A 57671-nucleotide genomic window follows, 5' to 3' on the forward strand; every position below is an offset into this window, starting at 1 on the left:
CCCGTGCCCGCACGCCCCCGGCTCCCCGTCCAGGTACGCCGCCGACACGTGCGCCGTCCGCGAGCCCAGCGCCCCGTCGGCGAACAGGTCACCACCCGCGCCCACCGCACCCAGCTCCCGGGCCTTCGCCGCGCCCAGCAGCTCACCCCAGTACCCGTACACCTCCGGCACCCCGGCCCCCGAGATACCCAGCAGCCCGGTGAAGTCCTCCTCGTCGGAGATGTCCGGGCCACCGCACTCGTGCACCGCGGCGATGCCCAGCGACGCCGCGTGCTGAAGGGCCCGCCGCTGCGCCGCCACCCGCTGCGCCCGCGTCACCGACGCGAACGCCGCCGCCCGCACCACGTGGTGCGCGTCCCGGCGCAGCCAACCCGACGGGTCGTACCCGGCCGCGGCCGCCGCGTCCGGGCAGGCCGCCAGCAGCGCCGCCGACACCAGCGCCGAGTGGATCGACGCCTGCGACAGGTACACCTTCCGGCCCCCGGCCGCCCGGTCCAGCGCCGCCGCGTCCGGCAGGGCCGGCTCCGCCCAGGACGACTCGTCCCAGCCGTGCCCCAGCACCACCGCGTCGGCCGGCAGCGCCGCCGCGAACGCGGCCACCGCCTCCAGCAGCCCGGACGCCGAGCGCACCGCCGACAGGTCCAGCCCCGACAGGGCCAACCCCGTGTCGGTGGCGTGCACGTGCGCGTCCACGAACGCCGGCGTCACCAGCGCCCCGCCCAGCTCCACCACCCGGTCGGCGGCCGGCGCGTCCGCGTCGGCGCCCAGCCAGGCGATCCGCCCGTCACGCACCAGCAACGCCGTCGCGCTCGGATCGGCCGGACAGTGCAGCACTCCGCCGCGGTACAAGGTCGAGGGGTTCGTCATGACGCTCAGTCTGCCGCCAACCGGGCCTCGAACAGACGACGCACCCCCGGCTCGCCGCGCAGCAGATCCAGCGCCAACTCGGCGTGCCCCGGCACGTACCCGTTGCCCACCAGCATCGTCACGTCCGCCGCCAGGCCCTCCGCGCCCAACGCCGCCGCCGCGAAGCTCGTCGCCATCGAGAAGAAGATCACCGTGCCGCCGTCCTCGGTGGCGAGGACCGCACCGTGCTCACAGCCCGGCACGTCCACGCAGACCACCGTCACGTCCGCCGGCGCGCCCAGCGCCGTGGTCACCGCCGTCGACAGCCCCACCGGGTCCCGGGCGTCGGCCAACGCCACCACGTCCGCAAGACCGGCCGCTTCCAGCGCGTCGCGCTCCCCCGCCACCGGCACCACCCCGACGGTACGGCCGGCGCCCGCCCGCCGCGCCGCCGCCAGCGACAGCGAGCCGCTCTTCCCGGCGCCACCGATCACCGCCACCGTCACCGGACGCCCATCGTCCTCGCGGCGGCGCCGCGCCACCTGCTCGGCCACCACCCGCGCGGTCAGCGCCGGCGCCCCGCACACGTCCAGCACCGCCAGCGACAGCTCCGGGTGCAGGTCGCCCGGCAGCACCGCGGCGATCGACCGGGCGAACAGGATCGCGTACCCGTCGCAGGGCACCTGCTCGCTGCGCCCGTCCCAGCGGGCCAGCCCGTCGAGGATCGTCAGCGGGGTCAGCGTCAGCGACACCAGCGTCGCCACCCGGTCACCCGGCCGCAACCCCAGCGGGGACCGCTTCCCGGCCTCCTCGACGGTGCCGATCAGCATGCCGCCGGACCCGGTGACCGGGTTCTGCATCTTCCCCCGGGTCGAGATGATCTCCAGCACCTCGGCGCGGACCTTCTCCCCGTCGCCGCCGTGCTTCTCCGACAGCTGCCGGAAGCTCGCCGCGTCCAGGTTCAGCCGCTCGACCCGGATGCGCACCTCGTTCGCCGCGATCCGCGGGTCGGCGTCCAGCCGCCACGCCGCCTGCGGCAGCACCCCCGCCGGTTCCACGACTCGGTGCAGACCCACCGGTGACGTCACGCCGACCCCCTATGTCCAGCCGCCCGAACCCCCGGCCAGGGGTCGCGTCGCGGGAAAACTTCCGGCAGACTAATTTCTTCACCGGATATTTTCCAGTAGCCTTCAGGATCGCTGATCACCCGCACCACATGTCAGGAGGGGCCGTGACCCAGACCCAACCGGTTGAGACCATCCCTCAACCCCGTCACGCCCCGGTCGCCGTACCGACCGCCGGGCAGCCGTACGAATACCGCCGCAGCCCCCTGGTCGAACCCGACTGGACGCGCTTCCCCGGCTGGCGCCACGTCACCCGCGAGCAGTGGGAGAACGCCCAGTGGCAGCGGGTCAACTGCGTCAAGAACATCAAGCAGCTGCGGACCGTCCTCGGCGACCTCGTCGACGAGACCTTCTACGCCGACCTCGAGGCCGACCAGAAGGCCCTGGCCACCATGTCCATGCTGGTGCCGCCGCAGATGCTCAACACCATGGTGCCGTTCGAGCCCATGACCACCGAGGCGTTCCTCGCCGACCCGGTCCGCCGCTACATGATCCCCGTGGCCTCCGACCGGCGCACCGACTGGCCGTCCCACCCCTACGCCAGCCGCGACAGCCTCCACGAGCACGACATGTGGGTCGCCGAGGGTCTCACCCACCGCTACCCCACCAAGGTCCTCGCCGAACTGCTCTCCACCTGCCCCCAGTACTGCGGGCACTGCACCCGGATGGACCTCGTCGGCAACTCCACCCCCGCCGTCGACAAGCTGAAGCTCACCCTCAAGCCCGTCGACCGCTACGACGCCCACATCGCCTACCTCAAGGGCCACCCCGGCGTCCGCGACGTCGTCGTCTCCGGCGGCGACGTGGCCAACGTGCCGTGGAAGAACCTCGAGTCCTACCTCATGCGGCTGCTCGAGATCGAGACCATCCGCGACATCCGGCTCGCCACCAAGGCCCTCATGGGCCTGCCCCAGCACTGGCTCCAGGCCGATGTCGTCGAGGGCCTCGAACGGGTCGCCCGCACCGCCGCCCGACGGGGCGTCAACCTCGCCATCCACACCCACGTCAACCACGCCCAGTCGATCACCCCGCTGGTCGCCAAGGCCGCACAGACCGCCCTCGACGTCGGCGTCCGCGACGTCCGCAACCAGGGCGTGCTCATGCGCGGCGTCAACGCCACGAGCGCCGACCTGCTCGACCTGTGCTTCGCGCTCCAGGGCGAGGCGGGCATCCTGCCGTACTACTTCTACATGTGCGACATGATCCCCAACGCCGAGCACTGGCGGGTCCCCGTCTGGCACGCCCAGCAGCTCCAGCACGACATCATGGGCTACCTGCCCGGCTACGCCACCCCGCGGATCGTCTGCGACGTCCCGTTCGTCGGCAAGCGCTGGGTGCACATGCTCACCGAGTACGACCGCGAGCGCGGCATCTCGTACTGGACCAAGAACTACCGCACCTCGATCGAGTCCGCGGACCTCGAAGCGCTCAACAAGCGCTACGCCTACTACGACCCGATCGACACGCTGCCCGAGGCCGGCCAGTCCTGGTGGGCCGCCCACCGCGACGACTGACCCCGCACCACCCCGTCGCCCCCGTGAGCCTCCCGGCTTGCGGGGGCGACGGCCGTTCGGCGCGCGGGGCGTATGGGATCACCGCACCCGCGCACACGGCGGCGGGCCCCCGGATCGCCCGGGAGCCCGCCGCCGTACGTGTCACTTGTCGAAGGCGTCCCGGACGTTGCGTCCGGCCTCCTTGACGTTCTGCCCGGCCTGCCGCGCCCGGGCGGCGGTCTGCTCGTTGGCGCCCTCGGCCCGCAACCGCTCGTTGTCGGTGGCGTCGCCGATCCGCTCCTTGGCCGCGCCGGCCAACTCCTGGGCCCGGCTCTTGGCCTTGTCGGTGAAGCTCATCCCGCCTCCTCGGCTCGTTCGGGCTTCCGTCGATTGCCTCCCCCGCGCCGGTCGGCACAAACGCCGTTCCCGTGCGCACATCGCGTAAGGCATCCTAGGAAGATAGGTCGAGGTCACCAGGGCAGTGGGCCGGCGGAGTCGAGATACGCGCCGGTCGGCCCGTCCGGACCCACCTGAGCCATCCGGACGATGATCTCGGCGCCCTCCTCGACGGTCTGCGTACCGGTCCGCCCGTTCAGGTCGGTCGCCGTGAACCCCGGCTCCACCGCGTTGATCCGCAGGTCCGGAAACGCCTTGGCGTACTGCACCGTGACCATGTTCAGCGCCGCCTTGGAGGCGGGATACGCCACACCGGGATAGCCGTACGCCACGTCGGCCGGATCGGCGAGCCGTGTGAGGGAGGCCAGACCGCTGCTCACGTTCACCACCACCGGGGCGGCCGAGCGCCGCAGCAGCGGCAGGAACGCGTGGGTGACCCGCACCGGGCCGAAGACGTTCGTCTCGAACAGCGTCCGCATCTCCTCGGCGGTCACCTCCGCGGCGCCCACCACGCCGTTGTCCGCCGTGCGCCCCTCGACGCCGGCGTTGTTGACCAGCACGTCCAGTCCCCCACCGGCCTCGACGGTCCGCACCGCCGCCGCCACCGAGGCGTCGTCGGTGACGTCCAGCGGGACGAAGTGGGCGCCCAGCCGGTCGGCGGCCCGGCGGCCGCGCTCCGCGTCCCGGCTGCCGATCCACACGGTGTGCCCGGCGGCCACCAGCCGGCGGGCGGTCTCGAAACCGAGCCCCTTGTTGGCTCCGGTGATCAGTGTCGTCGTCATGTCACCAGGCTCCGTCGGCGCACGGCGGCCAGCCAGGCGTCCCGTCTTCCTGGGACTGCCAGGGCCACCCTGGACAGCCGGGCGCGCGGCAGACTGGTGGGCGTGGTGGAGGCGGAGTTCGGACAGGCGGTGCGCCGCTGGCGCGACCGGGTGCCGCCCGAGGCCGCCGGGCTGCCCACCGGCCGGTCGCGGCGGGCGGCCGGACTGCGTCGGGAGGAACTGGCGCTGCTGGCCGGCATCTCCGTCGACTACCTCACCCGCCTGGAGCAGGGCCGCGCTGCCCACCCGTCGGCGCAGGTGGTCACGGCGCTGGCGCGGGCGCTGCGGCTCTCCGGCGCCGAGCGGGACCACCTCCACCGGCTGGCCGGGCTCGCGCCGCCCGGCCCGCAGACCATGCCCACCGAGGTCACCCCGAGCGTGCAGCGGCTGCTGGACCGGCTGGCCGGCACCCCCGTGGCGGTCTACGACGCCGCCTGGACGCTCCTGGTGGCCAACCCGCCGTACGCGGCGCTGATGGGCGACCCGTCCGGGTGGCGGGCCGAGGAGCGCAACGGCGTGTGGCGGCACTTCCTCGGCCCCGGCTCGCGGGTCCGGCTCGGCCCCGAGGAACGACGCGGGTTCGAGGCCGCGCTGGTCGGCGACCTCCGCTCCGCCGCCGCCCACTACCCGGCCGACCCGCGGCTGGGCCGGCTCCTCGCCGACCTGCGGGCGCACAGCCCCCGGTTCGCCGAGCTGTGGGACGCCGGCACCGTCGGCCGGCACGCCGCCGCGCGCAAGACCGTCGACCACCCGCACGTGGGACCGGTGACCCTCGACTGCGACGTGCTCACCGTCGCCGGCAGCGACCTGCGGATCATGGTCTACACCGCCGAGCCGGGCAGCCCGGACGCCGAACGCCTCGCCCTGCTCACCGTGCTCGGCACGCAGTCGCTGCGCGGCTGACCCCTCCGCCGGCCGGCCCCGGACCGCCGGTCCGTGGTTGACTGGCCTGGTGAGCGAGATCCTGCTGATCCGGCACGGCGAGACCACCTGGAGCGCCAGCCGCCGGCACACCTCGTACACCGACCTGGAGCTGACCCCCGACGGCGAGCGGCAGTCCCGCGCGCTCGCCGTGGCGCTCGCCGGCCGGCGTTTCGTCCGGGTGCTGTCCAGCCCCCGCCAGCGCGCGACCCGCACCGCGCACCTGGCCGGGCTCACCGTCGACGCCACCGACCCGGACCTGGCCGAGTGGAACTACGGCGCCTACGAGGGACGCACCACCGCCGACATCCACGACGAGAACCCGGCGTGGAACATCTGGACCGACGGCTGCCCCGACGGCGAGTCACCGGCCGAGGTCGGCGCCCGGCTCGACCGCGTGCTCGACCGGGTGGCCCCGCTGCTGGAGCGGGGCACCGTCGCGCTGGTCGGCCACGCGCACAGCCTGCGGGTGCTCGGCGCCCGGTGGATCGGCCTGCCCCCGTCCGCCGGCGGGCTGCTGCGGCTGGACACCGCCACGGTCAGCGTGCTCGGTCACGAGCACGGCCGGCGGGTCATCCTGCGGTGGAACCAGCCGGTCCCGCAGAGCGACCTGAGCGGCCCGGACCGGACCGCCCGGCACTGATCCCGGCCGCCGGTCCCCCGCGCCGCGCCCGGGAACCGCGCGAGCGGCGCCAGAAACACGACCGGCTCCGGTCGGCGTCGATGCCGAACCGGAGCCGATCGTGGCTGCCGCTCAGAGGTAGCGCGAGGCCTCGTCGAGGAAGCGCTGCGCGTACCGGTCCGACGGGATGTCCCCGAGGTAGTACTTCTTCAGGTCCCGGCGCGTGGTGGCGAGCGGGTCGCCGCCCAGAAGGTCGTCGAGGGCGGTGTCGAGCCCCTGCAACCGGCCGCCGTGGGCGTCGATCACGTAGGCCGCCCGTGCCAGCGGAAACTCCTCCGGGAACCGGGAGGCCGGCGTCGAGACGGCGACCATCACGAAGGGCTTCTCCGAGTACAGGTAGTCCGCCACCACGCTCGACACGTCCGACACCATGGCGTCCGACGCGTTGAAGCAGTCCGCGACCGTCATGGACACCTCGGCCTCGGCGCCGAAGACGTGCGGCCGCCCGCTCGTCCGGCGGTCGTCGGCCAGCAGCGTCCGGATGCGCTCGCACTCGCCGGCCAGCTCCGGAGACCGCTTGCTGTACGGGTGCGGCCGGAAGACGACGCTGCACCCGCGGGCGACGAGCGCCTTGATGATGTCGTAGCCCACGAGCAGGGACGAGTAGTTGGAGTCGGCGTAGAAGCCGGCCCACGTCGGCGCGTACAGGACCCGGGGGTTCGCGATCGACGCGATCGGCCCGGTCGCGATGGCGACGTTCTCCACCTGGGGGCGCCCCACGATGGTGAACATCTCCGCGGGCATGCTCACACCGTTGGCCGCGAACCGGTCGATCGCGGCCTGGCCGGCGACGAAGTTCTTGTCGTACAGCCGGAAGACCGGGTTGTGGCTCGGCACCTTGTCGCTGTCGCCGTGGTTGAGCTGGATGTGCTTCAGGTTCGTGTACCGGACGACGTGGTTGTTGACCGTCGCGGTGTTGACGTAGAAGGCCGCCCGCAGCGACGGGGCGATGACCTCGTCGAGCTGGTTCAGCCCCATCCGCATCACCACCGGGGCCTTCGTGAGGCCCACCACCTCGGTGAAGTTGGTCTGGTTGCGCACCAGCACGAAGAACTTCCGGTTGAGGCGCTCCAGGTAGGGCAGCCACATCGCGAGCTGGTAGGCGGTGCCGGCCGGCGCGTTCCAGTGCACGAGGAAGACCGGCTCGTAGGCGGTCAGCGCCTTCAGCAGCTTCGCCTCACCGTTGCGCCGCGCCCGCACCAGCTTCAGGCCCTGCAGGCCGGTGAACAGGGTCAACCCGAGCGCGACGACAGCCACCGCCAGCGCGACCCACCCGACGACGCCGGTGAACGCGCAGACCAGCGCCACGAGCACCGCGGCGCCGTTGGCCAGCGCCACCCGGCCGGTGTCGGGGCCACGGCCGAGCCGGGAGCCGATCCCGGGCAGGTTCGCCGCCACGGGGTAGACGGCCTCGAACGCCGACGCCAGCAGCGGTTCGCCGAGCACCGCCAGGCCCGCGACCGCGACACCGACGGCCAGGGCGGGATCAAGGCCGCCGTGCACCGCGCCGAGCAGGTACGCGGTGGCGAGCAGGAGGACCCGCGCCACGACTGCCGTCCCGACGGCCAGCGAGCCGCGCCACGTCCACGCCAGCAGGCCGAACGCGAGGACGGCCGGGGGAAGCGCCCAGAGGCGGGAGTCTCCCACCGCCGCCAGCAGCAGGGCGGCGAGGGCCGCCACCTCGACCGCCGAGGCGGGCAGTCGGCTCCCGACGGCCGACGTCCGCACCTCCGCCAGCCGCCCGCTCAACCGGGACCGGCCCGGCTTCGAAGCCGTCATCGCCCGACCCCCACCGACGACGTGTTGCACCGCGGCAGCCGCCCCGCCCGATCCCGGCATGTCGCCCGGAAGTTCTGTTGCAACGCCCACTCCTTATTCCACTAGCTACCCGCTCCCCTGGCCCCCACGGCCCGGTGAACGGTGGTTCAACGCGCAGGCGGACCGGACCGCCCCGGGGTCCCGGCCGCCGCCGGCGCACGCGCGACACCACCTGCCGTCACCCGGCGACGCCACCGCCCGGCCGGCGGTGGAGGTGCTGATCGCCCGCGGTGCGCCTCAACCCGCCTGCGAACCCGCCGACTCCGCCGAGACGCCGCGCAGCCGCTGCGGAGACACCGGCTCCGGGCCGACCTTCGGCGGGCGGTGCTCGTACGGGGTGGAGAGCACGACTGTCGTGCGGGTGGTGACGTTCGCGGCCGTGCGGATCTCCTGGAGCACCCGCTCCAGGTCCGCCGGGCTGGCCACCCGCACCAGCAGGAGGTAGAAGTCCTCCCCGGCCACCGAGTAGCACGAGTCGATCTCCGGCAGGTGGGCCAGCCGCTCCGGGGCGTCGTCCGGCTGCGAGGGGTCGAACGGCCGGATCGCCACGAACGCGGTCAGCGGCAGGTCCAGCGCCTCGAACGAGACGCGGGCGGCGTACCCCTTGATGACGCCGCGCTGCTCCAGCCGGCGGACCCGCTGGTGCACGGCGGACACCGACAGGCCCACCCGCTCGGCCAGGTCCGTGTACGACAGCCGACCGTCCCCGGTCAGTGCGGCGACGATGGCGCGGTCGATCTCCTCCACGCGGTGCAACCTACCGGTAAAAGCGCTCCCACGTCGCACCCGGCCCGCCGCGTGACGCTGTGCGGGCCGGGCGGTCGCGCACCGCGTCGGTCAGCCCTTGGCCAGGGCCCGGGAGATGACCAGCCGCTGGATCTGGTTGGTGCCCTCGACGATCTGGAGCACCTTGGCCTCGCGCATGTACCGCTCGACCGGGTGGTCGGCGACGTAGCCGGCGCCGCCGAGCACCTGCACGGCGTCGGTGGTCACCCGCATGGCCACGTCGGTGGCGAACAGCTTCGCCTTCGCCGCCTCGATCGAGTACGGCCGGCCGGCGTCGCGCAGCCGGGCCGCGGCCAGCAGCAGCGCCCGGGCGGCGGAGATCTGCGTGGCGTGGTCGGCCAGGGTGAAGCCGAGCCCCTGGAAGTCGATGATCGCCCGGCCGAACTGCTGGCGTTCCCGGGCGTAGCCGATGGCGTAGTCCAGGGCGGCCTGGGCCAGGCCGACCGCGCAGGCGGCGATGCCGAGCCGCCCGGAGTCCAGCGCCGACATGGCGATGGTGAAGCCCCGGCCCTCGCCGCCGATCAGCCGCTCGGCCGGCACGCGGGCCTCGTCGAAGGCGATCTGGGCGACCGGGGAGGCGTGCAGGCCCATGGTGCGCTCGGCGGCCTGCGGGTGGATGCCCGGGGTGTTCCGGTCGGCCAGCAGGCAGGAGATGCCCTTGGGGCCGGGGCCGCCGGTGCGGCAGAAGATGTTGTAGAAGTCGGCGACCCGGGCGTGGGTGATCCACGCCTTGGTGCCGGAGACCACGTAGGCGTCGCCGTCGCGGACCGCCTTCGTGGTCAGCGCCGCGGCGTCGGAGCCGCCCTGCGGCTCGGAGAGGCAGTACGCCCCGAGCAGCTCGCCGCCGATCATGTCGGGCAGCAGCTTGCGCTGCTCGTCGGTGCCGAACTGTGCCAGGGGGTAGCAGGACAGGGTGTGCACGCTGACCGCCTCGGCGACGGCGAGCCACCGGCTGGCCAGGATCTCCAGCACCTGCACGTACACCTCGTACGGCTGGGCGGCGCCGCCGTGCTCCTCGGCGTACGGCAGGCCGAGCAGGCCGGCCCGGCCCAGGGTGCGCAGCACCTCGCGGGGGAACTCGGCGCGCTCCTCGAAGCCGGCGGCCTTGGGGGCGAGCTCCCGGTCGGCGAGTTCGGTGGCGAGGTCCAGCAGGTCGTGGGCCTCGTCGGTGGGGAGGATCCGGTCGACAGTCATAACGCGATGAGCTCCGTGGGGGTGGTGTTGAGCCGTTGCCCGCCGTCCGTCGTGCAGACGACGATGTCCTCGATCCGGGCGCCGTGCCGCCCGGCGAGGTAGATCCCGGGTTCGACCGAGAACGCCATGCCGGCCTCCAGGGGCCGGGGGTTGCCGGCCACGACGTACGGCTCCTCGTGGGTGTCGAGGCCGATGCCGTGGCCGGTGCGGTGCAGGAACGCGTCGCCGTGACCGGCGGCGGTGATGATGTCCCGGGCGACCGCGTCGAGGGCCTCGGCGGTCACCCCCGGGCGGACGGCCGCCACGGCGGCGCGCTGCGCCTCGTGCAGGACCGCGTAGTAGTCGGTGAACTCGGCCGGGGCGGGGCCGCCGGCGACGTAGGTGCGGGTGCAGTCGGAGCGGTAGCCCGACGGCATGGTGCCGCCGATGTCCACCACGACCGGCTCGCCGGGGCGGATCGGCCGGTCGGCGGTGCCGTGGTGCGGGCTGGCCCCGTTCGGGCCGGCGGCCACGATGACGAAGTCGACGCGGATGTGCCCGGCGGCCCGGATGGCGGCGGCCACCTCGACCTCGGTGCGGCCGGGGCGCAGCCACTCCCCCATCCGGCGGTGCACGGCGTCGATCGCGGCGCCCGCCTCGGCCAGGGCGGCGATCTCGGCGGGCGACTTGCGGATCCGCAGCTCGCGCAGCACCTCGGAGGCGAGCCGCTGGGCCGCGTCGGGCAGGGTGGCGCGCAGGGCGAGCACCTGCTCGGCCCACATCCGGTCGGCAAGCCCGACGGCCGCGACCGGGCCGGGCAGCGCGGCCCGCACCAGCGGCCACGGGTCGGTGCCGTCGGCGTGGTCGACGATCCGGTAGCCGCCGCCGGGGGCGGCCTCGGCGCCGGGGCGTTCGAGCACCGGGACGATGAGGGTGGGCTCGCCCTCGGCGGGGAGCACCAGGCAGGTGAGCCGCTCGCCCTCGTGGGCGTCGTAGCCGGTCAGGTAGCGCAGGTCGGAGCCGGGGGTGAGCAGCAGCGCGTCCAGCCCCGCGGCGGCGGTGGCGCGCTGGGCGGCGGCCAGCCGCTCGGCCGGGTACAGCTCGTCGGTTCCCACCCCCAGAGCTTAACGGTCGTTTGGGCGGTCGCGGGACCCCGGTGGCCGCTCAGACCCCGGCCATCCGGTCCGCCTCGGCCTTGGTCAGCCCGGAGGCCTGGAGCAGCTCGCCGGCCACGATCAGCAGCTGCGAGGCGACGATGGTGCCGGAGAAACCGAGCCCCTCGGCCCGGGCCCGCTGGACCGCCGCGGCGGCACGCAACGCGTGCGACCGGGCGATCTCCGGCGTCCGGCCGGCCAGGAAGTCCCGGTGCAGCAGCCGCAGCGCCTGCCCGAAGGTCTCGACGGCGACCGGCAGGTCGGCCGGGACCGGCTCCCGGGCGTCGAGCAGCGCGACCACCCGGCGGACCATGTTGCGGCTGTTGGTGAAGGCCAGTTCCAGGTGCGTGGCGGCGTGCTGGTAGCGGCGCAGCTGGGACCGGCGCCGCCACCGCCACGGGGACAGCGACGCCACCTCCGCGGCCGCGGCGACGATCTCGGTGGTCTGCTGCCGCTCCGCCTCGGCCGACTGGAGGCGCTGCAACGCCGCGTCGGCCTGCCCGGCGTCGCCGGCGGCGAGCGCCTCGGCGGTGACGGTCAGCTGGTGGGCGAAGATGTCGAGGCTGGCGCCGGCGGCGCGGTGCACCACCCGGACGGGGTTCAGCGGCAGCAGGAGCAGCGCCACCACCACCGCCACCCCGCCGCCGACCAGCGCGTTGGCGGTCCGCGGCACGGCCAGGTCCGGCGCGCTGGGCTCGACGGTGCCCAGCAGGACGGCGGTGCTGCCGGCCTGCACCATCACCGCCCCGCTGCCGCGGAACACCACCGCCGCCGAGATGGCCAGCGCGACGACCAGCCCGGTCTGCACGGGCCCGGTCCCGATCACCTGGATGATCAGGTCGGCGACGAGCACGCCGACGATCACCCCGCCGAGCAGCTCGGCGGTGCGGCGTACCCGGTTCCCGATGGCCGCGGCGATGGTGCCGACCGCGGCGGCGGGCGCGAACAGCGGCTGCGGGTTGTGCAGCAGGGTGTTGGCGATATACCAGGACAGCCCGGCCGCCACGCCCGCCTGGAGGGCGACGATGAAGTACCGGCGCAACCGCTCGTACGCCTCCTGCGCCTGCCGGCGCGCGGCGGCCACCACCTGGGTCACGGCGCGTCCCGGCGGTCCGGGCGCCACCGGCGGTACGGCCCGGGCGCGATCACGCTGTCCTCTACCCCGGTGGCGCTGCGGTAGTCCCGCCGGCGGATCGGTCAGGCGTCGATGGCCTCGGCCCGGAGGTCCTCCTCCGACGCGCCGCGCCGTGAGTAGCCGGCGAAGGTGACCCGGCGGCGGTCCAGGCCGCGCTCGCCGACCAGGTGCCGGCGGACCGCCTTCACCATGCCGGCCTCGCCGGCGATCCAGGCGTACGGGGCGGCGCCGGGCAGCCGGGCGCCGCGCAGCGCGTCGGCCAGCAGGCTGCTGCCCGGCCCCGTGGCGCCCCGCACCAGCCAGGTCACCTCGGCGCGGGCGGCGGTGGGCAGCGGCTGGATGTCGCCGGCCGCCGGGACCTCGACGAAGGCCCGGACCGGGGTGCCGGCGGGCAGCCAGTCGAGGATCCCGCCGACGGCCGGCAGCGCGGTCTCGTCGGCGACCAGCAGCACGGCGTCGGCGCCGGTGGGCGGCTGGAAGCGCACGGTGCGCTCGTCCGGCACGGCCGGCCCGAGCAGGAGCACCCGGTCGCCCGGCCGGGCCCGGCCGGCCCAGCGGGTGGCCGGGCCGGTGTCGCCGTGCCGGACGAACTCGATGTCCAGCTCGTTCCGCTCGGGCCGCTGCGCCCGGATCGTGTACGAGCGCATCACCGCCCGCACCGACGGGTCCAGGGCCCGCCAGGCCGTGTACCAGTCCTCGCCCGCCTCGAGGGGGACGACCGGGGCGTCCTGGCCGGGGTGCGGCAGGAAGACCGAGACGCTCTGGTCCCGGCCGCCGCCGGCGAACTCCCCGAGGTCGTCGCCGCCGAAGGTGACCCGGACCAGGCAGTCGCCCACCGCCCGGGTGGCGAGCACCCGGGCGGCGTAGAACCGGTACCGCAGGGCGACCGCGGTGGTCACGCGGTGACCTTCTTCGCGCCCCGGATGGCGGTGGCCAGGTTCTCCAGCAGCGGGGCGGCCCCGGCGTACGAGAAACGGGGCACCGCGTCCCACGGGGTGACCTGGTTGGCCTTGACCGCGGGCAGCTGCGCCCAGGTGGGCTTCGCGGCGAGGTCCTTCGGCTGCAGGGCGGTGGGTCGGTTGTCGAGCAGGATCAGGTCGGCCGGGAACTTGCCGGTGTTCTCCCAGCTCAGCGCCTCGAAGTAGTCGCCCTGCTCCAGCTTGGTCGGCACCACCAGGTCGACGCCGAGTTCGGCGAAGAACATGAGGTCGGTGCTGACCTTGGGGTTGGAGACGTAGAACAGGTCGGGGCTGCCCGAGGCGGCCATCACCCTGATGCCGGGGTTCGCCTTGACCGCCTGGCGCACCGCCTCGGCGGCCGCGGTGAACCGGGCCTTCGCGTCGGTGACCTTCTTCGCGCCGAGGTCGGCGCCGAGGGAGGCGGCGAGTTCGGCGTACCGCTCGATGGGCTTCGTCATCGGCACGCGGGCCGTGGTGATCGCGACGCTGGGGGCCAGCGGCAGGATCTTCGCCTTGCTCTCGTCGGGGACGTACCAGAGCGCGCCCGGGTCGTACATGTGGGTGACCAGCAGTTCGGGGCGGAGCCCGGCGTACTTCTCCAGGTTGAACTCGCCCCAGGCGTTGCCGAGGATCTCGACCTGCTCGACGTCGAGGTCGCCGGCCTGCGGCTCCTTGCTGCCGTCGGCCTTCTTCGTCTCGCCGAACACGCCGACGATCTGCTTGTCGAGTCCGAAGTCGACAAGGGCGGCGGCCACGCCGGTGAAGGCGACGATCCGGGCGGGCCGGGCGGCCGCGTCGACCTTCTGCTGCCGGTCGTCGGTGAACGACCAGGGACCGCCGGTGGGGCCGGCGCTGGTGGCGGCGTCGTCGCCGTCCTTGCCGCAGCCGGCGAGGAGGGCGCCGAGGCCGGCGGCGCCGGCGGCGGCGAGGAAGCCGCGGCGGGAGAGCGGGCGGCGGGACAGGGCATCGGGCATGGCGAAGTCTTTCGGTACGGGTCTGCGAATGACCATGGACAGCGAGTTAGGCTAACCTAACCTAAGTCGCTGTCAAGGTCCTTCCCGCCCCCGGAGTCCACGCTGTCCGTCATCACCCCACCCCGAAGCGGCGCCGTCGCCGCCCCGGCGACCGGCCGGCGCCGCCGGCTCCGGGCCGGCGGGCTCACCCTCGGCGTGCTGCTGCTCGCCGCGGTGGCCGTGCTCAGCCTCGTCCTCGGCGCGAAGCCCCTGTCCCTCGCCGAGGTGTGGCACGGCCTCACCGACCCGGCCTCCCCCGAGTACGCCGTGGTGCACCAGGGGCGGCTGCCCCGCACCCTGCTCGGCCTTGCCGCCGGCGCGGCGCTCGGTGTCGCCGGAGCGGCCATGCAGACGCTGACCCGCAACCCGCTCGCCGACCCCGGCCTGCTCGGCATCAACGCGGGCGCGTCGGCCGCCGTGGCCACCGCCACCGTGCTGCTCGGCGTCGCCGACCTCGACCACCAGGTCTGGTACGCGCTGCTCGGCGCCGCCGCGGTCACCGTCGCGGTGCACACCATCGCCGGTGGCCGGCAGGCAACCCCCGCCCGGCTGGCCCTGGCCGGGGCGGCGCTCAACGCGGCCCTGTTCTCCTACGTCAGCGCGGTCATGCTCGTCGACAGCACCTCGCTGGAGCGGCTGCGGTTCTGGACCGTCGGCTCACTGGCCGGCGCCCGCACCGACACCCTGCCCAGCCTGCTGCCGTTCGTCCTGACCGGACTGCTGATCGCCCTGCTGGTGACCCGCCCGCTGGCCGCCCTGGCCCTCGGCGACGACTCGGCCCGCGCGCTCGGCGCCCGCCCCGGCCTGGTCCGGGGCGCGGTGGTCGTCGCCGTCACGCTGCTCTGCGGAGCGGCCACCGCCGCCTGCGGACCGATCGTCTTCGTGGGCCTGCTCGCCCCGCACCTGGTCCGCGCCCTCACCGGCCCGGACCCGCGCCGCCTGCTGCCCTGGTGCGCCGTGTTCGCGCCGGTGCTGCTGCTCACCGCCGACGTGGCCGGCCGGGTGCTCGGCCGCCCTGGCGAACTCCAGGTGGGACTGGTCACCGCCGTGCTCGGCGGGCCGCTCTTCCTGCACCTGGTCCGGCGCGGACGGGTGGGCCGGCTGTGATCGTCCTGCGCCTTCCCGGCGGGCTGTCACTGCGCCTGCGGCCCCGCGCCCTCGCCGTCGGCCTGGCCGGCACGCTGCTCGCCCTCGCCCTCGCCGTGCTGGCCGTCGGCGCCGGCGACTACCCCATCGCCCCGGCCGACGTGCTGCGCGTCCTGGCCGGCGGCGGCAACCCCGCCGAGCGGTTCATCGTCACCGAACTCCGGCTGCCCCGCCTCGTCACGGCCCTGGCGGTCGGCGCCGCCCTCGGCCTCGCCGGCGCGGTGTTCCAGTCCCTGACCCGCAACCCGCTGGGCAGCCCCGACGTTCTCGGCGTCACCTCCGGCGCGGCCACCGGCGCGCTTGTCGTGGTGGTGCTCGGCGGCGGCAGCGCCGCCCTGGCCGGTGCGGCCGCCGCCGGCGGTCTGGCCACCGGCCTGCTCCTGTACGCCCTGGCCGGCCGCCACGGCGTCGGCGGGCACCGGCTGGTGCTCATCGGCATCGGCGTCACCGCCATCCTCACCGGCGTCAACGGCTGGCTGCTCACCCGCGCCCCGCTCATGGACGCCGCCCGCGCCGCGCTCTGGCTCACCGGCAGCCTGGACGGGCGGGGCTGGGCCAACGCGCTGCCGGTGCTCGGCGCGCTGGCGGTGCTGCTGCCCGCCGTCCTGCTCGCCCGAGCCCCCGCCCTGCGGCTGCTGGAGATGGGCGACGACTCGGCCGCCGGGCTCGGCGTGCCGGTGCGCCGGGTCCGGGTCGCCGCGCTCGGCGCGGCCGTGCTGCTGGTCTCCGTCGCGGCGGCGGCCGCCGGACCGGTGTCGTTCCTGGCGCTGACCGCCCCGCACCTGGCCCGGCGGCTCACCCGCGCGCCCGGCCCGAACCTGCTGCCCTCGGCGGTCGTCGGCGCGGCCCTGCTGCTCGCCGCCGACCAGGTCGCCCAGCACGCGGTCGCCGGCCGGCAACTGCCCGTCGGCGTGGTCACCGGCGTGCTCGGCGGCGGCTACCTGGCCTGGCTGCTCGCCGGCGAACGCGGGGGCCGGCGATGACCGGCCCCGACGAGAAGGGAACCCCGATGCGGCCCGACACCTCCCGGCTGGTCGGCGAGGCGCTGACCCTCGGCTACGACCGGCGCACCGTCGCCGAGGACCTCACGGTGGCCGTCCCGGACGGCTCCTTCACCGTGATCATCGGGCCGAACGCGTGCGGCAAGTCCACCCTGCTGCGCGCCCTGGCCCGGCTGCTGCGGCCCGCCCGGGGCACGGTGCTGCTCGACGGCGCCGACATCCACCGGCGGCCGGCGCGGCAGGTCGCCCGTACCCTCGGGTTGCTCCCCCAGTCGGCGGTGGCCCCCGACGGGCTCTCCGTGGCCGAGCTGGTGTCCCGGGGCCGCTACCCGCACCAGGGCCTGCTGCGGCAGTGGTCCCGCGAGGACGAACGGGTGGTCGACCGGGCCATGGCCGACACCGGCGTCGCCGAGCTGGCCGACCGGCCGGTCGACGAGCTGTCCGGCGGGCAGCGGCAGCGGGTCTGGATCGCCATGGCGCTGGCCCAGCAGACGCCGCTGCTGCTGCTCGACGAGCCGACCACCTACCTCGACATCGCCCACCAGGTCGAGGTGCTGGACCTCTGCGCCCGCCTGCACGAGGAGCAGGGCCGCACCCTGGTCGCGGTGCTGCACGACCTGCACCAGGCCGCCCGCTACGCCACCCACCTGGTGGCCATGCGCGACGGGCGGGTGGTCGCCGCCGGGGACCCGCGCCGGATCGTCACCACCGACCTGATCGAGGAGGTGTTCGGCCTGCCCTGCCGGATCATCGAGGACCCCGAGACCGGCACCCCGCTGGTGCTCCCCACCGCGCGCCGGCGGGTAGTGCCGGCGGTCTGACCACCCCGGCCCGGTCCGCTGTCCCCCGCGGCGGCCCCGGCCGGGGTCCGGGCCATCCCGACGGCGGCCCGCCGGCGGTGCCGGCTACCCGACGGCCGCCGCGGCGGCGCGGCCGGCGGCGCGGCCGGAGAAGAGGCAGCCGCCCAGGAAGGTGCCCTCCAGGGCGTTGTAGCCGTGCATCCCGCCGCCCCCGAAGCCGGCGACCTCGCCGGCGGCGTACACCCCGGCGAGGGGTTCGCCGTCGGCGCGCAGCACCCGGCCGGACAGGTCGGTGTGCAGGCCGCCGAGGGTCTTGCGGGTCAGCACGTGCAGCTGCACGGCGATCAGCGGGCCGGCGGCCGGGTCGAGCAGCCGGTGCGGGGTGGCGACCCGGATCAGCCGGTCACCCCGGTAGCGGCGGGCGCCGCGGATGGCGTGCAGCTGGGCGTCCTTGCCGAACGGGTGGGCGATCTCCCGGTCCCGCGCCTCGACGACCCGGCGCACCGCCAGGGCGTCGAGCTGCGGCCCGCCGCTCTCGGCGGCCAGCTTGTTCATCCCGTCGACCAGCTCCGGCAGGCCGTCCGCCACGACGAAGTCCGCGCCGTGCCGCTTGAACGCCTCCACCGGCCCGGGTGCGCCGGGACGGACCCGCTGGAGCACCTGCCGCACGCTGCGGTTGGTCAGGTCGGGGTTCTGCTCCGAGCCCGACAGCGCGAACTCCTTCTCCAGGATCTTCTGGGTGAGCACGAACCAGCTGTAGTCGTGGCCGGTGGCCCGCAGGTGGCGCAGCGTGGCGAGGGTGTCGAAGCCGGGGAAGAGCGGCGCGGGCAGCCGCTCGCCGGTCGCGTCGAGCCAGAGCGACGACGGCCCGGGCAGGATCCGGATGCCGTGACCAGGCCAGACCGGGTCCCAGTTGCGCAGCCCCTCGGTGTAGTGCCACATCCGGTCCGGATTGATCACCTGACCGCCGGCCGTCTCGGTGACGGCCAGCATGCGCCCGTCGACGTACGCGGGCACCCCGGTGACCATCCGGGCCGGCGGGGTGCCGAGCCGCGCCGGCCAGGCCCGCCGGACGAGGTCGTGGTCGCCGCCGATCCCGCCCGAGGTGACGATCACGGCCTGCGCCCCGTACGCGAAGTCGCCGACCACGGTCCGCGAGGTGGGCCGGCCGCGCGGGGCGTCGTCGGGGGCCAGCACCGCGCCCCGCACGCCCGTGACGACACCACCGCTGGTGACCAGCCCGTCGACCCGGTGCCGGAACAGCAACCGGATCCGGCCCTGCTCGGCGGCGGCACGGACCCGCCGGGCGAACGGCTCGACCACGCCGGGGCCGGTGCCCCAGGTGACGTGGAAGCGCGGCACCGAGTTGCCGTGCCCGTGCGCCGCTCCCCCGCCCCGCTCGGCCCAGCTCACGACCGGGAAGACCCGGTGGCCCATGCCCCGCAGCCAGGCCCGCTTCTCGCCGGCCGCGAAGTGTACGTACGCCTCCGCCCACCGGCGTGGCCAGTGGTCCTCGGGACGGTCGAAGGCGGCGCTGCCGGTCCAGTCCTGCCAGGCCAGCTCCACCGAGTCCCGGATGCCCATCCGCCGCTGCTCCGGCGAGTCGACCAGGAACAACCCGCCGAACGACCACCACGCCTGCCCGCCGAGGTTCTGCTCCGGCTCCTGGTCCAGCAGCAGCACCCGCCGGCCGGCGTCGGCCGCCTCGGCGGCGGCGACCAGCCCCGCCAGGCCCGCCCCGACCACGATCACATCGCTATCCACGCACCGACCGTACGTAGCCGGATGCCAAAATCCTTGGTCGGGGCGTGCGAGATCCGCCACCTCGTTTGTCACCGCCATGACAAAAGGAGCCGACGATGGCCGACACGCTGCTCGACATCGAGCCCGGCCTGGCCCACCTCGCACCGGCCGTCGGCGAGCAGCTGCGCGACCTGCGCGCCCCGCTCCACGCCCGGATCCTGGAAGCCGTCCGCGCCGCCATGCGGGCGCAGGGCCGCTCCCTCACCGGCGGGCAGGGACGCGGACTGGCCCTCGGCGTCCGGACCGCCGTGGACGCCTTCGTCGACGCGGTCGCCGAGCCGGCCCGCGACCTGACCGCCACCCGGGCCGTCTTCCACGAACTGGGCCGCACCGAGTACCGGGAGGGGCACCGGGTCGACGCGCTGCGCGCCGTGCTCACCCTCGGCGGCCGGGAGATGTGGGCGTTCCTCGTCGCGCACACCACGGCAGCCGGCCCCGCCCCCACCGACCTGTACGTGGTCGCCGGCGCGCTCTTCGGCTACGTCGACGCCCTCGCCGGCGCCGCCGCCGAGGGCTACCTCGACGAGCAGCGCGACGCCGCGCAGGACTGGGCCACCACCCGGCGGCGGCTCATCACCCTGCTCGTCCAGCCCCAACCGCCGGCCGACGCCGCGCTGCGCGCCGCCGCCGACGCGGCCCGCTGGCCGCTGCCCCGGACGGTCGCCGTGCTCAGCGTCGACGGCGACGACGCCGACCACCTGGGCCGCACCATCGGCGGCGGCGCGATCGCCACGGTCATCGACGACGCGGTACGGATCGTGCTGCCCGACCCGGGCACCCCGGGCCGGCTGGACCGGGCCCGCCAGGCCCTCGCCGGGCGGCGGGCGGCGCTCGGGCCGAGCGTGGCGCTGGGCCGGGCAAGGCTGTCGTACCGGATCTCCGGCCGCGCCCTGGCGCTGCGCCGGGAGGGCGTGCTGCCGGGCGACCCGGCGGCCGGCGACGACCACCTGCTCACCCTGCTGCTGCGCTGGGAACCGGGACTGGCCGACCACCTCGCCGACGCCTGCCTCGCCCCACTGGCCGGCCTGCGGCCGGCCGCCCGCCGGGCCCTCGCCGAGACGCTGCACGGCTGGCTGCGCCGGCAGGGGCAGGTGGTGGCCGTGGCCGAGGACCTGCACACCCACCCGCAGACCGTGCGCTACCGCATGCGCCAACTGCGGGAGCTGTTCGGCGCGGCCCTCGACGACCCGGACCGGCGGCTGGCCCTCCACCTCGCCCTGCGCCACCGCCTCGGCGGCTAGGCCGGCGGCCGCGTGACCTTGCGGGCGGTGGCCACCATGGGAGCGTGCTTCGCTTTCTGCTGAACGTGTTGTGGCTCGTCTTCGGCGGTGGCTTCGTCCTGGCCCTCGGCTACGGCGTGGCCGCCCTGATCTGCTTCGCGCTGGTGGTCACCATCCCGTTCGGGGTGGCCTCGCTCCGTCTCGCCTCGTACGCGCTGTGGCCGTTCGGCCGCACCGTCGTGCCGAAGCCCGGCGCCGGGGTCGCCTCCGGCCTGGCCAACGTGCTGTGGGTGCTGCTGGCCGGCTGGTGGCTCGCCCTGTCCCACATCCTCGCGGGCGTCGCGCTCTGCGTGACGATCATCGGCATCCCGTTCGGGGTGGCCAACTTCAAGCTCGTCCCCGCCGCGCTCTGGCCGCTCGGTCAGGAGGTCGTCGAGACGCCGTGAGCGGCCCTCGCCGCTAGCCGCGCAGCCGGGCGTTGATTCGTGCGGCCTGTCGGGTGAGGTGGTCGCGTTCGGCGACGCTGGGCGCCTTCCGGGCGGCGTCGGCGTAGAGGCGCGCCGCGGCCACCAGGTCACCGTCGCGCTCCCGGAGGTAGGCCGCCACGGCGGCGTACCGGGGCAGGGCGGGGTCGAGCCCCGCCAGCGCGGCCAGCCCCGCGCGCGGACCGTCGGCCTCGCCGACCGCGACGGCCCGGTTGAGGCGGGCCACCGGGCTGTCGGTGAGGCGCACCAGCTCGTCGTACCACTCGACGATCTGCACCCAGTCGGTCTCCTCGACCGTCCGGGCGTCGGCGTGCAGCGCCGCGATGGCGGCCTGGGCCTGGAACTCGCCCAGGCGGTCCCGGGCCAGGGCCCTCTGGAGCACGTCGACGCCCTCGGCGATCAGGCGGGTGTCCCACCGGCCGCGGTCCTGCTCGGCCAGCGGCACGAGCCGGCCGTCGGGGCCGGTCCGTGCCGCGCGCCGGGCATGGTGGAGCAGCATGAGCGCCAGCAGGCCCGCGACCTCCTCGTGGTCGATCCTGGTCGCCAGCTCACGGGTGAGCCGGATCGCCTCGGCGGCCAGGTCCACGTCGCCGGAGTAACCCTCGTTGAAGACCAGGTAGAGCACGCGCAGCACCGTGGCGACGTCACCGGGCTCGGTGAACCGGACGCCCGAGACCGTCCGCTTGGCCCGGCTGATCCGCTGGGCCATGGTCGCCTCCGGCACCAGGTAGGCCTGCGCGATCTGCCGCGTGGTCAGGCCGCCGACCGCGCGCAGCGTCAACGCGACCGCCGAGGCCGGTGTGAGCGACGGGTGCGCACACAGGAAGTACAGCTGGAGCGTGTCGTCCGCCACCTCGCTCGGGCCGGGCGCCGGCTCCACCTCGACGCGCACCTCGCGCCGACGCCGGGAGGCGTCGGCGCGGGCGGCGTCGAGGAACTTGCGCCAGGCCACCGCGACCAGCCAGCCCTTCGGGTCCCGCGGCGGGTCGTCCGGCCACCCGCGTACGGCCTCGACCAGGGCGTCCTGAACGGCGTCCTCGGCCGCCGCGAAGTCAGCTCCGCGGCGGACGAGGACCCCGATCACGGTGGGCGTGAGGCTCCGCAGCAGGACCTCGTCCACCGTGCGTCACTCCGTGACGGGCGCGTGCGCCGTCAGGAACGGACGCACCTCGAGCCACTCGTGGATCGGCTTCCCGCCCGCGCCCGGAGCCGCGGACAACTCGCCGGCCAGCTCGATCGCCCGCTCGTACGTGTCGACGTCGATCACCATCCAGCCGGCGATCAGGTCCTTGGTCTCCGCGAACGGGCCGTCGGTGACCGGCGGCCGCCCCTCGCCGTCGTAGCGGACGAACGTGCCCTCCGGGGAGAGCGCCTGACCGTCGACGAACTCCCCGGTGCCCTCCAGCCGGTCGGCGAAGTCCTGCATGTACCGCAGGTGCGCCGTGACCTCCTCCGGCGTCCACTGGTCCATCGGCACGTCGTTGACGGCCGCCGGCGCGCCGCGGTAGTGCTTCAGCAGCAGGTACTTGGCCATGGTGTTCTCCTCGGTGCGGTACGGCCCGTCGTGGCCGTGTTCACTGCGGGGACGGAGCCGGGTCCCGGTTCTCGACATCCCACCACGAAATTTTCCGAGGAATCTCGACGGGCGGCTCGTGTCCGGGTTCCCGGTCACACTCCCTCGGGCGTCCTAGGAGGCTGGGTTGAGTCCACCGGGCGGGGTCACCCGAAAGGGGCTCACATGGGCGCGGTCGCGGCTACGGTCGGAGTGATGGGCGGTCATAACGGGGTGATCGAGGCACTCAAGGCGGATCCCACCATGTCGGGCCTGCGCCGCTCCCTCGACGCGTACTACGGCGACCCGGCCCGCGAGGCCGCCATGGACGCCTTCTACGCCCCCCTCGTCCGCCCGGACGACCTGGTCTTCGACGTGGGCGCACACGTGGGCGACCGGCTCGGCAGCTTCCGCCGGCTGGGCGCCCGGGTGGTGGCCGTCGAGCCCCAGCCGCTCTGCACCCGGGCCCTGCACGCCCTCTACGCAGGCGACGACCGCGTGACCATCGTGGAGGCGGCGTGCGGGGCGCGTACCGGGCCGGTGCGCCTGCACGTGAACTCGGCCAACCCCACCATCTCCACCGCGTCGGCCGGGTTCCTGCGCGCCGCCGACGGAGCCGGCGGCTGGGCGCACGAGGTCTGGGACGCCGAGATCGAGGTGGCCGGCACGACGCTCGACACCCTCATCGCGGCGCACGGCGTCCCGGCCTTCGTGAAGATCGACGTGGAGGGCTTCGAGGACGCCGTGCTGGCCGGGCTGAGCCGGCCACTGCCGGCGCTGTCGTTCGAGTTCACCACCATCGCCCGGGACCTGGCCGCGCGCTGCCTGGACCGGCTCACCGCGCTGGGCTTCACCGACTTCACCGTCGCGCTCGGCGACGAGATGGCGTTCGCGCTGCCCGGATGGCGGCCGGCGGTCGAGGTGGCGGCGTACCTGCGCGGGCTGCCGCACGAGGCCAACTCGGGCGACGTCTACGCCCGCACCCGGCCGGCCTGACCCCACCGGCGGCCCGGACCGACGTTTCGTCGCATCGACACTGCTCACAGGCTTGATCGGCGGCGTTGTCCAGAGGCACTTTTTTCAGGTTTCGAACTTAGCCATGTTTCGTTACCTGCCTGTTATTGACGTGACCGTCACCACTTCGGTTGACTGCGACGGAACCGCTTCCGCAACCGGTTCCGAAACGCCCGCCTCACCCCTTCGACCCGGGAGCGTCACGTGCCGATCACCATCGCCGACGTCGCCACCCGGGCCGGCGTGAGCAAGACGACGGTCTCCCGGGTGCTCAACGGCAAGGGCGAGGTGCACGTCCGCACCGCCGACCGCGTCCGCGCCGTCATCAACGCCCTCGGCTACGTGCCGAGCGCCCGCGCGGTCGGCCTGGCCCGCGGGCGTACCCGGGTCGTCGGCATGCTGGTGCCCGCCCTGACCTGGCCCTGGATGGGCGAGGTGCTCCAGGGCGCGGCCGACGTGGTCGAGGCCGAGGGGTACGGCATGCTGCTGTTCACCTGCACCCACGGCGACGAGTCGATGCGGCGGTTCGCCTCCCAGGTCTCCGCGAAGTCCTTCGACGGCCTGCTGGTGGTCGAGCCGGAGGGCACGCTCGACTACATCACCGAGCTGCACGAGCGCGGCCTGCCGGTCATCCTCATCGACGATCGCGGCCACCAGCCGGGTTTCCCGTCCGTCCGCACCACCAACGAGTCCGGCGCGCGGGCCGCCGCGGAGCACCTGCTGGCGCACGGGCGGAAGCGGCCGCTGGTCGTGACCGGCCTGCGCCGCTTCGGCTGCACCCGGGAACGGCTCGCCGGCTTCGCGGACGGCTACGCCGACGCCGGCCAGCCCATCGACCCCGCCCTCGTCGTGGAGGGCGACTTCACCTTCGAGTGCGGGCGGGCGGCGGTGGAACGCCTGCTCGCCGACGGCGTGCCGTTCGACGCCGTCTTCGCCCACAACGACCTCTCCGCCGCCGGGGCGCTCCAGGCGCTGCGGGACGCCGGCCGGCGGGTCCCGGAGGACGTGGCGGTGGTCGGCTTCGACGACCTGCCGCTGGCCGGGCACACCCACCCACCGCTGAGCTCGGTGCGCCAGCCGTTGCGGGAGATGGGGGCGGTCGCCGCCCGTACCCTCATCGCCCACCTCGGCGGGACGCCGCTGCCCGGCACCCCGACAGTCATCCCCACCAGCTTCACCGTCCGCGCGTCGACCGGCGCCACCTGACCTCGCCACCGCTGTAGCACCACCCGCACCGGCGGGCGCCCGCCCACCGGTGGTAACACCGCACACCCTCCATCCACCACATCCCGCTCGAGGATTGCGGGAGCACCGAGGGAGACCTCCATGAGAAGAAGGCAACTCCTCGCCGTCGCGCTGGCCGGCGCGATGGCCACCGGCGTCGCCGCGTGCGGCGACAGCCCGAACGCCAACAAGAAGAACGGCCAGGCGGCCACGGTGCTGAACATCGGCATGCCGAACGGCCCGCAGGCCGAGAACAACAACCCGTTCCTCACCACGTCCGCCGCGGCCTCGCTGGGCTACCGCTGGCAGATCTACGAGCCGCTGATGATGTGGAACCCGGTGAAGCCGGCCGACCCGTTCAAGCCGTGGCTGGCCACCAAGGCCGAGTGGTCGTCGGACTACACCTCGGTGAAGGTCACCATCCGGGACAACGCCACCTGGTCCGACGGGCAGAAGGTCACCGCCGAGGACGTCGCCTTCACCTACAACCTGGTGAAGAAGTACCCGGCGCTCAACGACCAGGGCGTGCCCTACACGGACGCGACCGCCAGCGGCAACGACGTCACCATCAAGATGGAGAGCCCGCAGTTCGTCAACCAGCAGAAGGTGCTGTGGCGGGTGCCGATCGTGCCCAAGCACATCTGGGAGAAGATCAGCGACCCGACGACCGACACCGTCAAGCAGCCGGTCGGCAGCGGCCCGTACACCCTGAAGTCCTTCACGCCGGCCAGCATGACGCTGTCGGTGCGTGACAAGGGCTACTGGCAGGACCCGCCGAAGGTCAAGGAGCTGCGCTACACGTCCTACACGGACAACAGCGCGCAGACCACCGCCCTGGCCAACGGCGAGTCGGAGTGGAGCTTCGTCTTCATCCCCAACTACCAGGCCGTCTTCGTGGCCAAGGACCAGGAGCACCACAAGGTGTGGGCGCCGGCGATCCTGGGCATCCACGGCCTCTACCTCAACACCACGAAGAAGCCGTTCGACGACCCGGCGCTGCGCCGTGCCATGAACATGGTCATCGACCGCGCCGACATCTTCACCACTGCCGAGGCCGGCTACTTCCACCCGCAGGTGAAGAGCGTGACCGGCCTGCCCAGCCCGGCCGGTGACTCGTTCGTCGCGCCCGAGTTCAAGGGCCAGGAGCACAAGGTCGACGTCGAGGGCGCCAAGGCGCTGCTGACCGGCGCCGGCTACAAGCTGGACGGCAACACCCTCAAGGACAAGTCCGGCAAGCCGGTCACCGTCAAGCTCACCGACCCGGCCGGGTGGTCCGACTACCAGACCAGCCTGGAGATCGTGAAGGACAACCTGTCGAAGATCGGCATCGCGGCGACCGTCGACAAGGCCAACCAGGACGCCTGGTTCCGCAACGTCGAGCAGGGCAACTTCGAGGCGACCTTCCGGTGGACCGAGGGCGGCGCCACGCCGTACGACATCTACCGGACGATCATGGACGGCCGGCAGCTCAAGCCGATCGGCACCGCCTCACCCGCCGGCAACTTCGGCCGCTTCAACAACAAGGCGGCGACCGACGCGCTGGTCGCCTACGCGAACGCGACCGACGACGCCGCGCGCACCACCGCGATGAACACGCTCCAGAAGATCTTCGTGGAGCAGATGCCGATGATCCCGGTCGGCGCGGACAACATCGGGGGCGCGTACAGCACGAAGAACTGGACCGGCTGGCCGGATGACGCGAACCCGTACGGCGCCATGCAGCCCACCCAGCCCAACGCGCTGGACGTGGTCCTGCACCTGAAGCCCGCCAACGGCTGACCTGGCCAACCGCCTCCCCGGCCGGCCACCGGCCGGCCGGGGAGGCGCACCCCACGCTCAGACAGGAACTCGGCATGACGTTGAGCGAGAGCGCGGCGGCGCCGGTCGACGAGGTGGTGCTGGAGGCCGTCGGCCTGACCAAGCACTTCCCCGTCCGCAGGCGGCTGCGTGACCTCTTCTCCCGGACGCCGGCCGTCGTGCACGCCGTCGACGACGTGTCGTTCGCGCTGCGCCGCGGGCGGGTGACGGCGCTGGTCGGCGAGTCCGGCTCCGGCAAGTCCACGGTGGCGCGGCTGCTGGCCCAGATCTACCCCCGCACCGCCGGCGACATCCGCCTGCACGGCACCTCGACCCGGGTGCGCGGCGGCCGGCCGTTCCGGTCGTACGTGCGGCGGGTCCAGCTGATCCTGCAGGACCCGTTCGCCTCGTTGAACCCGGTGCACACCGTCCGCTACCACCTGACCCGGTCGCTGAAGATCCACGGCAACGCCGGGCACGGTGCCGAGGACCTGGACGCGGCCCTCGGCAGGCTGCTCACCCGGGTGAGCCTCACCCCGCCCGAGCGCTACCTGGACGCCTTCCCGCACGAGCTGTCCGGCGGCCAGCGGCAGCGCGTCGCCATCGCCCGGGCGCTCGGCGCCGACCCGGAGGTGCTCCTCGCCGACGAGCCGGTCTCGATGCTCGACGTGTCCATCCGCCTCGGCGTGCTCAACCTGCTCCAGGACCTCAAGGAGCGGCTCAACATCGCGATCCTCTACATCACCCACGACATCGCCTCGGCCCGCTACTTCGCCGACGAGACGATCGTGATGTACGCGGGCCGGATGGTCGAGGGCGGCGACAGCGAGACCGTCACCCAGAACCCGGCCCACCCGTACACCCGGCTGCTCACCGATTCGGCGCCCGATCCCGAGCGCATCACCGGCGACGGCGCCGGCGTCGACACGGCCGCCGGGAAGGACCGCGGTCAGGGCGAGCCGCCGAGCCTGATCGCCCCGCCGGCCGGCTGCCGGTTCCACCCCCGGTGCCCGCACGCCATGCGGCGCTGCACCACCGACCTGCCGCCGCGCCTGGACATCGGCGACCGGCCCGGCCACTGGGCGGCCTGCTGGCTCTACGACCCGGACACCGTCGCCGCCGACGCCCCCGGCTCCGCCGCGCCCGACGCCGACCCGGCCGTGCCACCGCCCCCGGCGGCGGTCGAGCAGGACGGCACCGCCACCCTCGGGGAGGCACGATGAGATTCCTCCTGCAACGCACGGCCTTCTACCTGTTCACGGCGTGGGCGGCCATCACGCTCAACTTCTTCATCCCGCGCCTGGTCCCGGGTGACCCGGTGCAGTCGCTCATCTCCCGCAACCAGGGCCGGATCAGCGCCGACGCCATCCAGTCGCTGCGGGTGCTCTTCGGGCTGGACGCGCACGAGAACATCTGGCAGCAGTACCTCGACTACTGGGGACAGTTGCTCCACGGCGACCTGGGGCTGTCGTTCACCTTCTTCCCCACGCCGGTGTCGACGGTGATCGGCGACAGCCTGCCGTGGACCGTCGGCCTGGTCGGCATCACCACGATCATCAGCTTCCTCCTCGGCACCGCGCTGGGCGTCGGCGCCGGCTGGCGGCGCGGCTCCTGGGTCGACGGGCTGCTGCCGGCCACGACGTTCCTGTCCTCGATCCCCTACTTCTGGCTGGGTCTCGTCGCCATCGCCGTGTTCACCGGGCCGGGGAGCTTCTTCCCGTCCTCCGGCGGCTACGAGGCGGGCCTCGTGCCGGCGTTCGACGCGTACTTCATCCCCAGCGCGATCAAGCACAGCGTGCTGCCCGCGGCGACCATCCTGGTCTCCTCGATGAGCGGCTGGATCCTCAGCATGCGCAACATGATGGTGACCGTCTCGTCGGAGGACTACATCACCGTCGCCCACGCGAAGGGGCTGTCGGAGCGCCGGGTGGCGCTCAGCTACGCGGCCCGCAACGCGCTGCTGCCCAACGTCTCGGGCTTCGCCCTGTCGCTCGGGTTCATCGTCGGCGGCACGTTGCTCGTGGAGATCGTGTTCTCGTACCCGGGTCTCGGTTTCCAGCTCTTCCAGGCGGTCGGCTACAAGGACTACCCGCTGATGCAGGGGATCTTCCTGATCATCACGATCTCCGTGCTGGTGGCGAACCTGCTCGCCGACGTCGCGTACCTGCTTCTCGACCCGCGGACCCGAAAGAGCTGAGCGATGACCATCTCACCGTCGAGCATCGAGCAGGTCATCCCCGGTCAGGGGGCGATGGCCCAGCCGTCGGCCGCGCCGGGCCGGGCGAAGCGGCGCCGGTTCCGGTTCGTGGCCAACGCCAAGGCCGCGACCGGCCTGGTCATCCTCGCGATCTACTGCCTCTTCGCGGTGATCGGGCCGTGGGTGGCGCCGTACGACCCGGACGCCCGCAGCGCCGACGTGCTCCAGGCGCCGTCGCTGCGGCACTGGTTCGGCACCACCCACCTCGGCCAGGACATCTTCAGCCAGATCCTGGTCGGCGCGCGCAGCGTGATGGTGGTGGGCCTGGTCGCCGGCGTGCTGGCGACGATCCTGTCCATCCTCATCGGCGTGACCGCCGGCTACATCGGCGGCGTGGCCGACGAGGGCCTGTCGGCGCTGTCCAACGTGTTCCTGGTCATCCCGGCGCTGCCGCTGATCATCATCATCACGTCGATCGTCGAGCAGGCCAGCGACACCCTTGTCGCGCTCATCATCGGGTTCACCTCGTGGGCGTGGGGCGCCCGGGTGCTGCGCGCCCAGACGCTCTCGCTGCGGCGGCGCGACTACGTCGAGGCGGCGCGGGCCACCGGCGAGCGGACCTGGCGCATCATCCTCTTCGAGATCCTGCCGAACCTCACCGCGATCATCGCGTCCGGCTTCGTGGGCACTGTCATCTTCGCGGTCATGTCGGAGATCACCCTGGCCTTCATCGGCATCTCGTCGATCTCGTCCTGGAACTGGGGCACCATCCTGTTCTGGGCCCAGGGCCAGCAGGCCCTCGCGCAGGGCGCCTGGTGGTGGTTCGTCCCGGCCGGGCTGGCCATCGCGGTGCTCGGCACCGCCCTCGCCCTGATCAACTTCGGCATCGACGAGTTCGTCAGCCCCCGGCTGCGCAGCGCCGGCAAGACCCGGATCCGCACCGCCGACGGCCGCACCGTACGCATGCGGGTCGGCTTCACCCCCGTGCTGGCCCCGACCTCCCGTCCGGTGCCGGCCCCCCGAGAGGAGGTCGCACCATGACCGATCCGGTGCTGGAGATCCGCGGGCTGCGGGTCGACTACGGGCTCGGCGACGCGGCCGTGCACGCCGTCCGCGACGTCGACCTGACCCTGCACCGGGGCGAGGTGCTGGGGCTGGCCGGGGAGAGCGGCAGCGGCAAGTCCACCCTCGCGTACGGGCTGACCCGGTTGCTGCCGCCGCCCGGCGTGGTCAGCGGCGGCCAGGTGCTCTACCACCCGGTCGACGGCCCGCCGGTGGACGTGCTGACGCTGAGCCCGGCGCAGTTGCGCCGGTTCCGCTGGGCGGAGACGTCGATCGTCTTCCAGGGCGCCATGAACTCGCTCAACCCGGTGCACAAGGTCTCCACCCAGCTGCTCGACGTGATCAAGGCGCACGAGCCGACGAGCACGCCGGCGGGCCGGCTGGCCCGGGCCCGGGACCTGCTGCGCCTGGTCGGCATCGCCGCCGACCGGCTGGACAGCTACCCGCACCAGCTCTCCGGCGGCATGCGACAGCGCGTGATGATCGCCATGGCGCTGGCGCTGGAGCCGCAGGTGGTCATCATGGACGAGCCCACCACGGCGCTGGACGTGGTGATGCAGCGGCAGATCCTCGGCCAGCTCGCCGAGCTGCGGGAGCGGCTGGGCTTCGCGGTGCTGTTCATCACCCACGACCTGTCGCTGCTCGTCGAGTTCTCCGACCGGATCGCCATCATGTACGGCGGCCGGATCGTCGAGGAGGCGCCCGCCGGGCAGCTGTACCGGCGGGCCCTGCACCCGTACACCGAGGGGTTGCTGCACTCCTTCCCGGCGCTGCGCGGTCCCCGCCGCGAGCTGACCGGCATCCCCGGCTCCCCGCCGGACCTGCGGGCCATGCCGGAGGGCTGCGCGTTCCACCCGCGCTGTCCGAAAGCGTTCGACCCGTGCGACAAGAAGGTGCCGGCCCTGGGCGCCGCCGAACCCGGCCGGGACGTCGCCTGCTGGCTGCACCCGGTCGCCGCCTCCCGCTGACCCCCGCCCTCCGTCCGACCGAACGACCCGCTACCGCGAGGAGAACCATGGACACCGACCTCACCCGCTCCGTCACCACCGGGCAGGCCGACCCGATCGACACCCTGCCGCCGACCTTCCGGTGGGGGGTGGCGACCTCGTCGTACCAGATCGAGGGCGCGGTGGCCGAGGACGGCCGGACGCCGTCGATCTGGGACACCTTCTGCCGCGTCCCGGGCGCGGTGGCCAACGGCGACCACGGCGACGTGGCCTGCGACCACTACCACCGGATGCCGGAGGACGTCGCGCTCATCGCCGGCCTGGGGCTGGACACGTACCGGTTCTCGGTGGCGTGGCCGCGGGTGCAGCCGGGCGGGCGCGGGCCGGCGAACCCGGCCGGGCTGGCCTTCTACGACCGCCTGGTGGACAAGCTGCTCGGCCGCGGGCTCGACCCGTGGGTGACGCTCTACCACTGGGACCTGCCGCAGGAGCTGGAGGACGCGGGCGGCTGGCCGAACCGGGACACCGCCCACCGCTTCGCCGACTACGCGGAGCTGGTCTTCGCCGCCCTCGGCGACCGGGTGAAGACCTGGACCACGCTGAACGAGCCGTGGTGCTCGGCGATGCTCGGGTACGCGTACGGCAACCACGCCCCGGGCCGGCGGAACCTGGGCGACGGGATCGCCGCCGCGCACCACCTGCTGCTCGGTCACGGGCTGGCGGTGCAGCGGCTGCGGGCCGCCGCGGCCACCCCGATCGAGCTGGGCCTGACGGTCAACCTGTCCACGGCAGATCCGGCCACCGACAGCGCGGCCGACCGGGACGCGGCCCGGGCCGCCGACGGGCTGGGCAACCGGCTCTACCTGGACCCGGTGTTCCGCGGCGCGTACCCGGAGGACGTGGTGGCCGACCTGGCCGCCGAGGGGGTCCGCATCCCGGTGCAGGAGGGCGACCTGGAGGTCATCTCGTCGCCGATCGACGTGCTCGGGGTGAACTACTACTTCGGGCAGGTCCACTCCGGGGTGGACGAGCAGGGCCGGGAGCGGGACGACGACGGCCGGCCGGTGCGCCGGGTGGTCCGCCGGGACCTGCCGCGCACCGCGATGGACTGGGAGATCGTGCCGGACTCCTTCACCGAGCTGCTGGTCCGGCTGCACCGCGACTACCCGGGCGTGCCCATGGTGATCACCGAGAACGGTGCGGCCTTCGACGACGAGCCGGACGCCGACGGGTTCGTGGCCGACGACGACCGGGTGGCGTACCTGGCCGAGCACCTGCGGGCGGTGGCCCGGGCCCGGCAGGCCGGCGCGGACGTGCGCGGCTACTTCGCGTGGTCGCTGCTGGACAACTTCGAGTGGGCGTACGGCTACGACAAGCGGTTCGGCATCGTGCGGGTGGACTACGACACCCAGCGGCGCACGCCGAAGCGCAGCGCGCACTGGTACCGCGACACCATCCGGCGGGTGCGCGGGGAGAGCTGAGCCGCTGCTCAGCGCGGCCGTCCGGGCGGGACCCCGGACGGCCGCGTCGGCGTGCCCACGGTCGGCCCGTGGGCACTTTTTTCATGCCTTGACATAAGCAGGTGGGGGCTGTTTTCTCAGTCAAGAACATCGATTGATCCGGAAGGGAGCACGGTGTCCCCCACCACCCCCCGTCTCGCCGGCCGCGCCGTCCTGGCGCTCTGCCTCACGGCCGGCGCCCTCGCCCTCGCCCCGCCGCCGGCCGCGCAGGCCGCCGGCGAGACCGTCAACGTCTGGCTGACCACCACCTCCGACTCCGGCGGGCGGACCGTCACCCGGGGCCTGCAGCAGCAGAGCCCGCTGAGCTTCGCCGCCACCAGCCCCGGCGCCACGCACACGATCACCGTCGACGAGAACACCCGCTACCAGCCGTTCGAGGGCGCCGGGGCGTCCATCACCGACACCACCGCGTACCTGCTGCGCGGCGGGCCGGTGAGCGCGGCCACCCGGGACGAGGTGATGCGCAAGCTGTTCTCCCCGACCGACGGCATCGGCCTGTCGTACGTGCGCAACCCGATCGGCGCCTCCGACCTCTCCCGGCCCGGCAACGTCTCGCTCGACGACACCTGCTGCGATCTGAACGACTTCGGGGCCAACGGCTACGACACGAACGTGGAACTGCTGACCGCGCAGGCCCGGCAGCTCAACCCGGCCCTGCGGGTGATGGTCGTGCCGTGGAGCGCGCCCGGCTGGATGAAGGACAACGGCCGGATGGACCAGATGGGCTGGCTCAAGTGGGAGTACTACGCCACCTACGCCCAGTACTTCGTGAAGACCATCCAGGCGTACGCGGCCCGCGGCGTGAAGGTCGACTACCTCTCGGTGCAGAACGAGCCGAACTGCTGCCAGTCCGGCAATCCCACGGCCATGGACTACCCGGGGATGAGCTGGAACTCCTCGGGCCTGGTCGAGCTGACCAAGAACTTCGTCTACCCGGCGTTCCGGGCCGCCGGCATCACCACGAAGGTGCTGGTGCACGACTGGAACTACGGCGACTACGGCACCATCGGCGCGGGGCTGCTCGCCGACAGCGCGGTGCGCACCGACCCGCTCTTCGGCGGCATCGCGTGGCACGGCTACTGGGGTGATCCGTCGGTCGGCAGCCAGGTGCACGGCCAGTACCCGGCGGTCCCGCAGTTCAGCACCGAGCACTCCGGCGGCACCTGGATCGGCAACCAGCACAACGAGGACATGGCCGACATCGTGAACTACGCCCGGAACTGGAGCCGGAGCGTGGTGAAGTGGAGCCTCGCGGTCAACCAGTTCATGGGCCCGCACAACGGCGGCTGCGGCACCTGCACCGGCCTCATCACGGTGCAGGAGGGCGGCACGCGCGCCGGTCAGGTCGACTACACGATCGAGTACTACACCACCGGGCACCTGACCAAGTTCGTCCGGCCCGGGGCCGTGCGGATCGACTCCACCGCCAACGGCACCGTGCAGAACGTCGCGTACCGCAACCCGGACGGGTCCAAGGCGCTGCTCGCGCACAACGGCGGCACCTCCGCCCAGTCGGTGAAGGTGGTCTGGGGCGGTCAGTCCTTCACCTACACCCTGCCGGCGCGCACCACCGCCACGTTCACCTGGGCGGGCAGCCAGTCCGGCGGTGGCGGCACGCCGACCGGCCCGATCACCGGCATCGGCGGCAAGTGCCTCGACGTCACCGACAACTCCAGCGCCGACGGCACGCCGGCGCAGATCTGGAGCTGCACCGGCGGGGCGAACCAGCAGTGGACCCGGGCCGCCGACGGCACCCTCCGTGCGCTGGGCAAGTGCCTCGACGTGTCCGGGGGCGGCACCGCCAACGGCACGAAGGTGCAGCTGTGGACCTGCAACGGCAGCGCCGCCCAGCAGTGGACCTGGACGGCCGCGCGGGACCTCGTGAACCCGCAGGCCGACAAGTGCCTCGACGTCACCGGCAACACGTCCGCGGACGGCACGAAGACGCAGATCTGGAGCTGCACCGGCGGGGCCAACCAGAAGTGGACGCTCCCGTCCTGAGCCGGCGCCGGGCCGGTGGCGCTCCCGCCGCCGGCCCGGTGGTTCAGCGGGGCCGGCGCTTCAGCGGGTTCGCGACCGGGGCCGCCGCGCCGGCCGCGCCGGCGCCGGGACCACCCGGGCTGCGGGCTCGCGCGGCACACCACCGTCGCGCAGCAGCCGGGCCATCGGCAGGGTGGCCGCGCCCATCGCGACCGCGTCCGGCCCGAGCCGGCACAGCTCGACCGAGGTCTGGGCGTACGGCTGGCGCAGCGCGTGCCGCGCCGTGACCTCGCGGATCTGCGGCAGGTAGCGCTCGCCCAGGGCCAGGCCGGCCCAGCCGCCGAGCACCACCCGCTCCGGGTTGAACAGGTTCACCAGGTTCGCCACCCCGGCGCCGAGGTAGCCCACCGTCTCGTCGAGCACCTTGGCGGCGGTGCGGCTGTTGGCGCGCAGCAGCTCACCGAAGGCGCTCTCCTCGTCGCCGCCGGCCGCCGGCCGGCCCCGGTTGGCCTGCCGGAACCGGTCCAGCACCCCCTCCGCCCCGACGTACGCCTCGAGGCAGCCGAGGTTGCCGCAGCGGCAGCGGCGGCCCCCGTACACGATGGTGGTGTGGCCCCACTCTCCGGCGCTGCTGTGCGCGCCGCGGTAGCCCACGCCGTCGGCCACCACGCAGGCCCCGACGCCGGAGCCGACCAGGGCGATCACCGCGTGCCGGACGCCGCGCCCGGCGCCGAACCACATCTCGGCCTGGCCGAGGGTCTTGGCGCCGTTGTCGATGTGGACGGGGATGTCGGTGCCGGCGCGCAGCATGGCGCCGAGGGGCACGCCGTCCCACCCGAGGGTCTGCGCGTGCACCACGGCGTCGGCGGTGCGCTCGACGGTGCCGGAGACGGCGACGCCGAAGCCGAGCACCGCGCCCGGATCGACGCCGGCCTGCTCGATCACCGCGGCGAGGCCGTGCAGCAGGTGGTCGGTGACCTGCCCGGGGTCGGGCTCGGCGGCCGCGATCGGGTACTCCGCCTTGGCCAGGGCGGTCATGGCCAGGTCGAAGAGTTCGACCTGCACCCGGGTCTCGCCGACGTCGGCGCCGACCAGGTAGCCGTAGCCGGGGGCCACCCGGAGCAGCACCCGCGGGCGGCCGCCGTCGGACTCGACCGAGCCGGCCTCCTCGACCAGGCCCTCGGCGATCATCTCGCCGACCAGGTTGCTCACGCTGGCCAGGCTGAGCGCGGTGGACTGCCCCAGCTCGTGCCGGCTCAGCGGGCCGTCCAGCCAGATCCGGGTGAGCAGGACCGACCGGTTGGCACGGCGCATGTCGCGCACGGTGGTGCGTCTGGCGTCCACGTCCGCCGCCATCCTCTCCCGGCCGCCCCCGGCGGCCTGCTTCACGCCGTGAACCAAGTGCTGACAGACTACTGCGCATTTACATTTAACAAACTTAACTGCTAGCCTCCGGCGCATCGATGAGGAGGTATGTCATGCGACTTCGACGACGGCTGACCGCCGTGCTCGGCGGCGCCCTGCTGCTCGCCGTACCCACCGCCCTGCCGGCCGCCACCGGTCTGGCCGCCTCCGCCGCGGAGACCGCGCTGGTCTCCTGCGCGGGCGTGCCGGCCTGGGCCGAGGGGGTGACCTGGACCGCGGGCAGCCGGGCCACCTATGCCAACCGGCTCTACCAGGCGCTGGTCACCCACACGCCGCCGGCCGGCGCGGGCTGGACCCCACCGGCCACCCCGGCGCTCTGGAGCGACCTCGGCGCCTGCGGCGCCGGCACCCCGTCACCGACCCCCACCACGAAGCCGCCCTCGCCCACCCCCACGCCCACCACCTCCCCCACGACGTCGCCCACGCCCACGGCGACGCCCACCCCCACCCCCACCACCACGCCGCCGCCCGGCGGGACCACCTGCGCGCTGAAGTCGCGGCCCGCCGGCAAGGTGCTCCAGGGCTACTGGGAGAACTGGGACGGCGCGGCCAACGGCGTGCACCCCGGCATGGGCTGGATCCCGATCACCGACTCCCGGATCACCGCGCACGGCTACAACGTCGTCACCGCCGCGTTCCCGGTGATCCGCTCCGACGGCACCGTGCTCTGGGAGGACGGCATGGACGCCGGCGTCAAGGTGCCCACCCCGGCCGAGGTGTGCCAGGCCAAGGCAGCCGGCCTGACCGTCCTGCTGTCGATCGGCGGCGCCACCGCCGGCATCGACCTCGGCTCCAGCGCGGTCGCCGACCGGTTCGTCGCCACCGTCGTACCGATCCTCAAGCGCTACAACTTCGACGGCATCGACATCGACATCGAGACCGGGCTGACCGGCAGCGGGAACATCAGCCAGCTCTCCGCCTCCCAGGCCAACCTGGTGCGGATCATCGACGGGGTGCTGGCCCAGATGCCGGCCGGCTTCGGGCTCACCATGGCGCCCGAGACCGCGTACGTCACCGGCGGCAGCGTCACCTACGGCTCGATCTGGGGCGCGTACCTGCCGATCATCAAGAAGTACGCGGACAACGGCCGGCTCTGGTGGCTGAACATGCAGTACTACAACGGCTCCATGTACGGCTGCGCCGGCGACTCGTACCCGGCCGGGACCGTGCAGGGCTTCGTCGTCCAGACCGACTGCCTCAACACCGGCCTCGTCGTGCAGGGCACCACCATCCGCGTCCCGTACGACAAGCAGGTCCCCGGGCTGCCGGCGCAGAGCGGGGCCGGCGGCGGGTACATGAGCCCGTCGCTGGTGGCGCAGGCGTGGAACACCTACCGGGGCGGCCTCAAGGGGCTGATGACCTGGTCGGTCAACTGGGACGGCTCGAAGGGCTGGACCTTCGGCGACAACGTCAGGTCTCTCCAGGGCCGCTGAGGCCACGCGGGGCCCCGCAGGCGCGCGGGGCCCCGCATCCTCCGAGGATCACCGGCCGAGGGCGGTCAGCTCGGGCACCAGGTCGGCGGGTGAGGGCATCGCGGCCATCTCGTCGCGTACCTCGGCCGCGGCCTCGGCGAGCGACCCGTCGGTGACGAGCCGGGTCAGGACATCGGGTGTGATGTCACGGGCCGCCACGGCGAGGCCGGCGCCGCGCCGCGCCACCACCTCGGCGTTGTGCCGCCGGTCGCCGGGGCCCGGCACGACGAGCTGCGGCACGCCCGCCGCCAGGCCGCCCAGCACGCTGCCCGCCCCGCCGTGATGCAGGTAGGCGGTCGCGTACGGGAGCACCCGGTCGAGCGGCACGCGGCCGACCGTCCGGACGTTCTCCGGCAGCCGCCGCAGCCTGCCGGGTGGCCGGACGAGCACGATGTCGGCGTCCACGGCGGGTGCGGCCGCGATGATCGCCGCCGTCGGGTCGCCGCCACCGGGACCCGCGACGGTGCTGCGGCTCACGATGATCCGCGGCCGCTTCCCGGCGCTCAGCAGCCAGTCCGGCACGTCTCCCCCGCCGGAGTAGGGCACCGCCCGCATGGGGAGGCCAGGTCGCGGCCCGGTCAGGCTCGGGGGCGACACGGTGATCGTGGCCGCCGGCGCGTCGATCCGGTGCCGCCGCATCGGTCCGCTCGCCGCCACGGCCGCGACGAGATCCACGGCGGGGAACAGGTTGTTCTCCTGCACGACGCCGGGGACGCCGAGCCGCTCGGCGGCGACCGCCCCGGCCACGCCCAGCGGCTCGTAGACGACCAGGTCGGGCCGTTCCCGCCGGGCCAGCGCGACCACCGCGTCCACGAACCTGGCGTTCGCGGCGCCGAACAGCTCACCGACGACCGCGGTGCCCGCACGCCCGGCCAGTTCCCGGCGGGCCAGCAGCGGATGGCGCAGGAGCACCCGGCCGGCGATCCGCCCGAACGCGAAGCCCGGCGCGACGTCGTGCGCCGGCAGCCCGCCGAGGTCGACGGTGAGCGCGTCGCCGCCGCTCGCGACCAGCACCTCGTGGCCGGCGTCCCGCCAGGCGAGGGCCAGCGGGACCAGCGGCAGCAGGTGCCCCTGCAGCGGCGCGGAGACGATCAGGACGCGCATCTCCCCATTAGACCGAACGACGATCGTCGCCGCCGACCCGCCGGCCGTCTCCCGGCCGCGATCCAAACATGTGACCCAGGTCACTCGGATGAACTTTCACCCCCGCGTCACGTCCGGAGCACCCGGATACCTCTCGCGTTCATCCAGGGAGAAGCATGCGTTCAGTTCGTACGTTATCGGCGCTGGCACTGGCGGTGCTGGGCGTCTCGATGGCGGCTCCGGGCGGCACACCCGCCTCGGCGCAGCCCCGGGCCGCGAAGCCGGCGACCCCACCCGCTGTCGCGTCCAAGCCCCGGACCGTCACTCTGGTCACCGGCGACGTCGTCCACGTCGGCAGCGTGAACGGCCGGACGACTGTCGACGTCGTGCCGGGCAAGGGACGGGAACGGATCCCGTTCCTCACCCACAGTGCCGGCGAGGACGTGCGGGTCATCCCCGCCGACGCCGTCGGCCTGCTCAACCGGGGCAAGCTCGACGAGCGGCTCTTCGACGTCTCGGCGCTCATCGGCTTCGGCTACGACGACACCCGGGCCACCCTTCCGCTCATCGTCCAGCACGGCGGCGCGACCCCCGCCGGCCTCGCCGGCGCCCGGACCACCCGGCAGCTCTCCGGAGCCAGCGCCGTCGCGGAGAGCCGCGCGGAGGCGGTCTCCTTCTGGAACGACCTCACGTCCTCCGCGGGTGGCACCGAGCGGCGCCTGCGGGCCGGGTTCGACAAGATCTGGCTCGACGGGCTGCGCCACCCCACCCTCGACGTCAGCGTCCCGCTGACCGGCGCGCCCCAGGCCTGGCAGGCCGGCTGGACGGGCAAGGGGGTGAAGGTCGGCGTGATCGACACCGGCGTCGACCAGACCCACCCCGACCTGGCCGGCCGCGTCGCCGCCGCGGAGAACTTCACCGCCGACCCGGACACCCTGGACCGGGTGGGCCACGGCACCCACGTCGCCTCCACCATCGCCGGCACCGCGGCCGCGTCGCAGGGCCGGTACAAGGGCATGGCGCCGGACGCGACCCTCTACAGCGCCAAGGTGTGCACCGAGGTGGGCTGCCCGGAGTCGGCGATCCTGGCCGGCATGACCTGGGCGGCGCAGCAGGGCGTCAAGGTCGCCAACATGAGCCTCGGCGGCACGGACAGCCCGGAGACCGACCCGATCGAGGCGGCCCTGGCCGACCTCACCCACCGCTACGGCGTCCTCTTCGTCGTCGCCGCGGGCAACGACGGCGAGGGCGGCGAGTCCACGGTGAACTCGCCCGGCAGCGTGGACGAGGCGCTGACCGTGGGCGCCGTGTCCAAGACGGGCGAGTTGGCCGAGTTCTCCAGCCGGGGCCCGCGCAGCGGCGACGCCGGCGTCAAGCCGGACGTCACCGCACCGGGCGTCGGCATCCTCGCCGCCCGCAGCTCGACCTCCGACCTGTGGCCGAACGACGAGAACCCGCAGTACACCAGCCTCAACGGCACCTCCATGGCGACCCCGCACGTGGCCGGCGCGGCGGCTATCCTGACCCAGCAGCACCCGGACTGGACGCCCGAGCGGATCAAGTCCACGCTGATGGCGGCCGCGAAGCCGAGCGCCACCATCGGCGTCTACGAGCAGGGCGCGGGCTTCCTCGACGTCGCCCGGGCGACCCGGCAGACCGTCACGACCGACCCGGTCAGCGTCGCCTTCGAGCGCACCACCACCGCGCAGAAGCACACCATCACGTACGCGAACAGCGGCTCCTCGGCCCTCACCCTGGCGCTGTCCCTCGACGCCAAGGACGCCGACGGCGCCCCGGCGCCGGCCGGCCTGTTCGGCCTCGACGCCTCCTCGGTGACGGTCCCGGCCGGCGGCACGGCCACCGTGACCGTCACCGTCCAGGCCGGCGCCGGACTGCCCGACCACTACTTCGGCGGTGAGGTGACCGCCACCGGCGACGGTGTGCAGGTGCAGACCCCGGTCGCGCTCGACGTCGCCCGTCACCGGTTGAGCCTCAAGCTCGTCGGGCCGGACGGCGGCGCGCCCACGGCCGAGCAGGGCTGGGTGACCCTCCTGACCGACCTGGACCGGCAGACCACCATGGTGTTCGGCGACCCCACGGCCACCACGTACCGGGTCCGCGCGGGCCGCTACCTGGTCCAGACCTACCTGCTGACCGGCGACCCGTTCCTCCCGGACGTCACCTCGCTGATGCGCCCGAGCCTCGACCTCACGACCGACCAGTCGCTCACCATGGACGCCCGCCTGGCCAAGCCGGTCACCGTGACGGTGCCGAACCCGAAGGCCACCGCGGTCCACCAGGAGTTCGGCTGGACGATCCGAACCGAGCAGCCGCAGATCTGGGGCAGCAACGACCCGTTCGGCGTGGTGATGGGCCTCCCGCTCGACCACGTGCGGACCGCCCAGATCGGGGCCGGCAGGACGCCCGGCTTCGTCTCCTACGTCAACGGGATCTGGGGTCAGGTGGCCGAGGACGGCAGCCTGCACAACAGCCCGTACGTCTACCGGGTCTACTTCTACGAGCCGGAGAAGATGATGACCGGGCTGACCCGCAGGCTGCGCGCGGGCGACTTCGCCACGGTCCGCTCCCGGGTCAGCGCGGACGTGGCCGGCGTGCCGGTCTCGCGGACCGCTGTCGCGCACGCGCCCGGCAACTCCCCGATCTACCGGGACGAGCGCAACATCCCGCCGAGCTTCAGCTACGACGCGCCGGGGACCATCACCGAGTACTACAACCAGGACAAGAAGGCGGTCTGGCAGTCGACCTCGTCGCAGCTGCGGTACACGTACTACGAGTCGCCGTGGACCAGCTTCCAGGCCGGGCGCACGTACGACGTGAGGTGGGCCAACGGGGTGGCCGGGCCGGTCTTCCCGGAGCCGAACTTCGGCCAGCAGTTCGCCACCCGCTACTGGGGCGACCTCCTGGGCGGGCCGGGGCCGCTGCACGGCGACGGCAGCGGGCACATGGGCTTCCGGCATCCCCGCGGCGGCAGTGTGGAGGTCAGCCTCTACCGCGACGGGGTCAAGATCGGCGACGCGACCCAGGCGCCCTGGGTGTGGAACGTGCCCGCGGAGAAGGGTGACTACCGACTCGCCGCGACCTTCCGCAGCGACCCGGCGTTCACCCTGTCGACAGTGGTCGACGCCGAGTGGACCTTCACGTCCACGCACGTGGCCGACGGCGATCTGGTGAAGCTGCCGATGACGGCGATCCGGTTCTCCCCGGACCTCGACATCGACAACCGGGCGCCGGCCGACCGGATGTTCGCGATTCCGATCTCGCTCGACCGTCAGATCGGGGCGGCGCCGGGGCGGACCACGGCCCTCACCGTCGAGGCGTCGTTCGACGACGGCCAGACGTGGCAGCGGCTGACCGTCCGGCGATCCGGCGAGAAGGCGGTCGCCTGGGTGCGAAACCCGACGGGTAGCGGCTTCGTCTCGCTGCGGGCCGCCGCGGCGGACACCGGGGGCAACACGGTCAAGCAGACCATCATCCGCGCCTACCGGTACTGAGGACGGCCCCGGACGCGGCGCCCACCGGCGCCGCGTCCGGGGTCACCGGCGCGAGCCCGGCCGGCACGAGGGCAGGCGCGCGCCTCAGCGTTGAGCTGCCGGCGGTCGACGCGGCCCGACCCACCGGCCGGGCACGACCGTTCTCAGGCCGCGTCGAGGTTGGTGCGCAGGGCGCGCAGCGCGTGGTGGGTGCGGGACTTCACCGTGCCGATCGGCACCCCCAGCCGGCCCGCGACCTCCGCCGGCGACCGCCCCACCAGGTACACCTCGGAGAGCAGGCTGCGCTGCGCCGGGCTCAGCCGGCCGAGCGCGCGGCGGATGGCGTACGCGGCGAGCGCCGTGCCGGTGGTGTCGTCACCGGCCGGGATCCAGGTCATGTCGACGAGGTGGACCTCGGCCGGGCGGCCCCGGCGCAGCCGGACGCCGTCGATGACGAGGCGCCGGGCGACGGTGAGGAGCCACCGCCGGGCGGCATCGGGCTCGACGGGCACCGAGTCGAGGTGCCGCCACGCGCGCAGCAGCGTCTCCTGGAGCAGGTCCTCGGCGGTCTGCCGCTGGCCGCGGGTCAGCACGAGCAGGAGCCGCAGCACCGCGGGGGCGTGGTCCGCGTGCAGCGCGGTCATGCGCTCGGCCCGGACGGCCGGTGATTCCAGGGGTGCCCGTAGCACGATGTCTCCCCCAGAGGCAGGAGCAACGGTGAGTGAGGCCCGAGCCTAGGGACGACCGATGCCGACGGACTGATCCGTGAGTGCGGATCGAGTGACGTTGCCGGCCGCGATCGGTCAGGAACGCGGCGTGATCGCGGCGAGCAGGCCGGCCAGCCGCCGGCCGGTCCGGCTCTGCGCGTACGGGATCAGGGCCAGCGCCTCCTGCCAGGCGCGTACCGCGGCGTCCTGGTCGCCGCCGGCGGCGAGGGCGTCGCCGACCAGCGCCAGCACCTCCGCGGCCGGCGCCGCGGCCGCGGCCTCCTGGTAGGCGACGGCCGACTCCCGCCAGCAGTCGACCGCCTTCCCGGGCTCCCGGCGCGCGGCGTGCACCCGGCCGAGCACCTCCCACGCCTCGGCGACGCCCAACCGGTACCGCGCCGCGCGCGACAGCGCCATCGCCTGCTCGGCGCCGCGCAGGGCCTCGTCGACCCGGTCCAGGTCGACGCAGCTGCCGGCCATGATCACCAGGACGTCGGCGAGCAGCTTGTCGTCGCCGGCCGCCCACGACTCCAGCACCGCCGACAGCGCCCGGACGACCTCCTCGTGCCGCCCCTGCGCGCTCAGGATCATGGCCCGGTTGATCCCGGCCCGGGTCATCTCGGCGTGCAGGCCGAGCCGGGCCAGCAGTTCGAGGGCCCGGTCGAGATGCCCGACGGCGGTCTCGTGCTCGTGCCGGAAGTAGGCCGCCCCGGCCAGGCTGCGGTGCATCCGGGCCTGACCGATCAGATCCCCGCCGGCCCGGGCGGCCTCCAGGGCCACCTCGCCGGTCGCCGTCCAGTCCACCCACCGGCCGCTGCGGTCGAAGAAGTGCTGCATGCCCAGGGCGAGCTGCCAGGCCTCGGTGTGCCGGCCCTGCCGGGCGGCCCGGCGGACCAGCGCGGTCAGGGCCTGCCGCTCGGCGGTGAACCAGCGCATGGCGTCGCCGTGCCCGGCGAAGCGCAGCGGCGTCTCGCCCGGCCCCGGCTCGATCAGCGGATGGTGCTCGGAGGTCAGCAGCCACCGGTGCGCCTGGTAGCTGCTGGCCCGGTAGAACTCCAGGCAGCGCAGCTCCGCGGCGGCGCGCTCGGCCGGGCCGTCGTTCTCCTCGCCCAGCTCCGCGGCGTAGGCCCGCAGCAGGTCGTGGGTGCGGTAACGGTCCGGCAGGTCCTCGCTGACCAGGTGCGCGCGGCTCAGTTCGCCGAGCAGCGTCCGCGCGGTCCGCAGCGGGACGCCGGCCAGGCCCGCCGCCGCGGCGGTCGAGAGGTCGGGGCCGGGATGGACCGGCAGCAGCCGGAAGAGCCGGGCGGCCGGGGCGGAGAGTGCCTGGTAGGACCAGGAGAAGACGGCACGCAGGCCGGTCTGCGGGTCGTCGCCGTCGAACCCGTCCAGACTGCCGGGCGCGCGGGCCAGCTCCGCGGCGATCTGCGCCGGTGGCGTCCCCGGCCGGGTGGCCGCGCGGGCGGCCACCACGGCCAGCGCGAGCGGGAGCCGCCCGCAGCTGGCGATGATGGCGTCGATCGCGGCCGGGTCCGCCGCGAGGCGGGCGGCGCCGAGCGGCCGCAGGAGCGCCGCGCGGGCCTCCTCGACGCTCGGCAGGCCGACCGGCAACGGGTGCGCGCCGGCCGTGGTCAGCAGGGTGCTGAGCCGGCTGCGGCTGGTCACGATCACCAGGCAGCCGGGGCTGCCCGGCAGCAGGTGCCGGATCTGCTCGGCGTCCCGGCAGTTGTCGAGCACGACCACCATGCGCCGGCCGGCGAGGCTGCTGCGGTACAGGCCCGCCTGGGCGTGCAGCTCGGCCGGGATGCTCTCCTGCGGGACCCCGAGCGAGCCGAGGAAGCCGCGCAGCGCCTCCGTGGGGCTCATGGCCGGCTCGCGCCCGTCGTATCCGCGCAGGTCGACGTAGAGCTGGCCGTCGGGGTAGTCGGCGGCGAACCCGTGGGCGAGGTGGACCGCGAGGGCGGTCTTGCCGATCCCGGGCATGCCGTCGATCGCGAGCACCGCCGGGCCGCCCGGGGTCGCGACCGCGGCGCGGGCCTCGGCGATGAGGTCGTCCCGGCCGTTGAAGAAGGGCAGGTCCGGTGGCAGCTGCGCGGGCCGGGGAAGAGAAGGCGGCCCGGTACGCGCCGGCCGGATGCGCTGGTGCAGCAGCCGGTCGTACGCCTCGCGCAACTCCTCGCCCGGATCGATGCCCAGGTCCTCGGCGAGCCGGCGGCGCACCACCCGGTACGTCTCGACGGCTTCCGCCTGGCGGCCGTCGGCGGCGAGCGCCAGCAGCAACCGGCTCTGCAGCGACTCGTCCAGCGGATGGTGCTCGGCGGCCTGCCGCAACGGCGCCAGCACCGCGCCCAGCCGGCCGCAGCGCTCTGCGGCGTCGGCGGCCTCGCGCACGGCCTGGACGCGTTCGGCCTCCACGGCGAGGAACGCCGGATGCCGGTGGGTGGCCGGTTCCAGGCCATCGGCGCACCGGCCACGCCACAGCCGCAGCCCGTCGAGGGAGTGCCGCAGCGCCGCCTCCGGGTCGCCCTCCTGGAGGCGACGGCCCGCGAGCCGGCTCAGCGACCGGAACGCCAGCAGGTCCAGGGACTCCTCGTCGGCGCGCAGCCGGTAGCCCGAGAGGTCCCGGAGGAGGTGCCGGCCCGCCGACCGGGTGGGCAGGCCGGGCTCGATCAGCCGCCGGAGCACCCCGACGTGCCGGTGCACGATGTTCGCGCCGCTGGCCGGCGCCTCCTCGTCCCAGAGCATGTCGACCAGCTCGTTCAGCGAGACCGGGGAACCGGCCCGGGCCAGGAGCAACGCGAGCACGAGGCGTTGCTGGCGGGCGCCCAGGCGCACCTCGGCGCCGGCACGGACGACCCGGACGGAGCCGAGCACCGAGAAGCCGATCGTCTCACCCACTGCCGCCCGCACAGCGGCAACGGTAGCGGGCGGACCCGCCATGACCTGCGGTCGGGCGGTCGGCTTCGCCGGGGGACTACGGTTGGTGGCGCTGGCGCGCGAGGTGAACGGTGATGTCGCCGACGATCTCGACCGTCTCGGGCAGGACCCGCATGATCCGGCGGTACACCTCCTCCCGGTCCGCGCCCGGCAGGACGAGATAGGCCGAGACGGTGGAGAGCAGGCCCACGTAGTCGCGGGCGGTCACCGTCGCGCGCCGCTCGATGACGGACTGCCGGACGTCGGCGAACCACCCGGACCGTTGAAGCTCGGTGCCCGGCCACTGCATGTCCTGGTCCGGAGGCGTCCCGTCCGGGGACGGCACGTCGTCGCTCGCCAGGAACGGCGCCCGGGCCGCGCGCACCGCCTCCTCCACCGCCGGGTCGGCCAGCCGTACCGGCCCGCCGAACGAGGCGAACACCCCGCCCGGCTCCAGCAGCGCGGCCACCCGCGACCACCGGCCCTCGGGCTCGGTCCAGTGCAGCGCGGCGGCCGCGTAGACCAGGTCGTAGCGTCCGCCCGGCCGCAGGTCCTCGAACGCGGCCCGCACGGTCGTGACGGTCGCCGGTACGTGCCTGCGCAGCTCGGCGAGCATGGCCCCGTCGGGCTCGGTGGCGGTGACGGTCACCCCGCGTTCCGCGAAGAGGCGGGTCGCCTTGCCCGTGCCGGCGCCGATCTCCAGGGCGGTCCGGACGGGCCGACCGGCGTACGTCAGCACCGTGTCGAAGACCGCCGCGGGATACCCCGGCCGGAACCGTTCGTACGCCTCCGCCATCGTTCCGAAGCTCAGTGCGCGATCGGGCATGCCGAGCATGCTGACACGGTCCGGACCGCCGGCGCGCGCCCTTTCGGCGCCGCCTACCCTCGCCCCCATGGCCCGGACCCGCAGGCGGACGATTCGCGTCGACGGTGTCGACTACCGGTGGACGGTCCGTCACGCCGACCCCGCTCACGTCGTCGTCCGGGTCTGGCACGCCGCGACGCGGGTCGCCGGACTGGAGATCCTCGTGGCCTTCGACGACCCGTGGCTCAACTTCGGACCGATCATCACCGCGCCGTCGGACCGGGTGGCCGAGGTCTTCGCCCTGGAGCCGGTCACGCCGCGGCTGGTGGCGGCACTGATCCAGGCGGCGGTCGCCGGGGGCTGGCCGGCCCACGGTGACGGCGGGCCGCGGCGTCTCGTGCTCGACCGGAGCCGCGAACTGCTGGCGCCGGCGCCCGGAACGTCGACCGGGGGCGGTGCCGAAACTCGGGTGCGGGTGGCGCCGACCGGCCCCTAGGCTCCCGCTCGACGGGGTGGGGAGTGCACCGTCGACAGCAGCGGGATCGGAGATGAGCGCGGGATGACGTGTCAACTGTTCGCGATCAGCTTCGACGCGACCCGACCTCGGCGTCTCGCGGAGTTCTGGTCCGGCGTCCTGGGCCGCGAGGTGGCCGACGATCCACTTGGCGGAGTCGCGCTCCTGCCCGACGACGACGCCGGGTTCCGGATCCGCTTCCTTCCCACCGCGAGTGAGAAGGTCGGCCAGAACCGGGCCCACTTCGACCTCACGAGCACCTCGCTGGAGGACCAGCGGCAGACCGTGGCGAGAGCGCTGGAACTGGGCGGGCGGCACATCGACGTCGGCCAGGGTCCGGAGGCGGATCACGTGGTGCTCGCCGACCCCGACGGCAACGAGTTCTGCGTCATCGAACCCGGCAACAACTTCCTCGCCGGCTGCGGCTTCGTCGGCGCGCTGGCCTGCGACGGCACGCAGAAGGTCGGCTACTTCTGGAGTGCGGCGCTGGGGTGGCCGCTGGTCTGGGACCAGGACGAGGAGACCGCGATCCAGTCACCGCTCGGCGGCCCGAAGATCACCTGGGGCGGCCCGCCGCTGATGCCGAGGACCGGCAAGCAGCGGCTGCACTTCGACCTCGTGCCACCTGCCGGCGGTGACCAGCGGGCGGAGGTCGACCGGCTGCTGACCCTCGGCGCGACCCGGATCGACATCGGCCAGGGCGACGTCAGCTGGGTGGTGCTGGCCGACCCCGACGGCAACGAGTTCTGCGTGCTGCCGGCCCGGTAGCGGGGGCCCGGCGAGGCACGATCACTCGGTCGCCTGCGGCGACGGCGAGGCGGACGCAGCACCTGTCGACTCCTGCGTCGGCTCCCCCGTCGACTCTCCGGACGGTGCGCTGGACGGCGCCCGCGACGGTGTGGCGGATGTCGTGGCAGTCCCGTCGCCGCGCGACGGCGTGGCGTCGGCGGGCGCGGGTTGGGACGCTCGGGACGAGGACGTGGTCGTGGTCACGTCCGGGTCGGCGGGGGCGTTCCGCGCCCGGGTCGGCGTACCCGACGGGCCACCGCCGCCGGAATCCGGATCCGATCTGACCACGGACGGCGTCGGCACCCCGGACGGGCCGGGCGACCACCCGGCGGGATCGGCGAGCACGACGGCGGCGGCTGCCGCGGCGAGGAGCGCCAGGACGATGCCGGCGACCGCCCGCCGGCGGCCCGTCGCTCGCCGGGGCGGCGCGGCGACCACCGGTAGCGCGCGGGTCGTGGGACCGGCGGCTCGCGGCACCGCCGGAGCCGCGAGCACCGGACCGGTCGGCGCACCGGGTGATCCGGCGACCGCCTCGGCGGTGGCGGCCAGGGCCGCGGCGGTCGGAATCCGGTCACCGGCGCTGCGGGCCATGGCGGAGGCGACCAGGTCGCGGACGGGTGCCGGGACGTCATCGGGCAGAGGTGGTGGCTCCTCCTCCAGGCGGCGCAACGCCACGGCCACGGGGTTGTCACCGGCGAACGGGGGGTGGCCGGCGAGGCAGTGGTACGCCACGCACCCGAGCGCGTAGACGTCCACGGCGGGACCGATGGCGCCGCTTCTGGTCAGCTGCTCCGGCGCCATGTACAGGGCGGTGCCCACTACCTGGTTCGCGGCCGTCAACTCCGTCGCGTCCGGGGACAGCGCGATGCCGAAGTCGACGAGGACGACGTGCCCGTCCGGCTCGATGACGAGGTTGCCCGGCTTGACGTCGCGGTGCACCACGTCGACGTCGTGGGCGGCCTGGAGGGCGCGGGCGGTCTGCGCGACGATCGACAGTGTCTCGGCGGCGCCGAGGCGACCGGCCTCCGCGATCCGCTCCGACAGCGGCTGGCCCTGCACGTACGCCATCACGATGTAGGCGAGACCGGACGCGCCGGGCAGGGTGGTCTCGCCGTAGTCGTAGACCTCCGCGACACCGGGATGCCGCAGCGCCGCCATCGCCCGCGCCTCGCGCCGGAAACGCTCACCGGCGCTCGCGTCGGTCATGACCCGGCTGTGCAGCACCTTGACGGCCACGGTGCGCTTCAACGTCTCGTCGACGGCGCGCCACACCTCGCCCATGCCGCCGCCGGCGATCCGGGCGACCAGGCGGTAACGGTCGCCGATGAGGTCCCCCACATCTGGCATCCGGTTCCCGTACCCCAGGCGCTGCTTTTTCAAGCGCGCGCCCGGTCCCGGGACCGACGGCGGACGGGTCACGCACCGCCTACGCGGTCCGGTGTTTGATCCGACCGTGCGGTCTTGCTTTGATCGCAGCGGCGGACAGCGGGTTCGTGGGGAGCGGGGGCGCGGGGTTTTGGTGGTCAGGCGGCCCCTGGGCCGGCAGTTCGGATGGTTGTGGGCGTCCTACGCGGTCAGCGCGTACGGCTCGGCGCTGGGGTTCGGCGCGTTGCCGCTGATCGCCGTGCTGGTGTTGGACGCCAGCCCCGCCCAGGTGTCCGCGCTGTCGGCGGTGGGGCCGGCGGTGGGCGCGCTCATCGCCGTGCCCCTCGGGCCGTGGGTGGAGTTCCGCCGCAAGCGGCCGGTGATGATCGCCATGGACCTGGCCCGGTTCGCGGCCATGCTGACGATCCCGGTCGCCTACGCCCTCGGCCGGCTCAGCTTCGTCCAGTTGCTCGTCGTGTCGGCCGTGGCCGCCGCCGCCAAGATCGCCTTCGGCGCGGCCAGCGGCGCCTACCTCAAGGCGCTCGTCCGGCGCGACGACCTGCTCGTGGCCAACGCGCGGTTCGAGTCCACGACCTGGAGTTCCATCGCCGTCGGGCCGCCGCTGGGCGGAGCCGCCATCGGGCTGTTCGGGCCGGTGACCACGGTGGTGGCCGACGCGCTCAGCTACCTGCTGTCCGCGCTGGGCGTCACGGCGATCCGCGACCGGGAGGAGCACCCGCCGCGGACCGACCGGAGCCGGGTACGGGCCGGCGAGCTGCTCGACGGCTGGCGGCATCTGCTGGCCCATCCCGGCCTGCGTGCGCTCTACCTCAACCAGTTGCTCGTCAGCGGTCTGATCATGGCCACCGAGCCGCTGCTGGCCGTGCTCCTGCTCCGCGAGCTGGGATTCCCGCCCTGGCAGTACGGCCTCGCCTTCGCCGCCCCCTGCCTCGGCGGCCTCGTCGGCTCACGCCTCGCCCGCCGCGTCGTGGCGCGCCACGGCCAGCATCGGATCCTCCGTACGGTCGGCACGCTGCGCGCGGTCTGGCTCATCGGCCTCGCCTTCGTCCAGCCCGGTGTCGCCGGCCTCGCGACGGTGATCGCCGTGGAGCTCGCGATCATCATCAGCATGAGCCTGTACAACCCGGTGCTCGCCACCTACCGGCTGGAGCACACCCCCTCCGACCGCGTCGCCCGCACCCTGTCGGCCTGGTCGATCAGCAGCAGCGCCGCCATCGCCGTCCTCAGCGCGCTCGGCGGCCTGCTCGCGGGCGCCACCAGCCCGCGCACCGCCATCGTGGTCGCGGGCCTGCTGATCCTCGCCAGCCCGCTGCTGCTGCCCCGCCGCCCGGATTCCCCGTCCGTGCCCGACCGTGAGCTGGCCGCGGCCGGGTGACGCGGCCCCGACGACGGGCGAGCCCGGCCGATCGCTCGTGGATCGGCCGGGCTCGTCGGTCGGTGCCGGTCAGGCGAGGTCGAACCGGTCGAGCTCCATGACCTTGGTCCAGGCCGCGACGAAGTCGGTCACGAACTTCTCGCGGGCGTCCTCGCTGGCGTAGACCTCGGCGAGGGCGCGCAGCTGGGAGTTGGAGCCGAAGATGAGGTCGACCGCGGTGGCGGTCCACTTCACCTCGTCGGTGGCCAGGTCGCGGATCTCGTAGACGTGCTCGTCGGACTCCGACGCCTTCCACCGGGTGCCCGGGGAGAGCAGGTTGGCGAAGAAGTCGTTGGTGAGCACGCCGGGCCGGTCGGTGAGGACGCCGTGCGACGTGCCCCCGACGTTGTTCCCGAGCGCGCGGAGGCCGCCGACGAGGACGGTCATCTCCGGTGCGCTCAGGTTCAGCATGTAGGCGCGGTCGACGAGCAGCACCTCCGGCTGGGTCTTCTCGCCGGCACGCAGGTAGTTGCGGAACCCGTCGGCACGCGGCTCGAGGACCGCGAAGGACTCGACGTCGGTCTGCTCCTGCGTGGCGTCGGTGCGGCCCGGGTGGAACGGCACGGTCACCTCGACGCCGGCGTCGCGCGCCGCCTTCTCGACGGCGGCCGAGCCGGCCAGCACGATCAGGTCCGCGAGGGAGATCTGCGCGCCGCCGGCCGCGTTGAACTCCCGCTGGATGCCCTCGAGGGTCCCCAGGACGGTCGCGAGCTGCTCGGGCTGGTTGACCTCCCAGCTGCGCTGCGGCTCCAGGCGGATCCGGGCGCCGTTGGCGCCGCCGCGCTTGTCGGTGGACCGGTAGCTGGCCGCGGAGGCCCAGGCGGTGGAGACCAGCTGGGCGGTCGTGAGGCCGGACTCCAGCACCTTCGCCTTGAGGGCGGCGACGTCGGCGTCACCCACGAGCTCGTGCTCGACGGCCGGCACCGGGTCCTGCCACAGCTGGGGCTCCGGGACCCACGGCCCGAGGAAGCGGCTGACCGGACCCATGTCGCGGTGCAGCAGCTTGTACCAGGCCTTGGCGAACGCGAGCGCGAACTCGTCGGGGTTCTCCAGGAACCGGCGGGAGATCTTTTCGTACGCCGGGTCGACGCGCAGCGACAGGTCGGTCGTGAGCATCGTCGGCTTGTGCTTCTTCGACGGGTCGTGGGCGTCCGGGATGATCGCCTCGGCGTCCTTGGCGACCCACTGCTTGGCGCCGCCGGGGCTCGTGGTGAGCTCCCACTCGTAGCCGAAGAGGATCTCGAAGAAGCGGTTGCTCCACTGCGTCGGCCGGTCGGTCCACGTCACCTCGAGACCGCTGGTGATCGTGTCGGCGCCCTTGCCGCTGCCGTGGGTGCTCAGCCAGCCCAGGCCCTGCGCCTCCAGCGGGGCGCCCTCGGGCTCGGGGCCCACGTGGTCGTCGGCGACGCCGGCGCCGTGGGTCTTGCCGAACGTGTGGCCCCCGGCGATGAGGGCGACGGTCTCCTCGTCGTTCATCGCCATCCGGCGGAAGGTCTCGCGGATGAAGTGCGCCGCGGCGGCCGGGTCCGCGTTGCCGCGCGGGCCCTCCGGGTTGACGTAGATGAGACCCATCTCGGTCGCGCCGACACCGGGCGTCATCTCCTTCTCGGAGGCGTAGCGCTCGTCGCCGAGCCAGGTGTCCTCCGGGCCCCAGAAGATCTCCTCGGGCTCCCAGACGTCCTCGCGGCCGAAGCCGAAGCCGAAGGTCTTGAAGCCCATCGACTCCAGGGCGACGTTGCCGGCGAGCACGAGCAGGTCGGCCCACGAGATCTTCTGGCCGTACTTCTGCTTGACCGGCCACAGCAGCCGGCGCGCCTTGTCCAGGTTGGCGTTGTCCGGCCAGCTGTTGAGCGGGGCGAACCGCTGGCCGCCGTCGCCGGCGCCACCGCGGCCGTCCTCGATGCGGTAGGTGCCCGCGGCGTGCCAGCTCATCCGGATCATGAGGCCGCCGTAGTGGCCGAAGTCGGCCGGCCACCAGTCCTGCGAGGTGGTGAGGACGGTGACGATGTCCTGCTTGAGGGCCTCGACGTCGAGCTTCTCGAACTCCTTGGCGTAGCTGAAGTCCGGCCCCAGCGGGTTGCCCTTCGGCGAGTGCGCGTGCAGCACCGACAGGTCGAGCTGGTTGGGCCACCAGTCGCGGTTGGTGCGCGGACGACCCCCGGTCTTCGGGGTCGGCGAGTCGATCGCCGGGTTCTCGCTCTCGCTGCCGTGCGCGGTGACGGAGTCGTGCGCGACCGGGCAGCCGGCCGCCTCCTTCTTGTCCACGCCCTGCGCGCTGGAGGGAGCGTTGTCCTGGATGTCGCTCATCTACTTCCTTCCGAACTGGCGGTTCACTGGGACGTGCGTTCGGTCGCGCAGTCGGGGCAGGTGCCCCAGTAGACGACCTCCGCCTCGTCGACCACGAATCCGTGGTCGTCCGAGGCGGTGAGACAGGGGGCATGGCCGACGGCGCAGTCGACGTCGGCGATCGCGCCGCAGGAGCGGCACACGACGTGGTGGTGGTTGTCGCCCACCCGCGACTCGTAGCGGGCGGTCGCCCGGGCGGGCTGGATGCGCCGCACCAGACCGGCGTCGGTGAGGACACGCAGTACGTCGTACACCGCTTGGTGGGACACCGTGGGATGATTCGCCCGTACCAGCGCGATCACGGTGTCGGTGTCGACGTGGGGGTGGTCGCGCAGCGCGCTGAGCACCGCCAACCGGGGCCGGGTCACGCGCAACGAGGCCGCACGGAGCTGGGCCTCGAGGTCGGACGTCATGTCCCGAACATAGCCCACTCTTCTGGAACGAATCAAGTTTTCGCGAGATTGCCCGCGCGTCGACGGAAGCGGTCAGCTCCGGTACATCAGGTGCAGCGTCATCCCGGCGTCGGCGTGCTTCAGATTGTGGCAGTGGTTGGCCCACATCCCCGGGTTGTCGGCCCGGAACGCCACCTCCCAGACGTCGCCGGGGCGCACGTCGAAGGAGTCCAGCCACAGCGGGCTGCCGGTCGCCGGTTCCCCGTTGCGCGACAGCACCAGGACGTGATGGCCGTGCAGGTGCCACGGGTGCACCGTCTGCGACCGGTTCACGATCGTGAACCTCACGACGTCGCCGAGGCGGACGACCTGCGGCGGGATGTCCGGGTCGGCCGCGCCGTTGACGGTGTGGGCGTAGCGCGGGAGGAGTCCGTGCAGGTCGAGCCCGCGGTCGAGCACCAGGGTGAACTCCCGGTCGAAACGGGACCACGGCACCGGAGCGGCGGCGCCGTAGGTGAGCGGGTCCAGCACGGGCCACCCGCCGGTCGCCGTCGACACCGGCCCGGTCGCGTAGACGGCCCGCCCGTCGACGAACAGCGCCACCGGCGTGGCGGGCGCGGTGAACACCAGGTCGTAGCGTCCCCCGGCGGGGATCAGCACGGCGGTCCCGGCGAGGGAGGTGGGGCCGCGCAGGTCGGATCCGTCGATCGCGGCGACCTGGAACGGAGTGCCGGCCAGGGCGTACCGGTGTGTCGTGCTGTCGGTGTTGACCAGGCGCAGCCGCACGGGCGTTCCCGCCGCCACCGGCTCCGTTCTCGCCGGCGGCAGGGGAAGTCCGGAGAGGGTGTGCACCGGCACCGTGACGTCGACGCCGGTCGCCGGGCCCGGACGCACGACCAGGACGCCGTAGAGGCCCATCCGCACGCCGAGGTCGGACACCGCGTGCGTGTGGTACCAGTAGGTGCCGGCCTGATCGGCGCGGAACCGGTAGACGAACTCCTGTCCGGGCAGCACCGCGGCCTGCGTCACGCCGGGCACCCCGTCCTGGCTGTTCGGCACGTCGTAGCCGTGCCAGTGCAGCGTCACACCCCGCGCGATGTCCCGGTTGCGCAGCTTGACCTCCAGGACGTCGCCGACCGTGGCCGTCAGCTCCGGGCCGGGAACCTGCCCGTCGAACGCCCACGCCGCGACGTCGCGGCCGCCCACCCGCACCGTCGCCGTCGCGGCCGTCAGCGTGAACCGCCTGGTCGGTTCGCCGGCGGGCCGCGCGTCCCCCGATCCGTGATCATGGGGTACGCCGGGAGCGGCGCCCGGGGCGGCGGCCAGCCCGGTTCCGGTCAGCAGCGCCGCGACCGCCACGGCGAGGGCCGTCCGGGAGACGGTCGGGGACGGGGGCGCGCCGAGCAGCCGCCACGACACCGCGGTCGCCCCGACGATCCCGGCGACCGCGAGCAGTCCCGCGCCGGCCGACGCCGGATAGCCGTGCAGGACCGTCACGAGCAGGGCGGCGCTGTCGGCGTACCCGGCGAAGAGGAGCGGGACCGCGACGGACCGGATGTCGCCCGTGGCCCGCAGCAGCCGCGGCCCGGCGACGGCCACCGCGGCGAGCGAGAGCGGCGCGGCGATGAGGACCTTCTCCGCCGCGAACCACCAGCCGGCACGGGCGAGCGCGGTGATCGTGACGGCGCGGGCGAGGGTGGCGAGCAGCGCGACGGCGGCCAGCCATCGTGCGAGCGGACGGCGGCGGGCGGCCGACGCGGCGCCGCCGCCCAGCCACGCGGCGGCCGCGAGGACCGCGATCACCAGGTCGGCCGCGAGCAGTGAGCCGGTGCTCACGCCGGCTCCTGCTCGCGGACGGCCGCCGGGGCGGTCACGGCCGGTTCCGGGCGGGCCAACTGCCGCGCTCCCCTGAGGACGTTGACCACGACGTGCACCGCGACGATGCCGTTGACCGCGTGCAGTCCGGCGATGGTCAGGCCGAACGGGGTGCTGGCGCCCGCGGCGTCGGTGGCCCCGTTCGCGAGCGCGGCCAGGAGCGCCTGCACGACGACGAGGCCGAGCGGCAGGGCCGCCAGGCCGACGAGCCGGCCCGGCGCCTTGGCCAGCGCGGCGAACAGGACGGTGAGCAGGCTGAGCACGGGGATGACGGCCATTCCGGTGACGCTGTGCAGGGCGTAGGCGCCGTCGCCCGCGGGTTTCGTGAACGCGCCCACGGCGGCGAAGACGAACTGCAGGGCGAAGGCGGCGAGCGACAGGGCGCTGACGACGACGAAGACCTTGCGCATGGTGACCTCCTAGAGGTGAGCCGCGGACAGTGCCCGGGCGACGTGATCGGTGGCCGTGACGGCGCCGTAGGCGACCAGCCGCACGAGGTCGGCGTCGCCCGGGTGGGAGAGCCGCCAGAGGGCGACGTCGCCCACGCTGATCGCGCTGGGTGCGAACGCCGCCAGCAGGGCGATGCGTGTCCCGACGCGGTCCGTGCCGGGCACGTCCCGGACGAGGTCGACGGCCCAGTCCGCGGGCCGGGCCGGGAAGTGTCCGTCCTCCCAGCGCACTGTCGCCTCGACGGTCCGGCGGGCCACGTCGCCCAGGAGGTCGCCGCCGCGCAGGGCGGCGGCCCGCATCGACGCGAACGCGACGCCCACCGGCCTGTCCCCCGCCCAGGCCGGTGGGGCCGTCGGGCCGGCGTCGAGCAGCGGGAGGCTGCGGCCGGGCTCCTTCGGCTCCCGCGCCGCCCGGGCGTAGAGCCGGCCCCCGACCGACCGCACCAGCGGGGAGCGTTGCAGGCCGCCGGGCAGCAGATCCGGGTCGAGCAACGCCGACACGATCCGGTTGATGAAGTGGAAGGCGAGCAGGGTGCCGGTGACCTCGGGGCCGTGCCGGCCGGTCCAGGCGGCGGTCGCGGGGTTGCGGCTGGCCTCGGCCCAGGCGACAAGCTCGGCCTGCCGCGGCTCCGGTGGCGTGCCGCCCCGGGCGATCACCTCGGCCAGCGCGTGCTCGCCCAGCGCGTGCAGCAGCATGACGTGGGCGTCGACGCAGAACCGGCAGCGGTTGGCGCGGGAGACCACCGCCGCGACGAGCTCGCGGTCGACCCGGGACGCGTCCCCGGCGAGCAGGGCCTCGCGCATCAGCGCCCAGGTCGCGGCCTGCAGCTCCGGCACGGCCGAGAGCGCCTGGAAGGTGGGCACCGGGCCGAGGAACTCGTCCCGCAGCTGCCGGTAGACCTCCGCGGTGAGACCGGTCGCGGCCGATGCCCTCGCGGGGGTGAAGAAGCGGTATGTCATGGGCTCGATGCTCGCGGCGGCGGGCCGGGAAAGCGTCGTGCCGCCGCAGGCATCTGACCGGCCGCCGGTACCGCGTCCGCGGTACGCCCACCTACCACGGGCGGGGGATGCTCCGCCCGCGACGACCGTTCTACAGTTCGGCCATGCGCCGTGATCTGCCGTACGCCCTCGGCGGCCTCGCCCTCGGCGGCCTCCTGCTGGGCAACGCCGCGCTCGCGCCGGACGCCGCCCCGGTGCGGGTGGTCGACGTCGCCCTGGTCCTGGTCATGGCCGCGGCCCTGGCGGCGTGCCGGCGGCACCCGGTGGTGGCGCTGGTCGTGGTGACCGCCGCCATGCTGGCCCTGCACGTCCGCGTCCACTCCGGGGTGTCCGCCGCGTTCCCGGTCCTCGGCACGGTCTACCTCGCCGCCTGGCGCGGCCACCGGTCGGCCGCCGTGCTGGCCAGCCTCGTCTTCCTCGGCGGCTTCCTGGCCCGGGACGTCTCCGTCGCGCCCGCCGGCCGGCCGGGCCAGCAGATCGCCGAGCGGACCGCCCTGCTGCTGGGCTGGTTCGTGGCGGCCAACGTGGCCGGGCTCGTCGCGCGGCAGCACCGGGCGTACCTGGAACAGGTCGAGCAGCGCGCGATCGAGGCGGAACGCACCCGGGAGGAGATGGCGTTGCGCCGCGCCGGCGAGGAGCGCCTGCGCATCGCCCGCGACCTGCACGACTCGCTGACCCACAACATCTCGGTGATCAAGGTGCAGACCGGGATCGCCGTGCACCTGGCCCGCAAGCACGGCGAGGAACCGTCGGCCACGCTGCTGGCGATCCAGGAGGCCAGCAGCGCCGCGATGCGGGAACTGCGGGCCACCCTGGACGTCCTGCGCGCGCCCTCCGACGAGGACCCCGTCGGGCTGGCCCGGGTGGACGAGCTCGCCCAGCGGACCCGGGCGGCCGGCGTGCCGGTGCAGGTGACCGTCACCGGTGAGCCCCGGGACCTGCCCGCCGAGGTCGACCAGGCCGGTTACCGCGTCGTCCAGGAGGCGCTGACCAACGTGGCCCGCCACGCCGGCCCCGCCACCGCCCGGGTCCACGTCGAGTACGCCCCGGCGCGGCTGACCGTCTCGGTGACCGACGACGGGCAGGCGTCGCCGGCCCGGCCGGTGACCCCGGGTGTGGGCCTGCGCGGCATGCGGGAACGGGTCACCGGAGTGGGCGGCACGCTCCGGGCCGCCGCCCGCGACGGCGGTGGGTTCGCGGTACGAGCGGCCTTCCCGCTGGACGCAGCCGGCACGCCGGGGGCCGTCCTCCCCGCCCAGCCCGCCGCGGATCGTGGCTGACGTGATCCGGGTCCTGCTCGCCGACGACCAGGCGCTCATGCGGGCCGGATTCCGGGCCCTGCTCGACGCCGAGGACGGCCTGGAGGTCGTCGGGGAGGCCGCCGACGGCGCCGCGGCGGTTCAGCTGTCCCGACGCCTGCGGCCGGACGTCGTGCTGATGGACGTGCAGATGCCGGGACTCGACGGCATCGAGGCCACCCGGCGCCTCGCCGCCGATCCCGACCTCACGGCGGTCCGCGTCCTCATCCTCACCAACTACGGC

49 protein-coding genes (2 of these 49 only partly in view) are annotated in these 57671 nt (G+C 74.1%); 24 read left to right on the forward strand and 25 right to left on the reverse strand.

What is annotated here, in order from left to right; all coding sequences use genetic code 11:
* Both GA0070603_RS03865 and kdd read right to left on the reverse strand, forming a co-directional pair.
* Positions 1–867, reverse strand: the 5' portion of a protein-coding gene (locus GA0070603_RS03865) for an amidohydrolase (protein ID WP_091307211.1). 708 nt of this gene lie to the left of the window's left edge; the window shows 867 of its 1575 coding nt (coding positions 1–867); it begins with the start codon at positions 865–867; its stop codon lies beyond the left edge, outside the window.
* 5 nt (positions 868–872) lie between these two features.
* Entirely contained in the window at positions 873–1934 is a 1062-nt protein-coding gene (gene kdd, locus GA0070603_RS03870; protein WP_091307214.1) for an L-erythro-3,5-diaminohexanoate dehydrogenase, read from the reverse strand.
* Between the two features lie 143 nt (positions 1935–2077).
* Between kdd and GA0070603_RS03875 the strand changes: the two genes are divergently transcribed.
* Positions 2078–3484 carry a KamA family radical SAM protein gene (locus GA0070603_RS03875; RefSeq protein WP_091307217.1) on the forward strand — a complete coding sequence of 469 codons (1407 nt, stop codon included), beginning with the start codon at positions 2078–2080 and terminating at the stop codon, positions 3482–3484.
* Positions 3485–3625: 141 nt separating this feature from the next.
* Here GA0070603_RS03875 and GA0070603_RS03880 read toward each other — a convergent pair whose 3' ends face one another.
* Together GA0070603_RS03880 and GA0070603_RS03885 are read right to left on the reverse strand one after the other, a co-directional pair.
* Entirely contained in the window at positions 3626–3820 is a 195-nt protein-coding gene (locus GA0070603_RS03880; RefSeq protein ID WP_091307220.1) for a CsbD family protein, read from the reverse strand.
* A 113-nt stretch (positions 3821–3933) separates the two neighbouring features.
* The gene (locus GA0070603_RS03885; protein WP_091307223.1) at positions 3934–4641 is read right to left on the reverse strand and encodes an SDR family NAD(P)-dependent oxidoreductase; all 708 of its coding nucleotides are present in this window, start codon (positions 4639–4641) and stop codon (positions 3934–3936) included.
* 105 nt (positions 4642–4746) lie between these two features.
* Between GA0070603_RS03885 and GA0070603_RS03890 the strand changes: the two genes are divergently transcribed.
* A complete protein-coding gene (locus GA0070603_RS03890; RefSeq protein WP_425270494.1) occupies positions 4747–5583 on the forward strand; it encodes a helix-turn-helix transcriptional regulator in 837 nt (278 codons plus the stop codon).
* A gap of 49 nt (positions 5584–5632) precedes the next feature.
* On the forward strand, positions 5633–6244 hold the full coding sequence (locus GA0070603_RS03895) for a histidine phosphatase family protein (protein WP_091307227.1): 612 nt from the start codon (positions 5633–5635) through the stop codon (positions 6242–6244).
* Positions 6245–6355: 111 nt separating this feature from the next.
* On the opposite strand, the gene GA0070603_RS03900 is transcribed toward GA0070603_RS03895, so the two are convergent.
* The 7 genes from GA0070603_RS03900 to GA0070603_RS03930 all read right to left on the reverse strand — a co-directional run bounded on the left by GA0070603_RS03900 (position 6356) and on the right by GA0070603_RS03930 (position 14282).
* Positions 6356–8062, reverse strand: coding sequence for a CDP-glycerol glycerophosphotransferase family protein (locus tag GA0070603_RS03900; protein WP_091307230.1), 1707 nt, complete (start codon positions 8060–8062; stop codon positions 6356–6358).
* Between the two features lie 276 nt (positions 8063–8338).
* On the reverse strand, positions 8339–8848 hold the full coding sequence (locus GA0070603_RS03905) for an Lrp/AsnC family transcriptional regulator (RefSeq protein ID WP_091307233.1): 510 nt from the start codon (positions 8846–8848) through the stop codon (positions 8339–8341).
* A 90-nt stretch (positions 8849–8938) separates the two neighbouring features.
* Positions 8939–10081, reverse strand: a complete 1143-nt coding sequence (locus GA0070603_RS03910) for an acyl-CoA dehydrogenase family protein (protein WP_091307236.1) — start codon at positions 10079–10081, stop codon at positions 8939–8941.
* On the reverse strand, positions 10078–11181 hold the full coding sequence (locus GA0070603_RS03915; protein ID WP_208862991.1) for a M24 family metallopeptidase: 1104 nt from the start codon (positions 11179–11181) through the stop codon (positions 10078–10080). Before GA0070603_RS03915 ends, GA0070603_RS03910 begins: the two co-directional genes overlap by 4 nt.
* A 43-nt stretch (positions 11182–11224) precedes the next feature.
* On the reverse strand, positions 11225–12310 hold the full coding sequence (locus GA0070603_RS03920; protein WP_167544479.1) for an FUSC family protein: 1086 nt from the start codon (positions 12308–12310) through the stop codon (positions 11225–11227).
* A 101-nt stretch (positions 12311–12411) separates the two neighbouring features.
* Positions 12412–13248 (reverse strand): siderophore-interacting protein, encoded by an 837-nt coding sequence (locus GA0070603_RS03925; RefSeq protein ID WP_091307242.1) that lies wholly within the window; start codon positions 13246–13248, stop codon positions 12412–12414.
* Positions 13245–14282: an ABC transporter substrate-binding protein gene (locus GA0070603_RS03930; RefSeq protein ID WP_091307245.1), complete on the reverse strand. Its 1038-nt coding sequence runs from the start codon at positions 14280–14282 to the stop codon at positions 13245–13247. Before GA0070603_RS03930 ends, GA0070603_RS03925 begins: the two co-directional genes overlap by 4 nt.
* Positions 14283–14351: 69 nt before the next feature.
* Between GA0070603_RS03930 and GA0070603_RS03935 the strand changes: the two genes are divergently transcribed.
* Genes GA0070603_RS03935 through GA0070603_RS03945 form a run of 3 tightly spaced genes read left to right on the forward strand, consistent with a single transcriptional unit; the run spans position 14352 to position 17289 of the window.
* A complete protein-coding gene (locus GA0070603_RS03935; protein ID WP_425270496.1) occupies positions 14352–15428 on the forward strand; it encodes a FecCD family ABC transporter permease in 1077 nt (358 codons plus the stop codon).
* Positions 15425–16450: a FecCD family ABC transporter permease gene (locus GA0070603_RS03940; RefSeq protein WP_091307251.1), complete on the forward strand. Its 1026-nt coding sequence runs from the start codon at positions 15425–15427 to the stop codon at positions 16448–16450. The genes GA0070603_RS03935 and GA0070603_RS03940 overlap by 4 nt, the downstream gene beginning before the upstream one ends.
* 26 nt (positions 16451–16476) lie before the next feature.
* Positions 16477–17289: an ABC transporter ATP-binding protein gene (locus GA0070603_RS03945; protein WP_091321500.1), complete on the forward strand. Its 813-nt coding sequence runs from the start codon at positions 16477–16479 to the stop codon at positions 17287–17289.
* 84 nt (positions 17290–17373) lie between these two features.
* Here GA0070603_RS03945 and GA0070603_RS03950 read toward each other — a convergent pair whose 3' ends face one another.
* Positions 17374–19032 (reverse strand): FAD-binding dehydrogenase, encoded by a 1659-nt coding sequence (locus GA0070603_RS03950; RefSeq protein ID WP_208862794.1) that lies wholly within the window; start codon positions 19030–19032, stop codon positions 17374–17376.
* A gap of 95 nt (positions 19033–19127) precedes the next feature.
* Here GA0070603_RS03950 and GA0070603_RS03955 point away from each other — a divergent pair, with 95 nt between their 5' ends.
* Complete coding sequence (locus GA0070603_RS03955; protein ID WP_091307256.1) at positions 19128–20312, forward strand: PucR family transcriptional regulator; 1185 nt, start codon at positions 19128–19130, stop codon at positions 20310–20312.
* Between the two features lie 44 nt (positions 20313–20356).
* Complete coding sequence (locus GA0070603_RS03960) at positions 20357–20737, forward strand: YccF domain-containing protein (RefSeq protein ID WP_091307259.1); 381 nt, start codon at positions 20357–20359, stop codon at positions 20735–20737.
* Positions 20738–20750: 13 nt separating this feature from the next.
* On the opposite strand, the gene GA0070603_RS03965 is transcribed toward GA0070603_RS03960, so the two are convergent.
* Positions 20751–21896 carry an RNA polymerase sigma factor gene (locus GA0070603_RS03965; protein ID WP_091307261.1) on the reverse strand — a complete coding sequence of 382 codons (1146 nt, stop codon included), beginning with the start codon at positions 21894–21896 and terminating at the stop codon, positions 20751–20753.
* A 6-nt stretch (positions 21897–21902) separates the two neighbouring features.
* A complete protein-coding gene (locus tag GA0070603_RS03970; protein ID WP_091307264.1) occupies positions 21903–22310 on the reverse strand; it encodes a YciI family protein in 408 nt (135 codons plus the stop codon).
* Between the two features lie 234 nt (positions 22311–22544).
* On the opposite strand from GA0070603_RS03970, the gene GA0070603_RS03975 reads away from it, so the two are divergent.
* The 9 genes from GA0070603_RS03975 (at position 22545) to GA0070603_RS04015 (ending at position 34090) form a co-directional block, all read left to right on the forward strand.
* Positions 22545–23324 carry an FkbM family methyltransferase gene (locus GA0070603_RS03975; RefSeq protein ID WP_167544480.1) on the forward strand — a complete coding sequence of 260 codons (780 nt, stop codon included), beginning with the start codon at positions 22545–22547 and terminating at the stop codon, positions 23322–23324.
* Positions 23325–23546: 222 nt separating this feature from the next.
* Positions 23547–24548 carry a LacI family DNA-binding transcriptional regulator gene (locus tag GA0070603_RS03980; protein ID WP_091307270.1) on the forward strand — a complete coding sequence of 334 codons (1002 nt, stop codon included), beginning with the start codon at positions 23547–23549 and terminating at the stop codon, positions 24546–24548.
* A gap of 120 nt (positions 24549–24668) precedes the next feature.
* Positions 24669–26345: an ABC transporter substrate-binding protein gene (locus tag GA0070603_RS03985; protein WP_091307273.1), complete on the forward strand. Its 1677-nt coding sequence runs from the start codon at positions 24669–24671 to the stop codon at positions 26343–26345.
* Between the two features lie 74 nt (positions 26346–26419).
* Positions 26420–27586 carry an ABC transporter ATP-binding protein gene (locus tag GA0070603_RS32545; protein ID WP_091307275.1) on the forward strand — a complete coding sequence of 389 codons (1167 nt, stop codon included), beginning with the start codon at positions 26420–26422 and terminating at the stop codon, positions 27584–27586.
* Positions 27583–28560 (forward strand): ABC transporter permease, encoded by a 978-nt coding sequence (locus GA0070603_RS03995; RefSeq protein ID WP_091307279.1) that lies wholly within the window; start codon positions 27583–27585, stop codon positions 28558–28560. Before GA0070603_RS32545 ends, GA0070603_RS03995 begins: the two co-directional genes overlap by 4 nt.
* A 3-nt stretch (positions 28561–28563) precedes the next feature.
* Positions 28564–29601 carry an ABC transporter permease gene (locus tag GA0070603_RS04000; RefSeq protein ID WP_208862795.1) on the forward strand — a complete coding sequence of 346 codons (1038 nt, stop codon included), beginning with the start codon at positions 28564–28566 and terminating at the stop codon, positions 29599–29601.
* The gene (locus GA0070603_RS04005; protein WP_091307283.1) at positions 29598–30590 is read left to right on the forward strand and encodes an ABC transporter ATP-binding protein; all 993 of its coding nucleotides are present in this window, start codon (positions 29598–29600) and stop codon (positions 30588–30590) included. The genes GA0070603_RS04000 and GA0070603_RS04005 overlap by 4 nt, the downstream gene beginning before the upstream one ends.
* A 47-nt stretch (positions 30591–30637) precedes the next feature.
* Positions 30638–32050 (forward strand): GH1 family beta-glucosidase, encoded by a 1413-nt coding sequence (locus GA0070603_RS04010; RefSeq protein WP_091307287.1) that lies wholly within the window; start codon positions 30638–30640, stop codon positions 32048–32050.
* A 153-nt stretch (positions 32051–32203) separates the two neighbouring features.
* A complete protein-coding gene (locus GA0070603_RS04015; RefSeq protein WP_341864928.1) occupies positions 32204–34090 on the forward strand; it encodes a ricin-type beta-trefoil lectin domain protein in 1887 nt (628 codons plus the stop codon).
* A 60-nt stretch (positions 34091–34150) separates the two neighbouring features.
* Here GA0070603_RS04015 and GA0070603_RS04020 read toward each other — a convergent pair whose 3' ends face one another.
* Entirely contained in the window at positions 34151–35413 is a 1263-nt protein-coding gene (locus GA0070603_RS04020) for an ROK family transcriptional regulator (protein WP_091321506.1), read from the reverse strand.
* Positions 35414–35547: 134 nt separating this feature from the next.
* On the opposite strand from GA0070603_RS04020, the gene GA0070603_RS04025 reads away from it, so the two are divergent.
* The gene (locus GA0070603_RS04025; RefSeq protein WP_091307291.1) at positions 35548–36927 is read left to right on the forward strand and encodes a glycosyl hydrolase family 18 protein; all 1380 of its coding nucleotides are present in this window, start codon (positions 35548–35550) and stop codon (positions 36925–36927) included.
* 48 nt (positions 36928–36975) lie between these two features.
* Here GA0070603_RS04025 and GA0070603_RS04030 read toward each other — a convergent pair whose 3' ends face one another.
* The gene (locus tag GA0070603_RS04030; protein WP_091307295.1) at positions 36976–38070 is read right to left on the reverse strand and encodes a nucleotide disphospho-sugar-binding domain-containing protein; all 1095 of its coding nucleotides are present in this window, start codon (positions 38068–38070) and stop codon (positions 36976–36978) included.
* 155 nt (positions 38071–38225) lie between these two features.
* Here GA0070603_RS04030 and GA0070603_RS04035 point away from each other — a divergent pair, with 155 nt between their 5' ends.
* Positions 38226–41561, forward strand: a complete 3336-nt coding sequence (locus GA0070603_RS04035) for a S8 family serine peptidase (RefSeq protein WP_091307299.1) — start codon at positions 38226–38228, stop codon at positions 41559–41561.
* Positions 41562–41704: 143 nt separating this feature from the next.
* Here the strand turns inward: GA0070603_RS04035 and GA0070603_RS04040 are convergent, their stop codons facing one another.
* From GA0070603_RS04040 to GA0070603_RS04050, 3 genes are all read right to left on the reverse strand, one after another.
* Positions 41705–42229 (reverse strand): sigma-70 family RNA polymerase sigma factor, encoded by a 525-nt coding sequence (locus tag GA0070603_RS04040; RefSeq protein ID WP_208862796.1) that lies wholly within the window; start codon positions 42227–42229, stop codon positions 41705–41707.
* A 114-nt stretch (positions 42230–42343) separates the two neighbouring features.
* Positions 42344–45154 carry an AfsR/SARP family transcriptional regulator gene (locus GA0070603_RS04045; RefSeq protein ID WP_167544481.1) on the reverse strand — a complete coding sequence of 937 codons (2811 nt, stop codon included), beginning with the start codon at positions 45152–45154 and terminating at the stop codon, positions 42344–42346.
* Between the two features lie 64 nt (positions 45155–45218).
* Positions 45219–45986, reverse strand: a complete 768-nt coding sequence (locus tag GA0070603_RS04050; protein WP_091321508.1) for a class I SAM-dependent methyltransferase — start codon at positions 45984–45986, stop codon at positions 45219–45221.
* 67 nt (positions 45987–46053) lie between these two features.
* Between GA0070603_RS04050 and GA0070603_RS04055 the strand changes: the two genes are divergently transcribed.
* Positions 46054–46461 carry a hypothetical protein gene (locus GA0070603_RS04055; RefSeq protein ID WP_139131796.1) on the forward strand — a complete coding sequence of 136 codons (408 nt, stop codon included), beginning with the start codon at positions 46054–46056 and terminating at the stop codon, positions 46459–46461.
* Positions 46462–46524: 63 nt separating this feature from the next.
* A complete protein-coding gene (locus GA0070603_RS04060) occupies positions 46525–47247 on the forward strand; it encodes a VOC family protein (RefSeq protein WP_091307312.1) in 723 nt (240 codons plus the stop codon).
* Between the two features lie 21 nt (positions 47248–47268).
* Here the strand turns inward: GA0070603_RS04060 and GA0070603_RS04065 are convergent, their stop codons facing one another.
* Complete coding sequence (locus tag GA0070603_RS04065) at positions 47269–48615, reverse strand: serine/threonine-protein kinase (protein ID WP_091307316.1); 1347 nt, start codon at positions 48613–48615, stop codon at positions 47269–47271.
* Between the two features lie 172 nt (positions 48616–48787).
* On the opposite strand from GA0070603_RS04065, the gene GA0070603_RS04070 reads away from it, so the two are divergent.
* Positions 48788–50029: an MFS transporter gene (locus tag GA0070603_RS04070; RefSeq protein WP_091321510.1), complete on the forward strand. Its 1242-nt coding sequence runs from the start codon at positions 48788–48790 to the stop codon at positions 50027–50029.
* Positions 50030–50098: 69 nt separating this feature from the next.
* Here GA0070603_RS04070 and katG read toward each other — a convergent pair whose 3' ends face one another.
* The 5 genes from katG to GA0070603_RS04095 all read right to left on the reverse strand — a co-directional run bounded on the left by katG (position 50099) and on the right by GA0070603_RS04095 (position 56090).
* The gene (gene katG, locus GA0070603_RS04075; RefSeq protein WP_091307319.1) at positions 50099–52375 is read right to left on the reverse strand and encodes a catalase/peroxidase HPI; all 2277 of its coding nucleotides are present in this window, start codon (positions 52373–52375) and stop codon (positions 50099–50101) included.
* A gap of 23 nt (positions 52376–52398) precedes the next feature.
* Positions 52399–52827 (reverse strand): Fur family transcriptional regulator, encoded by a 429-nt coding sequence (locus GA0070603_RS04080; RefSeq protein WP_091307322.1) that lies wholly within the window; start codon positions 52825–52827, stop codon positions 52399–52401.
* Positions 52828–52899: 72 nt separating this feature from the next.
* On the reverse strand, positions 52900–54642 hold the full coding sequence (locus GA0070603_RS04085; protein ID WP_091307326.1) for a multicopper oxidase family protein: 1743 nt from the start codon (positions 54640–54642) through the stop codon (positions 52900–52902).
* The gene (locus tag GA0070603_RS04090; RefSeq protein ID WP_091307329.1) at positions 54639–55091 is read right to left on the reverse strand and encodes a DUF6220 domain-containing protein; all 453 of its coding nucleotides are present in this window, start codon (positions 55089–55091) and stop codon (positions 54639–54641) included. Before GA0070603_RS04090 ends, GA0070603_RS04085 begins: the two co-directional genes overlap by 4 nt.
* 9 nt (positions 55092–55100) lie before the next feature.
* A complete protein-coding gene (locus GA0070603_RS04095; RefSeq protein ID WP_091307333.1) occupies positions 55101–56090 on the reverse strand; it encodes a carboxymuconolactone decarboxylase family protein in 990 nt (329 codons plus the stop codon).
* 143 nt (positions 56091–56233) lie between these two features.
* Between GA0070603_RS04095 and GA0070603_RS04100 the strand changes: the two genes are divergently transcribed.
* Together GA0070603_RS04100 and GA0070603_RS04105 are read left to right on the forward strand one after the other, a co-directional pair.
* Complete coding sequence (locus tag GA0070603_RS04100) at positions 56234–57409, forward strand: sensor histidine kinase (protein WP_244282384.1); 1176 nt, start codon at positions 56234–56236, stop codon at positions 57407–57409.
* 1 nt (position 57410) lies between these two features.
* Positions 57411–57671 carry the 5' portion of a response regulator gene (locus GA0070603_RS04105; protein ID WP_091307338.1) on the forward strand. It continues 402 nt past the right edge of the window, so only the first 261 of its 663 coding nucleotides appear in the window; its start codon is at positions 57411–57413; its stop codon lies beyond the right edge, outside the window.

The organism is Micromonospora chersina (assembly GCF_900091475.1).
GTDB classification, from domain to species: Bacteria; Actinomycetota; Actinomycetes; order Mycobacteriales; family Micromonosporaceae; genus Micromonospora; species Micromonospora chersina.

Excerpts from the sequence above, each read along its gene's own strand:
- GA0070603_RS03880 (WP_091307220.1), bottom strand. The coding sequence starts at position 3,820 with ATGAGCTTCACCGACAAGGCCAAGAGCCGGGCCCAGGAGTTGGCCGGC.
- GA0070603_RS03885 (WP_091307223.1), bottom strand. The coding sequence starts at position 4,641 with ATGACGACGACACTGATCACCGGAGCCAACAAGGGGCTCGGTTTCGAG.
- GA0070603_RS03900 (WP_091307230.1), bottom strand. The coding sequence starts at position 8,062 with ATGACGGCTTCGAAGCCGGGCCGGTCCCGGTTGAGCGGGCGGCTGGCG.
- GA0070603_RS03910 (WP_091307236.1), bottom strand. The coding sequence starts at position 10,081 with ATGACTGTCGACCGGATCCTCCCCACCGACGAGGCCCACGACCTGCTG.
- GA0070603_RS03930 (WP_091307245.1), bottom strand. The coding sequence starts at position 14,282 with ATGCCCGATGCCCTGTCCCGCCGCCCGCTCTCCCGCCGCGGCTTCCTC.
- GA0070603_RS03945 (WP_091321500.1), top strand. The coding sequence starts at position 16,477 with ATGCGGCCCGACACCTCCCGGCTGGTCGGCGAGGCGCTGACCCTCGGC.
- GA0070603_RS03955 (WP_091307256.1), top strand. The coding sequence starts at position 19,128 with ATGGCCGACACGCTGCTCGACATCGAGCCCGGCCTGGCCCACCTCGCA.
- GA0070603_RS03970 (WP_091307264.1), bottom strand. The coding sequence starts at position 22,310 with ATGGCCAAGTACCTGCTGCTGAAGCACTACCGCGGCGCGCCGGCGGCC.
- GA0070603_RS03975 (WP_167544480.1), top strand. The coding sequence starts at position 22,545 with ATGGGCGGTCATAACGGGGTGATCGAGGCACTCAAGGCGGATCCCACC.
- GA0070603_RS03985 (WP_091307273.1), top strand. The coding sequence starts at position 24,669 with ATGAGAAGAAGGCAACTCCTCGCCGTCGCGCTGGCCGGCGCGATGGCC.
- GA0070603_RS32545 (WP_091307275.1), top strand. The coding sequence starts at position 26,420 with ATGACGTTGAGCGAGAGCGCGGCGGCGCCGGTCGACGAGGTGGTGCTG.
- GA0070603_RS03995 (WP_091307279.1), top strand. The coding sequence starts at position 27,583 with ATGAGATTCCTCCTGCAACGCACGGCCTTCTACCTGTTCACGGCGTGG.
- GA0070603_RS04000 (WP_208862795.1), top strand. The coding sequence starts at position 28,564 with ATGACCATCTCACCGTCGAGCATCGAGCAGGTCATCCCCGGTCAGGGG.
- GA0070603_RS04005 (WP_091307283.1), top strand. The coding sequence starts at position 29,598 with ATGACCGATCCGGTGCTGGAGATCCGCGGGCTGCGGGTCGACTACGGG.
- GA0070603_RS04010 (WP_091307287.1), top strand. The coding sequence starts at position 30,638 with ATGGACACCGACCTCACCCGCTCCGTCACCACCGGGCAGGCCGACCCG.
- GA0070603_RS04025 (WP_091307291.1), top strand. The coding sequence starts at position 35,548 with ATGCGACTTCGACGACGGCTGACCGCCGTGCTCGGCGGCGCCCTGCTG.
- GA0070603_RS04030 (WP_091307295.1), bottom strand. The coding sequence starts at position 38,070 with ATGCGCGTCCTGATCGTCTCCGCGCCGCTGCAGGGGCACCTGCTGCCG.
- GA0070603_RS04035 (WP_091307299.1), top strand. The coding sequence starts at position 38,226 with ATGCGTTCAGTTCGTACGTTATCGGCGCTGGCACTGGCGGTGCTGGGC.
- GA0070603_RS04050 (WP_091321508.1), bottom strand. The coding sequence starts at position 45,986 with ATGCCCGATCGCGCACTGAGCTTCGGAACGATGGCGGAGGCGTACGAA.
- GA0070603_RS04055 (WP_139131796.1), top strand. The coding sequence starts at position 46,054 with ATGGCCCGGACCCGCAGGCGGACGATTCGCGTCGACGGTGTCGACTAC.
- GA0070603_RS04060 (WP_091307312.1), top strand. The coding sequence starts at position 46,525 with ATGACGTGTCAACTGTTCGCGATCAGCTTCGACGCGACCCGACCTCGG.
- GA0070603_RS04065 (WP_091307316.1), bottom strand. The coding sequence starts at position 48,615 with ATGCCAGATGTGGGGGACCTCATCGGCGACCGTTACCGCCTGGTCGCC.
- katG (WP_091307319.1), bottom strand. The coding sequence starts at position 52,375 with ATGAGCGACATCCAGGACAACGCTCCCTCCAGCGCGCAGGGCGTGGAC.
- GA0070603_RS04080 (WP_091307322.1), bottom strand. The coding sequence starts at position 52,827 with ATGACGTCCGACCTCGAGGCCCAGCTCCGTGCGGCCTCGTTGCGCGTG.
- GA0070603_RS04090 (WP_091307329.1), bottom strand. The coding sequence starts at position 55,091 with ATGCGCAAGGTCTTCGTCGTCGTCAGCGCCCTGTCGCTCGCCGCCTTC.
- GA0070603_RS04095 (WP_091307333.1), bottom strand. The coding sequence starts at position 56,090 with ATGACATACCGCTTCTTCACCCCCGCGAGGGCATCGGCCGCGACCGGT.
- GA0070603_RS04100 (WP_244282384.1), top strand. The coding sequence starts at position 56,234 with ATGCGCCGTGATCTGCCGTACGCCCTCGGCGGCCTCGCCCTCGGCGGC.